58 protein-coding genes, 1 tRNA gene, 1 other RNA gene and 1 pseudogene (2 of these 61 only partly in view) are annotated in these 56672 nt (G+C 68.3%); 39 read left to right on the top strand and 22 right to left on the bottom strand.

Features of this window, described 5'->3' with window-relative positions:
* On the bottom strand, nt 1-1176 hold the 5' portion of the coding sequence (locus JWS13_RS09190; RefSeq protein ID WP_206005354.1) for an acyl-CoA synthetase. The gene continues 459 nt to the left of window position 1, outside the view; only the first 1176 of its 1635 coding nucleotides appear in the window; it begins with the start codon at nt 1174-1176; the stop codon falls past the left edge of the window.
* A 79-nt stretch (nt 1177-1255) separates the two neighbouring features.
* Nucleotides 1256-2017, bottom strand: coding sequence for an MBL fold metallo-hydrolase (locus JWS13_RS09185; protein ID WP_206005353.1), 762 nt, complete (start codon nt 2015-2017; stop codon nt 1256-1258).
* 97 nt (nt 2018-2114) lie between these two features.
* On the opposite strand from JWS13_RS09185, the gene JWS13_RS09180 reads away from it, so the two are divergent.
* Nucleotides 2115-4106: a phage holin family protein gene (locus JWS13_RS09180; protein ID WP_206005352.1), complete on the top strand. Its 1992-nt coding sequence runs from the start codon at nt 2115-2117 to the stop codon at nt 4104-4106.
* A 36-nt stretch (nt 4107-4142) separates the two neighbouring features.
* On the opposite strand, the gene JWS13_RS09175 is transcribed toward JWS13_RS09180, so the two are convergent.
* The 4 genes from JWS13_RS09175 to JWS13_RS09160 all read right to left on the bottom strand — a co-directional run bounded on the left by JWS13_RS09175 (nt 4143) and on the right by JWS13_RS09160 (nt 8338).
* Nucleotides 4143-5348 (bottom strand): acyl-CoA dehydrogenase family protein, encoded by a 1206-nt coding sequence (locus tag JWS13_RS09175; protein ID WP_206005351.1) that lies wholly within the window; start codon nt 5346-5348, stop codon nt 4143-4145.
* Between the two features lie 29 nt (nt 5349-5377).
* Nucleotides 5378-6790, bottom strand: a complete 1413-nt coding sequence (locus JWS13_RS09170; protein ID WP_206005350.1) for an acyl-CoA dehydrogenase family protein — start codon at nt 6788-6790, stop codon at nt 5378-5380.
* A gap of 234 nt (nt 6791-7024) precedes the next feature.
* Nucleotides 7025-7807: a histidinol-phosphatase gene (hisN, locus tag JWS13_RS09165; protein ID WP_206005349.1), complete on the bottom strand. Its 783-nt coding sequence runs from the start codon at nt 7805-7807 to the stop codon at nt 7025-7027.
* Nucleotides 7808-7843: 36 nt separating this feature from the next.
* A complete protein-coding gene (locus JWS13_RS09160) occupies nt 7844-8338 on the bottom strand; it encodes a beta-class carbonic anhydrase (RefSeq protein ID WP_206005348.1) in 495 nt (164 codons plus the stop codon).
* A 166-nt stretch (nt 8339-8504) separates the two neighbouring features.
* Here JWS13_RS09160 and prfB point away from each other — a divergent pair, with 166 nt between their 5' ends.
* From prfB to JWS13_RS09080, 16 genes are all read left to right on the top strand, one after another.
* Nucleotides 8505-9611 (top strand): peptide chain release factor 2, encoded by a 1107-nt coding sequence (gene prfB / locus JWS13_RS09155; protein WP_072937793.1) that lies wholly within the window; start codon nt 8505-8507, stop codon nt 9609-9611.
* A 5-nt stretch (nt 9612-9616) separates the two neighbouring features.
* On the top strand, nt 9617-10513 hold the full coding sequence (locus tag JWS13_RS09150) for a mechanosensitive ion channel family protein (RefSeq protein WP_087556640.1): 897 nt from the start codon (nt 9617-9619) through the stop codon (nt 10511-10513).
* Nucleotides 10510-10971 (top strand): Rv3103c transmembrane domain-containing protein, encoded by a 462-nt coding sequence (locus tag JWS13_RS09145; protein WP_206005347.1) that lies wholly within the window; start codon nt 10510-10512, stop codon nt 10969-10971. The genes JWS13_RS09150 and JWS13_RS09145 overlap by 4 nt, the downstream gene beginning before the upstream one ends.
* A 55-nt stretch (nt 10972-11026) precedes the next feature.
* Nucleotides 11027-11716, top strand: a complete 690-nt coding sequence (gene ftsE / locus JWS13_RS09140) for a cell division ATP-binding protein FtsE (protein ID WP_206005346.1) — start codon at nt 11027-11029, stop codon at nt 11714-11716.
* A 67-nt stretch (nt 11717-11783) separates the two neighbouring features.
* On the top strand, nt 11784-12689 hold the full coding sequence (ftsX, locus tag JWS13_RS09135; protein WP_206005345.1) for a permease-like cell division protein FtsX: 906 nt from the start codon (nt 11784-11786) through the stop codon (nt 12687-12689).
* Between the two features lie 76 nt (nt 12690-12765).
* Nucleotides 12766-13239 (top strand): SsrA-binding protein SmpB, encoded by a 474-nt coding sequence (gene smpB, locus JWS13_RS09130; protein WP_015890164.1) that lies wholly within the window; start codon nt 12766-12768, stop codon nt 13237-13239.
* An 8-nt stretch (nt 13240-13247) separates the two neighbouring features.
* Nucleotides 13248-14102, top strand: a complete 855-nt coding sequence (locus tag JWS13_RS09125) for a DMT family transporter (RefSeq protein WP_206011551.1) — start codon at nt 13248-13250, stop codon at nt 14100-14102.
* 95 nt (nt 14103-14197) lie between these two features.
* Nucleotides 14198-14569, top strand: a transfer-messenger RNA (tmRNA) gene (ssrA, locus tag JWS13_RS09120).
* Between the two features lie 88 nt (nt 14570-14657).
* Nucleotides 14658-15032: a fluoride efflux transporter FluC gene (locus tag JWS13_RS09115; protein WP_206005344.1), complete on the top strand. Its 375-nt coding sequence runs from the start codon at nt 14658-14660 to the stop codon at nt 15030-15032.
* Nucleotides 15029-15373: a fluoride efflux transporter CrcB gene (gene crcB, locus JWS13_RS09110; protein ID WP_206005343.1), complete on the top strand. Its 345-nt coding sequence runs from the start codon at nt 15029-15031 to the stop codon at nt 15371-15373. Before JWS13_RS09115 ends, crcB begins: the two co-directional genes overlap by 4 nt.
* A gap of 73 nt (nt 15374-15446) precedes the next feature.
* A complete protein-coding gene (gene pgm / locus JWS13_RS09105; protein WP_206005342.1) occupies nt 15447-17078 on the top strand; it encodes a phosphoglucomutase (alpha-D-glucose-1,6-bisphosphate-dependent) in 1632 nt (543 codons plus the stop codon).
* 58 nt (nt 17079-17136) lie between these two features.
* Nucleotides 17137-18363 (top strand): MFS transporter, encoded by a 1227-nt coding sequence (locus tag JWS13_RS09100; protein WP_087556633.1) that lies wholly within the window; start codon nt 17137-17139, stop codon nt 18361-18363.
* A 26-nt stretch (nt 18364-18389) separates the two neighbouring features.
* Nucleotides 18390-18878 (top strand): MauE/DoxX family redox-associated membrane protein, encoded by a 489-nt coding sequence (locus JWS13_RS09095; RefSeq protein ID WP_206005341.1) that lies wholly within the window; start codon nt 18390-18392, stop codon nt 18876-18878.
* Nucleotides 18879-18919: 41 nt separating this feature from the next.
* Complete coding sequence (locus tag JWS13_RS09090; protein WP_160095936.1) at nt 18920-19651, top strand: DsbA family protein; 732 nt, start codon at nt 18920-18922, stop codon at nt 19649-19651.
* A gap of 162 nt (nt 19652-19813) precedes the next feature.
* Nucleotides 19814-19886, top strand: a tRNA-Ala gene (locus JWS13_RS09085).
* Nucleotides 19887-19973: 87 nt separating this feature from the next.
* On the top strand, nt 19974-20183 hold the full coding sequence (locus tag JWS13_RS09080) for a hypothetical protein (protein WP_011598322.1): 210 nt from the start codon (nt 19974-19976) through the stop codon (nt 20181-20183).
* Between the two features lie 264 nt (nt 20184-20447).
* On the opposite strand, the gene JWS13_RS09075 is transcribed toward JWS13_RS09080, so the two are convergent.
* Nucleotides 20448-20849: a PAS domain S-box protein gene (locus JWS13_RS09075; protein WP_225857933.1), complete on the bottom strand. Its 402-nt coding sequence runs from the start codon at nt 20847-20849 to the stop codon at nt 20448-20450.
* 127 nt (nt 20850-20976) lie between these two features.
* Here JWS13_RS09075 and JWS13_RS09070 point away from each other — a divergent pair, with 127 nt between their 5' ends.
* Entirely contained in the window at nt 20977-21462 is a 486-nt protein-coding gene (locus tag JWS13_RS09070) for an acyltransferase (protein WP_206005340.1), read from the top strand.
* On the opposite strand, the gene JWS13_RS09065 is transcribed toward JWS13_RS09070, so the two are convergent.
* Nucleotides 21402-21926, bottom strand: coding sequence for a MarR family winged helix-turn-helix transcriptional regulator (locus tag JWS13_RS09065; protein WP_206011550.1), 525 nt, complete (start codon nt 21924-21926; stop codon nt 21402-21404). The two genes, JWS13_RS09070 and JWS13_RS09065, sit on opposite strands and share 61 nt — an antisense overlap.
* Before the next feature lie 65 nt (nt 21927-21991).
* On the opposite strand from JWS13_RS09065, the gene JWS13_RS09060 reads away from it, so the two are divergent.
* From JWS13_RS09060 to bluB, 3 genes are all read left to right on the top strand, one after another.
* On the top strand, nt 21992-22834 hold the full coding sequence (locus JWS13_RS09060; protein WP_206005339.1) for an alpha/beta fold hydrolase: 843 nt from the start codon (nt 21992-21994) through the stop codon (nt 22832-22834).
* 70 nt (nt 22835-22904) lie between these two features.
* Nucleotides 22905-23942 (top strand): CobW family GTP-binding protein, encoded by a 1038-nt coding sequence (locus JWS13_RS09055; protein ID WP_124390315.1) that lies wholly within the window; start codon nt 22905-22907, stop codon nt 23940-23942.
* Complete coding sequence (bluB, locus tag JWS13_RS09050) at nt 23939-24598, top strand: 5,6-dimethylbenzimidazole synthase (RefSeq protein ID WP_206005338.1); 660 nt, start codon at nt 23939-23941, stop codon at nt 24596-24598. The genes JWS13_RS09055 and bluB overlap by 4 nt, the downstream gene beginning before the upstream one ends.
* Here the strand turns inward: bluB and JWS13_RS09045 are convergent.
* From JWS13_RS09045 to JWS13_RS09030, 4 genes are all read right to left on the bottom strand, one after another.
* Nucleotides 24595-26016, bottom strand: a complete 1422-nt coding sequence (locus JWS13_RS09045; RefSeq protein ID WP_206005337.1) for a DEAD/DEAH box helicase — start codon at nt 26014-26016, stop codon at nt 24595-24597. The two genes, bluB and JWS13_RS09045, sit on opposite strands and share 4 nt — an antisense overlap.
* A 252-nt stretch (nt 26017-26268) precedes the next feature.
* Nucleotides 26269-26682 (bottom strand): molybdenum cofactor biosynthesis protein MoaE, encoded by a 414-nt coding sequence (locus JWS13_RS09040; protein ID WP_206005336.1) that lies wholly within the window; start codon nt 26680-26682, stop codon nt 26269-26271.
* Nucleotides 26675-27649, bottom strand: a complete 975-nt coding sequence (gene moaCB / locus JWS13_RS09035; RefSeq protein WP_206005335.1) for a bifunctional molybdenum cofactor biosynthesis protein MoaC/MoaB — start codon at nt 27647-27649, stop codon at nt 26675-26677. Before moaCB ends, JWS13_RS09040 begins: the two co-directional genes overlap by 8 nt.
* Nucleotides 27646-28830: a molybdopterin molybdotransferase MoeA gene (locus tag JWS13_RS09030; protein ID WP_206005334.1), complete on the bottom strand. Its 1185-nt coding sequence runs from the start codon at nt 28828-28830 to the stop codon at nt 27646-27648. Before JWS13_RS09030 ends, moaCB begins: the two co-directional genes overlap by 4 nt.
* Nucleotides 28831-28948: 118 nt before the next feature.
* Between JWS13_RS09030 and moaA the strand changes: the two genes are divergently transcribed.
* Nucleotides 28949-30004: a GTP 3',8-cyclase MoaA gene (gene moaA / locus JWS13_RS09025; protein ID WP_206005333.1), complete on the top strand. Its 1056-nt coding sequence runs from the start codon at nt 28949-28951 to the stop codon at nt 30002-30004.
* Nucleotides 29997-30254, top strand: coding sequence for a MoaD/ThiS family protein (locus JWS13_RS09020; protein ID WP_206005332.1), 258 nt, complete (start codon nt 29997-29999; stop codon nt 30252-30254). Before moaA ends, JWS13_RS09020 begins: the two co-directional genes overlap by 8 nt.
* 20 nt (nt 30255-30274) lie before the next feature.
* Here the strand turns inward: JWS13_RS09020 and JWS13_RS09015 are convergent, their stop codons facing one another.
* Together JWS13_RS09015 and nadE are read right to left on the bottom strand one after the other, a co-directional pair.
* Nucleotides 30275-31051: an SDR family oxidoreductase gene (locus JWS13_RS09015; RefSeq protein ID WP_206005331.1), complete on the bottom strand. Its 777-nt coding sequence runs from the start codon at nt 31049-31051 to the stop codon at nt 30275-30277.
* A 4-nt stretch (nt 31052-31055) separates the two neighbouring features.
* Complete coding sequence (gene nadE, locus JWS13_RS09010) at nt 31056-31895, bottom strand: ammonia-dependent NAD(+) synthetase (protein WP_206005330.1); 840 nt, start codon at nt 31893-31895, stop codon at nt 31056-31058.
* Between the two features lie 50 nt (nt 31896-31945).
* Here nadE and JWS13_RS09005 point away from each other — a divergent pair, with 50 nt between their 5' ends.
* Entirely contained in the window at nt 31946-32497 is a 552-nt protein-coding gene (locus JWS13_RS09005; protein ID WP_206005329.1) for a nucleosidase, read from the top strand.
* Here JWS13_RS09005 and JWS13_RS09000 read toward each other — a convergent pair.
* Nucleotides 32494-33264 carry an META domain-containing protein gene (locus tag JWS13_RS09000; RefSeq protein WP_206005328.1) on the bottom strand — a complete coding sequence of 257 codons (771 nt, stop codon included), beginning with the start codon at nt 33262-33264 and terminating at the stop codon, nt 32494-32496. The genes JWS13_RS09005 and JWS13_RS09000 overlap by 4 nt on opposite strands.
* Before the next feature lie 34 nt (nt 33265-33298).
* Nucleotides 33299-33898, bottom strand: a complete 600-nt coding sequence (locus tag JWS13_RS08995; protein ID WP_206005327.1) for a TetR/AcrR family transcriptional regulator — start codon at nt 33896-33898, stop codon at nt 33299-33301.
* A 101-nt stretch (nt 33899-33999) separates the two neighbouring features.
* On the opposite strand from JWS13_RS08995, the gene JWS13_RS08990 reads away from it, so the two are divergent.
* Entirely contained in the window at nt 34000-34563 is a 564-nt protein-coding gene (locus tag JWS13_RS08990; RefSeq protein WP_206005326.1) for an NAD(P)H-dependent oxidoreductase, read from the top strand.
* Between the two features lie 27 nt (nt 34564-34590).
* Here the strand turns inward: JWS13_RS08990 and JWS13_RS08985 are convergent, their stop codons facing one another.
* Nucleotides 34591-35424, bottom strand: coding sequence for a siderophore-interacting protein (locus JWS13_RS08985; RefSeq protein WP_206005325.1), 834 nt, complete (start codon nt 35422-35424; stop codon nt 34591-34593).
* 572 nt (nt 35425-35996) lie between these two features.
* Here JWS13_RS08985 and JWS13_RS08980 point away from each other — a divergent pair.
* The 4 genes from JWS13_RS08980 (at nt 35997) to nrdF (ending at nt 39980) form a co-directional block, all read left to right on the top strand.
* Complete coding sequence (locus JWS13_RS08980) at nt 35997-36230, top strand: redoxin NrdH (protein WP_005240286.1); 234 nt, start codon at nt 35997-35999, stop codon at nt 36228-36230.
* An 88-nt stretch (nt 36231-36318) separates the two neighbouring features.
* Nucleotides 36319-36795 carry a class Ib ribonucleoside-diphosphate reductase assembly flavoprotein NrdI gene (gene nrdI / locus JWS13_RS08975; protein WP_087556616.1) on the top strand — a complete coding sequence of 159 codons (477 nt, stop codon included), beginning with the start codon at nt 36319-36321 and terminating at the stop codon, nt 36793-36795.
* Nucleotides 36753-38936: a class 1b ribonucleoside-diphosphate reductase subunit alpha gene (nrdE, locus tag JWS13_RS08970; RefSeq protein ID WP_374710725.1), complete on the top strand. Its 2184-nt coding sequence runs from the start codon at nt 36753-36755 to the stop codon at nt 38934-38936. The genes nrdI and nrdE overlap by 43 nt, the downstream gene beginning before the upstream one ends.
* A 78-nt stretch (nt 38937-39014) precedes the next feature.
* Nucleotides 39015-39980 carry a class 1b ribonucleoside-diphosphate reductase subunit beta gene (nrdF, locus tag JWS13_RS08965; RefSeq protein ID WP_206005324.1) on the top strand — a complete coding sequence of 322 codons (966 nt, stop codon included), beginning with the start codon at nt 39015-39017 and terminating at the stop codon, nt 39978-39980.
* A 75-nt stretch (nt 39981-40055) separates the two neighbouring features.
* Here nrdF and JWS13_RS08960 read toward each other — a convergent pair whose 3' ends face one another.
* Genes JWS13_RS08960 through JWS13_RS08950 form a run of 3 tightly spaced genes read right to left on the bottom strand, consistent with a single transcriptional unit; the run spans nt 40056 to nt 42651 of the window.
* A complete protein-coding gene (locus JWS13_RS08960; protein ID WP_206005323.1) occupies nt 40056-40529 on the bottom strand; it encodes an NUDIX hydrolase in 474 nt (157 codons plus the stop codon).
* Nucleotides 40530-40537: 8 nt separating this feature from the next.
* On the bottom strand, nt 40538-41605 hold the full coding sequence (locus JWS13_RS08955; protein ID WP_206005322.1) for an iron-siderophore ABC transporter substrate-binding protein: 1068 nt from the start codon (nt 41603-41605) through the stop codon (nt 40538-40540).
* A 35-nt stretch (nt 41606-41640) separates the two neighbouring features.
* Nucleotides 41641-42651 carry an ABC transporter substrate-binding protein gene (locus JWS13_RS08950; protein ID WP_206005321.1) on the bottom strand — a complete coding sequence of 337 codons (1011 nt, stop codon included), beginning with the start codon at nt 42649-42651 and terminating at the stop codon, nt 41641-41643.
* Between the two features lie 312 nt (nt 42652-42963).
* Between JWS13_RS08950 and ctaD the strand changes: the two genes are divergently transcribed.
* From ctaD to yczE, 4 genes are all read left to right on the top strand, one after another.
* Nucleotides 42964-44754 (top strand): aa3-type cytochrome oxidase subunit I, encoded by a 1791-nt coding sequence (gene ctaD, locus JWS13_RS08945; RefSeq protein ID WP_005240299.1) that lies wholly within the window; start codon nt 42964-42966, stop codon nt 44752-44754.
* A gap of 104 nt (nt 44755-44858) precedes the next feature.
* Nucleotides 44859-46079, top strand: coding sequence for a phosphoserine phosphatase SerB (serB, locus tag JWS13_RS08940; RefSeq protein ID WP_015890195.1), 1221 nt, complete (start codon nt 44859-44861; stop codon nt 46077-46079).
* A complete protein-coding gene (locus JWS13_RS08935) occupies nt 46076-46855 on the top strand; it encodes an aminoacyl-tRNA hydrolase (protein WP_206005320.1) in 780 nt (259 codons plus the stop codon). The genes serB and JWS13_RS08935 overlap by 4 nt, the downstream gene beginning before the upstream one ends.
* 82 nt (nt 46856-46937) lie before the next feature.
* The gene (gene yczE, locus JWS13_RS08930; protein WP_225927916.1) at nt 46938-47639 is read left to right on the top strand and encodes a membrane protein YczE; all 702 of its coding nucleotides are present in this window, start codon (nt 46938-46940) and stop codon (nt 47637-47639) included.
* 65 nt (nt 47640-47704) lie between these two features.
* On the opposite strand, the pseudogene glgX reads toward yczE, so the two are convergent.
* Nucleotides 47705-49621: pseudogene (glgX, locus tag JWS13_RS08925) on the bottom strand (glycogen debranching protein GlgX); the annotation flags it as partial.
* 83 nt (nt 49622-49704) lie between these two features.
* On the opposite strand from glgX, the gene JWS13_RS08920 reads away from it, so the two are divergent.
* The 5 genes from JWS13_RS08920 to JWS13_RS08900 are packed head-to-tail and all read left to right on the top strand — an operon-like array spanning nt 49705 to nt 54447.
* Entirely contained in the window at nt 49705-50529 is an 825-nt protein-coding gene (locus tag JWS13_RS08920; RefSeq protein WP_206005318.1) for an ABC transporter ATP-binding protein, read from the top strand.
* Between the two features lie 52 nt (nt 50530-50581).
* Entirely contained in the window at nt 50582-51424 is an 843-nt protein-coding gene (locus tag JWS13_RS08915; RefSeq protein ID WP_206005317.1) for an NUDIX hydrolase, read from the top strand.
* 57 nt (nt 51425-51481) lie between these two features.
* Nucleotides 51482-52261: an enoyl-CoA hydratase/isomerase family protein gene (locus JWS13_RS08910; RefSeq protein WP_206005316.1), complete on the top strand. Its 780-nt coding sequence runs from the start codon at nt 51482-51484 to the stop codon at nt 52259-52261.
* A 55-nt stretch (nt 52262-52316) separates the two neighbouring features.
* Nucleotides 52317-53288 carry a class I SAM-dependent methyltransferase gene (locus JWS13_RS08905; RefSeq protein ID WP_206005315.1) on the top strand — a complete coding sequence of 324 codons (972 nt, stop codon included), beginning with the start codon at nt 52317-52319 and terminating at the stop codon, nt 53286-53288.
* 1 nt (nt 53289) lies between these two features.
* Nucleotides 53290-54447, top strand: coding sequence for a THUMP-like domain-containing protein (locus tag JWS13_RS08900; protein ID WP_206005314.1), 1158 nt, complete (start codon nt 53290-53292; stop codon nt 54445-54447).
* A 39-nt stretch (nt 54448-54486) separates the two neighbouring features.
* On the opposite strand, the gene JWS13_RS08895 is transcribed toward JWS13_RS08900, so the two are convergent.
* Entirely contained in the window at nt 54487-55794 is a 1308-nt protein-coding gene (locus tag JWS13_RS08895; RefSeq protein WP_206005313.1) for an outer membrane protein assembly factor BamB family protein, read from the bottom strand.
* Nucleotides 55795-55932: 138 nt separating this feature from the next.
* Here JWS13_RS08895 and JWS13_RS08890 point away from each other — a divergent pair, with 138 nt between their 5' ends.
* Nucleotides 55933-56672, top strand: the 5' portion of a protein-coding gene (locus tag JWS13_RS08890) for an acyltransferase (protein WP_206005312.1). 4 nt of this gene lie beyond the right edge of the window; the window shows 740 of its 744 coding nt (coding positions 1-740); its start codon is at nt 55933-55935; its stop codon lies beyond the right edge, outside the window.

The following is a 56672-nucleotide window of genomic DNA, read 5'->3' as shown; positions in this document are numbered from 1 at the left end:
GGTCTCGGGTTCGGTGATCCGTCGACCCGACTCGTCGTACAACTCCACGTGGCACGTGACGGGGGCCCTTCCGGCGGTGCCCGGCGCCAGTTCGAGATCGGCGGGGGTCGCGACGGTGGCGACGGCGACCTCGGTGGAGCCGTACAGGTTGTGGAGCACCTTGCCGAACGCCGCGGTGGTGCGCTTGCAGAGGTCGGGGGAGAGCGCAGACCCGGCCGCGAAGATGATCGTCAGGCTCGACGTGTCGTACTTCGCCAAGGTCTCCGGTCCGAGATCTATGATGCGCTGCAGCATGGTGGGAACGACGACCAGTGTGTCGCAGCGGTGCTTCTCGACCAGGCGAATCGTGTTCTCCGGATCGAACTTCCGATGCATCACCACGGTCTGGCCAAGTGCCAGCGCGAGCGCGAACTGGGAGACTCCGGTCCCGTGGAACGCGGGGGCCGCCATCATCATCGTCTGGCCGCGACGCAGCGGAACCCGGTCGAGGAACTGCGCCGACGCGAGCGGCGACGTGTGTCCGCGGGGAGCGCCCTTCGGTGTGCCGGTGGTGCCGCTGGTGAGAAGGACGAATCCGCCCAGCGTGGACGGCGCGGGCCGCGAACTTCGGTCCCGGCCCTCCATCACGTCGTCGAGTGTGCGGACCCGGGACGTCGAATCTTCCTCCGCCCACGAGCGATAGACGATCACCTCGTCCGGGAGGGCCTCGGCGACCGCGTGGAATTCGTCGTCGTACACGAAGGCCTGCACCTGTTCGCGGGCGGCGACGTCGACGAGTTGGGGCCGGGCGAAACCGGTGTTCATCAGCACCAGTTTGGTGCCGTTCTTGGCGGCGGCGAGCATCGTGAGCACCAGGCCACGATGATTGCGGCACATACATCCCATGACGGAACCGGGAGTGATGCCGTCGGCCTGCCACGCCCGCACCAGGGCGTTGGACTGTTCCTCGATGTCGGCGTAGGTGAGGGGGCCGCGCTCGTCGACGATGGCCACCGCATCCAGGCCTGCTTCGGCGTTCGCGTGGACCGGGCCCGCGAACGGGCCGTACTTCCGCACCGCCAGAATGGAGCGGACGCCCTGGTCGACGCGGGGAAACGGAACGAGGCCTGCGCGGTTCATCACCCGCACAGCTCCCACGGTGTCCGTCAGCTTGGTGAGAACGTGCTGCACTGACATGTCGAACCCTTCGGATAGGCGGGACCGCGTCACAGTCAGGGTAGAGGACCGCGGCACCGGTGCCGGTCGTAACCGAAAGTCACCGGAATGCCTCGCCGGGGGCCAGTTCGACGGCCCGCAGGCCGGCCGCGTCCGCGCGACGGACGAACTCGCCGCCGGGGCCGTGGAACCGGCGTGGCCGCACCGCGTCCATTCCGATCGGCCACAGCGTGCCGAAGTGGATCGGGATCGACACGTCGGCGGCCACCGACCTCGCCGCGGCGGCCGCCGATTCCGGATCCATGTGTCCCGGTCCGAGATTCGGCCCCCACCCGCCGACCGGCAGCAGCGCGACGTCGCAGCGCGGAACCCACTCCGCCATCGCGGGATCGAGTGCGGTGTCGCCGGCGAAGTACGTGCTCGCCGCGCCGTCGACGACGTAGCCCAGCGCCTGCGCTCGCTGCGGGCCACGGCGCCACCGCCGGCCGTCGTGCACGGCGGGCACCGCGCGCACGGTCACCGAACCGAGTCGCACGTCCTGCCCGGCCGACACCTCTATCAGCCGGTCGCCGAACACCCGCAGTCCCGCAAACGCGTCCACGGCGCCGCGGGGAACGACGATCGGAACATCGGCCTCGATCAGGGCGAGCGAGGGCAGGTGGGTGTGGTCGGCGTGGAGATGGGAGAGCAACACGGCGTCCGGCCGCACCGGGTCGGCCATCGGGTCCGGGCCGCGGCGACGCCGCAGGTGAGCCACCCGTGCCGTCAGCACCGGATCCGTGAGGATCGTCGTCCCGCTGTCCGTGATCTCGACCGTCGCATGCCCCCGCCACCGGATGCGCACCCCTGCGTTCTCGGTCATGGCGGCCCCGTTCGCTCGTCGCGGTGACGCCGCTGCGCTGAGTTCCGCCGCGCCACTCCCTGTCAGACCTTACGATCCCCCAGAAGGGAGGTCTGCGATGCGCTCTCTGGGCTCGGCGGCCAGGACGGTCACCGAATTTCTCGTGCTGTGGCTCGTCTCCGCCGTCGCGCTGGTCCTGACCGACCTGATCCTGCCGGGGGTCCGGCTGCATCCGGCGCCTGCGGGCGGACCCTTCGACACCATCCCGGCGGCGCTGTTCCTCGCCCTGGTGTACGGACTGCTGTCGGTCACCCTGTGGCCGTTGCTGGTGCGCGCGATGTTGTGGGTGGGTCCGGCGCTGCTGTTCCTGGGTGTCTTCGCCGGGAACTGGCTGATCATGGTGCTCGCGGTGCGGGTCGTGCCGGTCGCCACCACGGAACGGGTCGCCGACGTGCTGGTGCTTGCTCTGGTGATGTCGGTCGTCGGTTCCGGTGTTGCCGGTGCCATCGCGGCCCGGCGCGACGATACGTACCGATTGATGCTGGTGCGCCGCAACCGGTCCCGACTGCGGCGCCGCGGGGCTGCGGACGCGGCGCCGGGGGCGCCCGGACTGCTCTGCATCCAGATCGACGGCCTCGGCCACGCGGTGCTGCAACGCGCGATCCGCGACGGCGTCACCCCGCATCTCGCCGGGCTCGTGCACCGCGGCTCCCACGTCCTGACGCCCTGGCACACCGACTGGAGCAGCCAGACCGGTGCGAGCCAGCTCGGGATCCTGCACGGTGACAACCACAACGTGCCCGCGTTCCGGTGGTACGACAAGTCCCGCGGCACCGTCGCCGTCTTCAGCAATCCCGCCGACAACGCCGCCCGCGAACTCGAGCGTGCGCACCGGCCCGGTCTGCTCACCGGTGGCGCGAGCCGCGGCAACCTGGTCACCGGCGGCGCCGACGACAACGTTCTCGTGGTGAGCCGTATGCGAGGCGCCCGGATGGGCGGCAGGGCAACCGGATACGCCGACTACTTCGTCGACCCGGCGAGCGCCGTGCGCACCGCGGTACGGCTCGTCGCCGAGGTGCTGCGGGAGAACGTGCAGGCGTACCGGCAACGCCGCGCCGACGTTACGCCCCGCGTCCGGCGGGGCGGGCTGTATCCGCTGGTCCGCGCGTTCACGACCGTCGTCGAGACGGACGTCGTCGTCGCCGCGGTCATCGGCGATCTCATCGCGGGCCGCAGCCCCGTGTACGTCGACCTGGTCGGGTACGACGAGGTCGCCCACCATTCCGGCGTCGAACGCCCCGAGACGCGCAAGGTCCTGCGCACCCTCGACGACGAGATCGGGATGATCGCCGCCGTCGCCGCTCAGGCGGGCAGGCCGTACCGCATCGTCGTGCTGTCGGATCACGGGCAGAGTCAGGGGGCGACCTTCCGCGACCGCTACGGCAAGGGCCTGGAGGACGTCGTGCTCGACGCCTGCCACGCACCGGATCGCGGTGAGGGCGATTCCGTGACGCTCGGCAGCCGAGGTCGCGGCGCCGAGGGCCTCGGCTATGCCGAGGCCAGCCTCCGGTCGGAAGCTGCCCCCGACGTCGCCGTCACCCCGGGCGAGAATCCGGTGGTTCTCGCGTCGGGCAATCTCGGGCTGGTCAGCTTCCCTCTGGTGCCGGGCCGGGCCACCCGCGAATGGATCGACGCCCGGTACCCGGACCTGATTCCGGCGCTCGTCACACATCCCGGTATCGGGTTCGTGCTCGTGGCCCGCGGCGACGGCGGCTCGGTCGTGCTCGGGTCTGCCGGCAGCGTCGACGTCGGCACCGGTGAGGTCGACGGCGTCGATCCGCTCGCCGACTTCGGGCCGGGCGCCCTCGACCGGGTTCGCCGCACGGACACGTTCGACAACGTCGCCGACCTGATGGTGGGCGGGCAGTACTGGCCGGAGACCCGGGAGGTCGCCGCGTTCGAAGATCAGGTCGGATCGCACGGCGGGCTCGGTGGACCCCAGAACACGCCGTTCCTGCTGTATCCCGCCGACCTGCCCGCGCCACCGAACCCTCTGCAGGGCGCCGAAGCGGTGCACGAGGTGCTCGTCCGGTGGCGCGATCTCGCGTGAATCCCGTTCCCGCACGACATGAGCCGTGCGCGGGTGCTACTTCAGCTCGGCCGACGACTTCCCGAGCAGACGGCGGGCCACGATCAGCTGCTGGATCTGCTGCGTCCCCTCGAAGATGTCGAGGATCTTCGAGTCGCGTGCCCACTTCTCGAGCAGCGGGCGCTCCGAGTATCCCAAGGTGCCCGCGAGTTCGACGGCCTTGAGGGAGATGGCGGTTCCGGTGCGGCCTGCCTTCGCCTTCGACATCGACGCCTCGAGCGAGTTCGGCTTCTTGTTGTCCGCCATCCACGTTGCCCGCAGAGCGAGCAGGTAGGCGGCTTCCCAGTCGGCCTCGAGCTGCAGGAACTCGGCGGCGGCCGCGTGCTGGTTGTACGCGGGGGTGTCGTAGGAGATCTCCACGCCGGCGTCGGAGAGGATGCGGCGCAGTTCCTCGAGCGCGGCACGGCCCAGGCCGACCGCCATACCGGCGACGATCGGGCGAGTGTTGTCGAACGTCTGCATGACGCCGGCAAAGCCCTTCTCGACGTTGACCTCCGGCGTGCCGAGCAGGTTGTCCTTCGGGATCCGGCAGTCCTGCAGCAGCAGCACTGCGGTGTCGGACGCCTTGACGCCCAGCTTGTGCTCGAGCCGGGCGACGCTCAGGCCCGGCGCGTCGCGCGGGACGACGAACGACTTGATCGCGGCGCGGCCCTTGGTCTTGTCGACGGTGGCCCACACGACGATGTGGGTGGACCGCTCTCCGGCGGTGACGAAGATCTTCTCACCGTTGAGGACGTATTCGTCGCCGTCGAGGACCGCGGTGGTGGTGACGGCGGCGGAGTCGGAGCCGAAACCGGCTTCGGTGATGGCCATCGACGCCCACACCTTGCCGAAACGCTCGAGCTGCTCGTCGGTGGCGACCGCCGCGATGGCCGAGTTGCCGAGGCCCTGGTACGGGATCGCCAGTGTGAGACCCACGTCGCCCCAGCAGGTTTCGATGACGTTCATCAGCGAGGACATGTTGCCCCCGTTGACGTTCCCGATGACCTTCGGTTCGTCGCCGCGTCCGAGGGCGGCGCCCGCCGCGCCCTTACCGGAGTCGTTGAGACCCTCCACCATGGCGGCCATGGTGTCGAGTTCCTTGGGGTAGGCGTGCTCCGCCAGATCGTACTTGCGGGAGATCGGCCGGAAGATTTCTGCCGCAACCTGATGCGCCTGGTTCGCGGAGGCTTTGAGCTTCTTGGGAAGTTCGAGGTTGATCATGACTGTTTCCTTAGTTCGAATCCGGCCGCTCAGATCAGGACGATGCCCTCGGCGACGCCGATGGCGCGCAGATCGCGGTACCAGCGCTCCACGGGATGTTCCTTGGTGTAACCGTGGCCACCGAGCAGCTGGACGCCGTCGAGACCGATCTGCATGCCCTTCTCGGACGCCAGCTTTCGGGCGAGGGCCGATTCGCGGGCGAAGGACAGCCCCTGCTCGGCGCGGGAGGCGCCGCGCAACGTGACCAGGCGCAGGCCGTCGAGTTCGATGCCGATGTTCGCGACCATGAAGGCGACCGCCTGACGGTTGCTGATCGGCTCACCGAACGCGACGCGCTCGTTGACGTACGGAATCACGTAGTCGAGAACGGCCTGACCGGTGCCGACCGCGAGCGACGCCCAGCCGAGGCGGGCCAGCCGGATGGCGTCGGCGTATTCGGCTTTCCGCGCGTCGGCGTCGGCGGCGCCGAGCAGACCCGACTCGGGCACGGCGACGTCGGTGAGGTTGAGCCGGCCGAGTCCCGCGGCGCGCAGGCCCATGCTCGGGTCCGCCTCGACGACGAGTCCCTTGGTGTCGGCCTCGACGATGAAGAAGGACGGCTTGCCGTCTAGTTCCGCCGCCACGATGAACAGCTCCGACGAGGCGGCGGCGGGAACGAGGCTCTTGACGCCGTTGAGCTTGTAGCCGCTGGGGGAGCGGACCGCCTTGGTCTGCAACGCGAACGGATCGAACAGTGCGCGGGGCTCGTTGACGACCACGGCTGCGTTCGGGACCTGCTCGCCCGTGAACGAGGGCAGGTAGGTCTTCTGCTGGGAGTCGGTGCCCCACTGGGTGAGGGCGACGGCGACGCCGCTCGGCGCGAGGATCGGCAGCGCGAGCCCCATGTCGCCGTGGGCGAGGGCCTCGGCGACGAGGGAGTTGGTGACGGCCCCGCGCTCGCTGGCGGCCCCGTCGAGTTCTTCGGGAACGTTGATCAGGGTGATGCCGAGTTCGGCGGCGCGTTTCACGAGATCGGCCGGTGCGGCGGCGGCAGCGTCGGCATCGTGGCCGGCGGGCCGCAGGATCTCGGCGGCGAACTCGCGCACGGTCTCGACGATCATCTGCTGCTCGTCGCTCGGGGTGAGGTCGAAGTAGCCCGCCTTGGCGGTCGGGTTGTCGGGGAGACGCTTCGGTGCGCCGCCGCCGGACACCTTCTGGAATCCGCGGGTCGCGGCGCCGAGGGTCTTGAAACCGGTCTTCGTGCCTTCGTAGGTCACCCGGTCGATCGTCTGGCGCAGGTTGTACTTCTCGGCCAGGTCGGATCCGGTGATCTTGGTCAGCACGCGCATCGCGGCACCCATGGCGTCGCGCTTGACGGGATTCAGACCGACGGCGGACGTATCGCGGGGGTTCCGCTTCGCTCTGCCGTTGGGGGCAACAGTGTCTTGCTTGCTCATGATCACCAGCTGTTTCTCGGTGTTCGGGCGTGGACGCGATTTATCTTACTCAGCAGTAAGGTGGGTGTCTACTATCGAGTAAGTTCCGGTGCCCGCGAGCGCCCGCCGCGCCGGGTTCGAGCCCGATTTTCGGGGGGCAGGCAGCAGACATGCGAAAACCGCCCTCCTCGGGGGACGAGGAGGGCGGGGCCGGGCTCCTTCGCGGAGGCCTGGAAAGGGCTGTGTGTCTGTATTACTGCATCAGCGCAGTCGGGACAGCGCCTCGTCGTGCAGCAGGGTGTTGGTGGCCAGCGCGCTGCCGCCGTGCGGGCCGTCGGCGCCGGCGAGGTTGGTGAACCGGCCGCCGGCCTCGCGCACCAGGACGTCGAGGGGCGCGAGATCCCACAACGACACCTCGGGCTCGGCGGCGATGTCGACGGCGCCCTCGGCGAGCAGGCAGTAGGAGAAGAAGTCACCGAATCCGCGGACCCGCCACACGTCGTCGGTGAGGGCGAGGAACTGCTCGCGGATGCCGAGTTCCTTCCACCCGGACAGGCTCGAGAACGTGAGGCTGGCCGAACCCAGCCGGTCGACGGCCGAGACGGCGAGGCGAGTGGGCTCGGAGCCGTCGAACGTCGACCAGGCGCCGCGACCCGATGCCGCCCACCAGCGGCGCGCGAGTGCCGGGGCGCTCACGACGCCGACGGTGGGAACGCCGTCCTCGAGCAGCGCGATCAGCGTGGCCCAGATGGGGACGCCCCGCACGAAGTTCTTGGTGCCGTCGATCGGGTCGACCACCCACTGCCGTCCCGAGAACTGGGCGTCGCCGCCGAACTCCTCACCGAGGACGGCGTCGGCGGGCCGCTCGGATTCCAGCGTCGCCCGGACCGCCCGTTCCACGGCCAGGTCCGCGTCCGTGACCGGGGTGAGGTCGGGTTTGTCGTCCACCGACAGGTCGAGTGCCCCGAAGCGGGCCTTCGTGATCGCGTCCGCCTCGTCGGCGATTCGGAGGGCGAGCTGCAGGTCGGCGTCGAGGTCGGTCACGGTCGCACAGATTACTCGTACCGCACCGGTCCGAGCTCAATCGATCTTCACTTCGGCGAGCTTGCCGGTGGCGACGTCGAAGACGAACCCGCGCAGGGACGTGGTCGCCGCGACGAAGGGACTGGCCTGGATGCGGCGCAGCGACTGCCGGACGTCCTCGTCGAGGTCGGGGAACGCCTCGGCCGACCAGGCGGGTTTGATCCCGACCTCGTCCTGGATGGCCTTCTTGAAGTCGTCGTCGGTGAACGTGAGCATCCCGCAGTCCGTGTGGTGGATGAGGATGATCTCGGTGGTGCCGAGCAGTCGCTGGCTGATGGCGAGCGACCGGATCTCGTCGTCCGTCACCACCCCGCCGGCATTACGGATGACGTGCGCCTCACCTTCCTGAAGACCGAGGATCCGGTAGACGTCCAGACGTGCGTCCATGCAGGCGAGGACCGCGACGTGCTTGCTCGGGGGCAGGGGGAGCGGCCCGGTGAATCCGGCGGCGTACTCCTCGTTGTTCTTCAGGTACTGGTCGGTCACGGTCATTCTCGACTCCGTCCGGGATGGCGGTACGAACAAGTGCGTACCCGTGCATGCAACAAGGCGCTTCGGGGGTCCGCAAGGCTTTCACACAGCGTGATCGGAAGGGGTGACTTCGGCCGCAGCGAAGGGGTGACAGGGCGCCTGTCCGCACCCGGTAACCTTGGGAACCGTGCATCCCGACGTATCCGCAGACCTGAGCGAGCTCGACACCACCCTCCGCACCGTCGAATCGGTGCTGGACGTGGAGGAGTTGCGCCGCCGCATCGACGAGCTCGAACACCAGGCTGCCGATCCGGAGCTGTGGAACGACCAGGAGCACGCCCAGCAGGTCACCAGCCAGCTGTCGCACTCCCAGGCCGAACTGCGCCGCGTCGAGGAACTGCGCTCGCGGCTCGACGACATGCCGGTGCTGTACGAACTCGCCGAGGACGAGGGCGCGGAGGCCATCGCGGACGCCGACGCCGAGCGGCACAGCCTGCGCGAGGACATCGCGGCGATGGAAGTCAAGACGATGCTTTCCGGCGAATACGACGAGCGTGACGCGCTGGTCAACATCCGCTCCGGCGCCGGTGGCGTCGACGCCGCCGACTGGGCCGAGATGCTGATGCGCATGTACATCCGCTGGGCCGAGAAGCACGGTTACGGCGTCGAGGTCTACGACACGTCCTACGCGGAAGAGGCCGGCATCAAGAGCGCGACGTTCGCGGTCAAGGCGCCGTACAGCTACGGAACCCTGTCCGTCGAGATGGGCACGCACCGGCTGGTCCGGATCAGCCCGTTCGACAACCAGGGTCGCCGCCAGACGTCGTTCGCCGAGGTCGAGGTCCTGCCCGTGGTCGAGACCACCGACCACATCGACGTCAACGAGAACGACGTCCGCGTCGACGTGTACCGCTCGTCGGGCCCCGGCGGGCAGTCCGTCAACACCACCGACTCCGCGGTCCGGTTGACGCACATCCCGACCGGCATCGTCGTGACGTGTCAGAACGAGAAGTCGCAGCTGCAGAACAAGGTGTCGGCGATGCGCGTCCTGCAGGCCAAGCTGCTCGAGGTGAAGCGCAAGGAGGAGCGCGCCGAGATGGATGCGCTCAAGGGCGACGGCGGCAGTTCCTGGGGCAACCAGATGCGGTCGTACGTGCTGCACCCGTACCAGATGGTCAAGGACCTGCGCACCGAGTACGAGGTCAACAACCCGTCGGCGGTGCTCGACGGTGACATCGACGGTTTCCTCGAATCCGGCATCCGGTGGCGGATGCGCGAGAGTCAGGCGTCCTGATAGCGATGGAAGCGGCAGCGGCAGTGTTCGCTCCCACCCAGAACCTCCTCGACTGGCTCTCGTCGACGGGGCTTGCGGTGTCCCTCACCGTCCTCGGAGCGATCCTGATGGCGCGGTTCGTCAATTGGGGCGGCAGCAAGGTCACCGACCGGATCGACAGCAACTACATGCAGGGCGACGCCCTCGTGCGGTCCGAGGCGACCAAGCACCGGCACTCGGTGGCGCAGGTGATCACGTGGGTGATCATCACCATCATCTACGTGATCGCGACGATGAAGGTGCTCGACCAGCTGAGCTTGCCGATCGGCAGCCTGGTGGCCCCGGCCACCGTACTCGGCGCGGCGCTCGGTTTCGGTGCGCAGCGCGTCGTGCAGGACATCCTCGCGGGCTTCTTCATCATCACCGAACGCCAGTACGGGTTCGGTGACACGGTGCAGCTCGCGGTGACGGGGTCGTCGGAGGACGCCGAGGGCGTGATCGAGGACGTCACGCTCCGGGTCACCCGGATGCGGAACTCGGACGGTGAGGTCATCACCGTGCCCAACGGTCAGATCGTGAAGGCGATCAACCTGTCCAAGGACTGGGCGCGTGCCGTGATCGACGTCCCGGTCCCGGCCACGTCGGACATCAACCGCGTCAACGAGGTGCTCCACCAGGTCGGTGTCGAGGCCTTCGCGGATCGCGGACTGAAGAAACTACTGCTCGACGAGCCGACAGTGATGGGAGTGGAGAGTCTGACGGTCGACGAGGTCAGCGTCCGCGTCGTGGCGCGGACCCTGCCGGGTAAGCAGTTCCAGGTCGGACGCGCACTGCGCGTGCGCATCGCCACCGCGATGAGACGGCAGGGCATCACCGTCGAACCGGACCTCCAGACGGTCCGGGCAGCGGAGGGCGAGGGATGACCGACGAACCCCGGCGCGGACTGGACCGGATTCTGCACTCCTCGTTCATTCCCGCCAAGATTCTCGGCGGCCGGGTGCGGACGTCGACACTCGTGCTGTGCATCCTGTGGGTGGTGCTGTACACGCTGTACACGTACCTCAACCCCGCCGAAGAGGTGGTCCAGGGGCCGGTCGCTCCGGCTGTCGTCCCCACCCGGGAGGCGCCGATCCAGGAGACCACGCCGCCGGCGTCGGAGTACGAGACGACGATCGAGTCGACGACGGAGACGACCACGACCACCGAGTCGACACCCGAGCCGACGCCGGAGCAGACGGCGCCCACCGGGACCGGTCAGGTGACGTCGACGCCGACGCTGCCGTTCGGGATTCCCAACCCGTTCCCGCCACCGCCGACGACCACGCCACCGACCACGTCTTCCGTCCCGACGACCACGGCGACACCGCAGCCCGGGCGCTGACGCCCGCGCGTCGCTCCATTTGGTCACTGTTCGATAACGTCTAGACTGGCTCCTCGTGATCAGCGTCGAGAATGTGTCGAAGTCGTACAAGACCTCCACGAGGCCCGCCCTGGACAAGGTGAGCGTCGAGGTGGACAAGGGCGAGTTCGTCTTCCTGATCGGCCCGTCGGGCTCGGGAAAGTCGACGTTCATGCGCCTGCTCCTCAAGGAGGAGTCGCCGACGTCGGGTGACATTCACATCGCGGATTTCCATGTCAACAAGCTGTCCGCCCGGCGTGTGCCGAAGCTGCGGCAGAGCATGGGCGTCGTCTTCCAGGACTTCCGGCTCCTGCAGCAGAAGACCGTGTCCGAGAACGTGGCGTTCGCGCTCGAGGTGATCGGCAAGCCGCGCGCGATGATCTCCCGGACCGTCCCGGAGGTGCTCGAGATGGTCGGGCTGTCCGGGAAAGCGGACCGCCTCCCCACCGAACTGTCCGGTGGTGAGCAGCAGCGCGTCGCCATCGCCCGGGCGTTCGTGAACCGGCCGCTGGTGCTGCTGTGCGACGAGCCCACCGGCAACCTCGACCCGGAGACCAGCCAGGACATCATGCTGCTGCTCGAACGGATCAACCGCACCGGAACGACGGTGGTGATGGCCACCCACGACCATCACATCGTCGACTCGATGCGCCGTCGCGTGGTGGAACTGGACCTCGGCAGAGTGGTGCGCGACGAGGCTCGGGGTGTGTACGGCGTGGGGCGTTAGCCGCCCTCCCTGCATTCCAAGCCTCAGTACTGTCCCCAAGTCTCCTACGAAGGACTCTGATTCCCCGATGCGTGCCAGTTTCATTTTCAGTGAGGTCCTGACCGGACTCCGCCGCAACGTCACCATGACCATCGCGATGATCCTCACCACCGCGATCTCCCTCGGCCTGTTCGGGAGCGGGTTGCTGGTGGTGCAGATGGCCGGCAAGACCCAGCAGATCTTCCTGGACCGCGTCGAGGTGCAGATATTCCTGACCGACGACATCTCCACGTCCGACCCGGGCTGTGAGGGGGAGATCTGCAAGTCGCTGCGCACGGAACTGGAGGACACGCCGTCGGTGGTGTCGGTGGAGTACCTCAACCGGGACGACGCGGTGAAGGACGCGACGGAGCGGGTGTTCAAGGATCAGCCCGAACTCGCCGCACTCGTCAGCCCCGACAGCTTCCCCGCCTCGTTCAAGGTCAAGCTCAGCGACCCCGAGCGGTTCGGCGTGATCAACGAGAACTTCGGCACCCGGCCGGGCGTCGAGAGTGTCCTCAACCAGCGAGAACTGGTGGAGCGGCTCTTCAGCGTCCTCAACGGGGTGCGCAACGCCGCGTTCGCGATCGCGATCGTGCAGGCCGTGGCGGCAATTCTCCTGATCGCGAACATGGTTCAGATCGCGGCCTTCACCCGTCGCACCGAGGTCGGCATCATGCGGTTGGTCGGTGCCACCCGCTGGTACACGCAGTTGCCGTTCCTGCTCGAGGCGGTGGTCGCCGCGCTGGTGGGTGCCGTCCTCGCCATCGTCGGCCTGTTCACGGCGAAGAACATGTTCATCGACGACGTGCTCGCGGACGTGTACGAGGCCAACATCGTGGCGCGGATCTCCAACAGCGACGTGCTGTTCGTGGCGCCGGTGCTGGTGCTGGTGGGCGTCGGCATGGCGGCCGTCACCGCGTACGTGACCCTGCGCTTGTACGTCCGCGAATAATTCGGTTTGCGCCTTCTCCTATGCTGGAGGATACGAACTGTTCACCTCGGACATCGCGGACTGAAAGGCCCGGAACGTGAAGGAAAAGGGCCGCAAGGTCATTGCGACCAACCGCAAGGCGCGTCACAACTACACCATTCTCGACGTCTACGAGGCGGGGATCGCCCTCGTCGGTACCGAGGTGAAGAGTCTGCGCGAGGGCAAGGCGTCGCTGGTCGACGCGTTCGCCACCGTCGACGACGGGGAAGTGTGGCTGCGCTCCCTGCACATCCCCGAGTACACGCAGGGCACGTGGACCAACCACTCGCCGCGCCGCACCCGGAAGCTGCTGCTGCACAAGCGGGAGATCGAGCACCTCGTCGGCAAGACCCGCGAGGGCAACCAGACCCTGGTTCCCCTGTCGATGTACTTCTCCGACGGCAAGGTCAAGGTGGAGCTCGCGCTCGCCAAGGGCAAGCAGGACTACGACAAGCGCCAGGACCTGGCCAGGCGGACCGCCGAGCGTGAGGTGACCCGCGAACTCGGACGCCGAGTCAAGGGCATGCGCTGACGTCCATCCTGCTCGCGCTCGTGGCCGCGATCGGTTACGGCGTGAGCGATTTCGTCGGGGGAGTCGCATCCCGCAGGGTGGCCGCGCTGCGCGTCGTCATCGTGTCGTACCCGCTGTCCCTGCTGATCGTGCTCGTGATCGCCCCGTTCGCCGGAGGCACCCTCACGTCGTCCTCCCTCGTGTGGGGCGCGGTGGCGGGAGTGGCAGGCGGCGTGGCGGTCTGGTGGTTCTATCTCGCGTTGGCGTCGGGACCGATGTCGGTGGTGTCGCCGCTGACGGCGGTGCTGGTCGCCGGTATTCCGGTGTTGATCGGGCTCGCGTTCGGCGAGCGGCCCGGGCCCGTCGCGTACATCGGGATCGTGGTGGCCCTCGTCGCCGTCGTCCTCGTCAGCCGGGAATCGCCCGACGAGACCGCGGGCGAGGTGGCAGGCGGCAGGGTGCTGCGCTTCACCCGCACCGTGGCGCTGCTCACCGTCGGATCCGGCATCGCTTTCGCGCTGTCCTTCGTCTCGCTGCACCAGATCGGCGACGAGGGCGGGATGTGGGCGCTCGCCGTGTCCCGTGCCGCGGCGACCGCGGTGGTGTGGCTCGTCGCCCTGGCCGCCGGCCACTTCGTGCCGCCGCACGGCGAACCCCTCAAACTCGCCGTGTACGTGAGTTTCCTCGACGTTCTGGCCAACGCCGCGATGATGTACGCGTTCCAGGGCGGGCTGCTGTCGCTCGTCAGCGTCATCGGGTCGCTGTACCCCGCGGCCACCGTGCTGCTGGCGATGGTGATGCTCGGCGAACGGGTGAGCAGAATGCAGCAGGCGGGGATGCTCCTCGCCCTCGCCGCCGTCGGAATGATCGCCGTGGCCAGCTGAAATACGCCCGTCGACACTCCCGGAGAAAACCGGGATGAATCCGGGCGGGGTTCGCGTTACACTAGGTGGCCCCGCGAGACTCGTGGGGCACGTACGGGGCTGAACGGTTTCGACTGCGTACGTTGAGGTAGGGGAAGCGTGTCGGTGCAGGCAAGAGACCACCGTAAGCGTCGCTGCAAACATATAAGCGCCGATTCCAATCAGCGCGACTACGCACTCGCTGCCTAAGTAGCGACTGCGTGTCTGTCAGTCCGGGTTCGCCCTCGGTCCGGGTACTGGCATCAGCTAGAGGGCTTTACCGTTCGACTCGGTCGCGGAGTCGAAGGGGACAACCAACAGCGACTGGGATCGTCATCCTGGCTTGTTTGCGAGACTGGGAGATCCAAGTAGAGACATAGCAAACTGCACACGGAGAAGCCCTAGCTTTGCTGCGGAGGACCCGGGTTCAATTCCCGGCAGCTCCACGAAGTCCGGGCCGGACACCACCAGGTGTTCCGGCCCGGATTTTTTTGTGCGCACCGGAGTTCGACCATCCCGGTGGGCCGCCGTGTCACGATGTGTGCCGTGTCCCTGACGAAACCGGTGGCCGTGGTCGCGCTGGGCGGTGCGGTCGGCGCGAGTACGAGATTCCTCCTGTCCGAGCTGTGGCCGGGGATCTGGACCATCCTCGTGATCAACGTGATCGGGTCGCTGCTGCTCGGCTACCTCGCCGAGACGGTCGGACCGGACCGGTTGTCGCGGCTGTTCCTGGGAGTCGGCGTCCTCGGCGGTTTCACCACGTTCTCGACCTTCGCCGTCGACACGGTGCGGGAGGACGCGGTGACCGCGACCCTCTACGTCGTGGCCACCCTCGTCCCCGCCCTGCTCGCGGCGCGGCTGGGGATGCTCGTCGGTCACCGCCACCGGCTGGCGCGGAAGGCGGCCGCATGACAGTCCTCCTCGTGGCGCTCGGTGGCGCGCTCGGTGCGACGACGCGGTACCTCGCCGGCCGGTACGTCGACTCGTACCGCAGTTTCCCGGTGGCCACCTTCCTCGTGAACGTCGCCGGGTGCCTGATCCTCGGGCTGCTGTCGGGGGCGTCGATGTCCGCGCAGACGTTCGCGTTGCTGGGCACCGGCTTCTGCGGCGGACTGACCACGTACTCGACGTTCGCTGTGGAATCGGTGGGACTGCTGCGGATCCGGCTGGCGCTCACATCCGTCGTCTACACGGTCGCGAGTGTGGCGGCCGGTCTGGCCGTCGCTTGGCTGGGGTTCCGATTGACGTCTTGAGGGCAGACTCCGGCGCGAGGGTGCAGGATGGGTTGGAGCCGAGTTCGATCCCGAAACGTTTCCAGGAGGTCTCGTGGCGCACGACAGGGCGGGTCAGGTGGCACTGCCGGAGGATCTCGTAGACATCGCGCACCTGGTGACCGCGTACTACAGCGGCGTGCCCGACCCCGAGAACCCATTGCAGCAGGTGCTGTTCGGGACGTCCGGCCACCGCGGGTCGAGCCTGGACACCGCGTTCAACGAGGCGCACATCCTCGCCACCACCCAGGCCATCGTCGAGTACCGGGCGTCGCAGGGCATCGACGGACCCCTGTTCCTCGGGCGCGACACCCACGCACTGTCCGAGCCGGCGTGGACGTCGGCGCTCGAGGTGCTGGCCGCGAACGACGTGACGGTGCTGATCGATTCGCGGGACCGCTACACGCCGACTCCCGCGGTCAGCCACGCGATTCTCCGCTACAACCGCAGCGGCCCGGAGTCGCGGGCCGACGGCATCGTCGTGACCCCGTCGCACAACCCACCTCGCGACGGCGGCTTCAAATACAACCCGCCGCACGGTGGTCCCGCCGGCTCCGACGCGACGACGATCATCGCCGACCGGGCGAACGAGCTACTCCGGCGGGACCTCTCGGGGGTGCGGCGAGTCTCGGCGGCCCGGGCGATCGCGCGGGCCGAGCGGTACGACTTCCTCCGCTTCTACATCGACGACCTGCCGAGCGTTCTCGATCTCGACGCAATCCGGAGTGCCGGAGTGCGGATCGGCGCCGACCCGCTGGGCGGCGCAAGCGTCGACTACTGGGGCGCGATCGCCGACATCCACCGGCTCGACCTCGAGGTCGTCAACCCGCTCGTCGACGCCACGTGGCGGTTCATGACTCTCGACACCGACGGCAAGATCCGCATGGACTGCTCGTCGCCGAACGCCATGGCCTCACTGATCGGAGCCCGGGACCGGTTCGACATCTCCACCGGCAACGACGCCGACGCGGACCGGCACGGAATCGTCACTCCCGATGCGGGACTGATGAATCCCAACCACTACCTCGCGGTCGCCATCGACTACCTGTTCTCGCACCGAAAAGGGTGGGGCTCGAGTGTGAAGGTGGGCAAGACGCTGGTCAGTTCGTCGATGATCGACCGCGTGGTCGGAAGCCTCGGCCGTGAACTGCTCGAGGTCCCGGTGGGATTCAAGTGGTTCGTCCCCGGCCTGCTCGAGGGTTCGCTCGGTTTCGGCGGCGAGGAGAGCGCGGGTGCGTCGTTCCTGCGCCACGACGGCGAGGTGTGGACCACCGACAAGGACGGGATCATCCTGGCCCTGCTCGCCTCGGAGATGACGGCGGTGACGGGAAAGACACCGTCGGTGCGGTACCGGGAACTGACGGAGCAGTTCGGCAGTCCCGCCTACGCCCGCATCGACGCCCCCGCCACCCGGGAGCAGAAGGCGGTGCTGGCGAAACTGTCCCCCGAACAGGTGTCGGCCACCGAACTGGCGGGGGAGCCGATCACCGCGACGCTGACGAGCGCCCCGGGCAACGGGGCGGCTCTCGGCGGGCTGAAGGTCACCACCGAATCGGCGTGGTTCGCGGCGCGGCCGTCGGGCACCGAGGACGTCTACAAGATCTACGCCGAATCGTTCCAGGGCCCGGATCATCTCGCGCAGGTGCAGGCGGCGGCCAAGGAACTGGTGGCCGACGTCCTGAAGTAGGTGTTCGGCGGGGTAGGTGCTGCCGCGGAAGCGGGGGCACCTACCATCGGATTCAACTATGAACACTCGCGCAGCCGGGCTGCCCGCCGGGCGCAGCCCGCGGCTCCCTTCGGAAATCTGGGTGCTGGTCTCGGCCAGCTTCGTCATCGCACTCGGATTCGGGATCGTCGCACCCGCCCTCCCGCAGTTCGCCCGCAGCTTCGACGTGAGCGTGACGGCGGCCACCGTCGTGATCTCGTCGTTCGCGTTCATGCGTCTGATCTTCGCCCCGGTCAGCGGCCGGCTCGTGCAGAAACTGGGGGAGCGGCCCGTCTACATCACCGGGCTCCTGATCGTCGCGGCCTCGACCGCCGCCTGCGCGGTCGCGGGCGACTACTGGCAGTTGCTGCTCTTCCGCGCACTCGGGGGGATCGGCTCGACGATGTTCACGGTGTCGTCGATGGGCCTGGTGATCCGCATCGCACCGGTGGACAGCCGCGGTCGCGTGTCCGGGCTCTACGCGACGAGCTTCCTGATGGGATCGATCTCCGGACCCCTCGTAGGCGGGTTGCTCGTCGGATTCGGGCTCCGGGTTCCGTTCGTCATCTACGCGATCGCCCTCGTCGTCGCTGCGGCTGTCGTCTTCGTGAGCCTGCGGGGTTCGCACCTGACGGCGCCCGACGCCACCGCCTCCGGTGCCGCCATGACGCTGCGGGAGGCACTCGGGCAGCCCGTGTACCGGGCCGCGCTCGGCTCCAATTTCGCGTTCGGTGGTGTGATCTTCGGGGTCCGGGTGGCGATGGTGCCGCTGTTCGTCGTCGAGGCGCTGCACCGCGACGCAGCCCTCGCCGGTATCGCCCTCACCGTGTTCGCCGTCGGCAACGCGCTCGTCCTCATCGTGTCCGGGCGACTGTCGGACGTCTACGGCCGGAAGCTGTTCGTCCTGCTCGGACTGCTGGTGTGCGGCGCCAGCACCGTCGGAATGGGGCTCAGCGAGAACCTGCTGGTGTTCCTCGTGCTGTCCGGCATCGCGGGCATCGGTTCGGGCGTGATGAGCCCCGCGCAGCAGGCCGCGGTCGCCGACGTCGTGGGCGCCAAGTCCCGCGGCGGCCCCGTGCTGGCCGCGTTCCAGATGGTCGCGGACGTCGGCGGGGTCCTCGGCCCGGTCGGCGCGGGCCTGCTCGCCCAGCATCTGTCGTACGCGGTCGCGTTCGGTGTCACCGGAGGGGTCATGCTCCTCGCCGCGATCGGCTGGCTGCTGGTCCCGAACAAGGCGGCGCCCAAGGTGTCGGTCGAGGCGGTCTGACCGGCGTCTTCGGTACGCTCGTCCGGGTGTGGATCAAGGTCGTCTCCCTGCTCGCCCGGCTGTCTCTCGCCGCCGTCTGGCTGGTCTCCGGCGCACTGAAAGTCGCCGATCCCGCCCAGACGATCATCGCGGTCCGGGCCTACCAGCTACTGCCCGAAGACCTCGTCCGGCCGGTCGCCAACACGCTGCCGTTCTTCGAGATCGCCCTGGGTCTGCTCCTGCTGATCGGGCTCGCCGTCCGCGCCACGGCCTCGGTGTCCGCGGTGCTCCTGCTCGTCCTCATCGGCGTGATCGTCTCCGTGTGGGCCCGCGGGCTGTCCATCGACTGCGGATGCTTCGGCGGCGGCGGTGCGGCCGACGTGAACGGGTGGGACTACGCCGAGGAAATCCTCCGGGATGTGGGCTTCCTCGCACTGGCCGTGTGGCTGATCGTGTTCCCCCGTTCCCCGTTCGCGCTGGGGCTCCGCTCCCGCACCCCTTTCTCAGTGACCCCTCAGCAGACGATGGCAGAGTAAGCATTCGGTAAATCGATCCGACGTCGAAGGACTGCATCCACGTGAGCTCGAAGAACAAGTACAACCCGCAGCCGGAATCCAGCCGGTCCACCTACATTCTCGGTGGGCTCGCCGTACTGGTCATCGCCGTACTCGTCATCGGGGGTGTGATCTGGCAGAGCAACCGCAGCAAGCCGCGCAACGACGGTTACGGCGGGGTCCAGAACTCCGAGGTCCAGGTGGCGTTGCAGGCCGACGGTGTCGTGCTCCTCGGCAAGCCGGACGCGGCGACCACGGTCGACCTGTTCGAAGATCCCATGTGCCCGTACTGCGCCGAACTCGAGAACAAGAACGGCCAGGAACTCGCGCAGTCCATCGACGACGGCAAGGTGGCCGTCCGCTACCACGTCCTGAACTTCCTCAACCGGCTCTCGGCCAGCGGCGACTATTCCACCCGCGCCGTCGCGGCGTCCGAGTGCGTCGCCGAAACCGGTGACGCCGTGGCGTATTCGGCGTTCCATGCGGCGCTGTTCTCGCCGGCGAACCAGCCGAAGGAGAACGGCAGCTCCGATCACACCAACGAGGAACTCGCGCAGATCGCCCGCGACGCCGGAGCGTCCGACGCAGCCGCCGAGTGCATCACCACCGGGGCGAAGGTCGAGCAGGCGGGTGCGCACGCCGAGGCGGGCCGTCAGGCCCTCGCCGCGAGTGGTGCCACCGGCACGCCCGCCGTGGTCAAGGACGGCACCGTGATCGACGCGCTGTCCAACGAGAACTGGGTGTCGCAGCTGTAGGCGGCTCCGCCGCCCGTGCGTGGTTGTCGAGTGTCTGGACTCGTTAACCACGCACGGGCGCGAAGCGCCTCTGACCAGGCGATTTGTTGGCCCGGTCGGCAATGGTGTAACTTTCTTCGAGCACGGAGGAAGTCGTTCCGAGTGCGGAGAACAACCGAATACGGGGCTATGGCGCAGCTGGTAGCGCACCACACTGGCAGTGTGGGGGTCAGGGGTTCGAGTCCCCTTAGCTCCACTTTCGAGAGAAGCCTCTCATCCGCAGACGATGCGGGTGGGAGGCTTTCCTCATTCATCCCTCTTGTCCCGGTGGGACACTGGCGTCATGACATTCACTGTGACGCATCGCTCATTCGACCAATTGGCGGAGTTCGCCGTCACCGACTTCGGCGACGACGACAGCTACAGCATCCACGAGTCCGGGGCGCTCGTCATCGTCCGCGCCGCGCGGGAGCTGATCTACGCCCCCGGGAGCTGGTTCCTGGTGGAGCGGGAGGACGGCCAGGAGGACGGTTCGCCCGGCAACTACATGTGACGGTTCCGGCAGTCGGTTCGATTCGCACATGTGTTCGATCGCCGGGTAGATTCGACGTGTGGCCGCCCGAACCGAGACCGCGCCGGGGTGCTGCCCGAACGGGCACCCACTGGCCGCCAATACGTGCCTGGTGGGGTGGGAGGTGTGCGGGTGTGCGACGTCCAACAATGGCGGGCACCGCACCCATTTCTGCCGGCGATGCGGCGCCACTGTCCGGACTCCGCCGTGCAGCGGCGCTTCCGGCGACGGTCGGTGAGCGGACTGTTATCGGATCGGCTGCCGCGCGGCCGTGGGGTTGCCCCAGATCGTGTCGGACACGTCCTGGAGCACGAGGGCGACCAGCCGCTCGGTGCCTGCGGTGAACGTGGACGCCGCGACGAGCACCCAGATCCAGTGGCCCTCCCGGTGCCGGATCCGCAGATGTGCTGTCGCGCTGGGGCTTTCCTGGCTCAGGACCCGGGCGAGCATGGTGCCCCACAGCGCGGCGTCGTCGGGGTGGAACAGTTGCTCGTGGTCGAGGTCCGCGAATTCTTCGGCGTCGTAGCCGATCAGGGCCGCGCACGCGGGGTTGCTGAACACGACGTTTCGTTCGCGGTCGTGAACGCTGATCGCGTGAGGAATGGACTCCATCAACGCAGCGAATCCGTCGCTATCCAGTTGTTTCACTGTTCCCCCCTCGGGCTTCTTCGATGGCGCCCACATAGTACGCCGCACCCCGCATATTCGTGCGGTGATTCAGTTAACGAACAGCAACTTCGACCGCGGACGCGCTCCGCGGGGATAGGGTGACGGGATGCGGTTCGTCACCATCGTCCAGGCCTCCGCGTTCGTCCCGGTGTGGCTGCGGGTCCTGCTGCTGATGGCCGCGGGAGCGAAAGTGTGGGGAGCCGGCATCTACTCGGGCTGCTATTTCGGCAGCAAGGACGTCACCATGGGGCTGGGGACGTTCGTCAACCGCGGAGTCCTGTTCGACGGCACCGCGCCCATCACGCTCGGCAGGCAGGTCGCCGTCGGGCACCGCGTCCAGTTCGTCACGAGCACCCACGAGATCGGGCCGAGTTCCGGGCGGGCCGGGCGAGGGTTCGACCGCCCGATCGTGGTCGGCGACGGGTGCTGGGTCGGCGCGGGCGCGATCATCCTTCCCGGAGTGACGGTGGGCGAAGGGTGCGTAATCGGGGCCGGCGCCGTGGTCACCCGCGACTGCGAGCCGAACGGGCTCTACGCGGGGTTGCCTGCGCGTCGGGTCCGCGACCTCGACTCCGTGCCGTCCGGTCGCTGAAAGCCGGTCCTGCGTTCGACGGCCACCGCGCGATTCACGCCGTCGAGAAACCGTGCAATGGTGTCCCTTTCGGCGGTGTCGAAGTCGGTGAGGACGGCGGCCGTCCGGTCGATGAGCGGCCCGAAGAAGGTCTGACCGAGGTCGACGGCCCGGGAGGTGACCGCGAGCAACGACCTGCGGCGGTCGTCGGCGTCCCGGTCGCGGCGGATCAGGCCTGCCTTCTCCATGCGGTCGAGCAGGGCGGTGACCGACGCGGAGTTGATGCCGAGTTGACCTCCGAGCCATCCGGGTGTGGCGGCGAGGCCTGCCCGGTCGGCGTCGAGGATGCAGATCAGGGCGCGGAGATCGGTGGTGTGCAGTCCGTGCAGTTGCGCGAATTCGGCTCCGAGCAGGTTCAGTTCGACTGCGAGTGCGCGCAGTCGGTGCACGGTCTGTGCGCCTTCGTCCGGGTTCACGCTCTGCAATCTACTGCGGGCTTTCCTTCGATTGTCTAGTATCTCGATCATCGAGATATTTTGAGGAGGATGCGATGACGGCAGTCGGCGACTTCGTCCGCGCCTACGACTCGCTGCTGGCCGAATGGCCGGTGGACGTCACCCCCGTGGAGGTCCCGACGCGGTTCGGGCCCACCCGGGTGAATGTGTGCGGATCCGAGTCGGGGACGCCGCTGGTGCTGCTTCCCGGTGGAGGGGCGACGTCGACGGTGTGGATCGCCAACGTCGCGGCGCTCGCCCGCAGTCACCGGGTGTTCGCGGTGGACGTCATGGGCGACGTTGGGCGCAGTGTGAACGACGGTGCACCGCTGCGCACGGTCCCGGACCTGTTCGAGTGGCTGGACGCGGTGCTCGACCACCTCGGGGTGACGGCGCCTGCGGTGGTCGGCCATTCGTACGGCGCGATGATCGCGCTCGCCTACGCGCTGAGCGACTCCCGCCGGGTCGACCGTTTGGTGCTGCTCGACCCGACGTCCTGTTTTGCGGGCCTGAGCGCGCGGTACCTGCTCCATGCGGTGCCCGTGCTGATCCGGCCGACGGAGAGACGGCAGCGGCGCCTGATCCGCTGGGAGACGGCGGGCGCCGGAGTCGACCCGCGGTGGCTCGGCGTCACCGCGCTCGGGGCGGCCGCGTTCGGCCGCACCACGCTCGCCGTGCCGCCGCGTCCTACGGCCGCCGCGCTGGCGGGCCTGACCGTCCCCACGACGGTGGTGCTCGCGGGTGACAGCCGGGCGCACGACGCGGGCAGGGTCGCGGACAACGTCCGGCGGCTGTTCCCGTCGGCCACGGTCACCACGATCCCCGGAGTCACCCACCACGCGCTGCCGATGGCGACCGCCGCCGACGTGGACGGGGCGATCCTCGCCGCGGTCGGCTGACGCGCGCCCGGGTGCCGGGCGTTAGGATGGGCGCCCGGTAGCTCGTCGAGGTCCCACGGAGGTCGCAGCGTTGGCGAAGAAGCGGATTCCCGTCGTCATCGTCGCCGGATTCCTCGGTTCGGGAAAGACCACTCTGCTCAACCATGTGCTGCGCAACAACCGCGGCGTCCGGGTCGGCGTCATCGTCAACGACTTCGGCGCCGTGAACATCGATTCGATGATGGTGGCCGGCCAGGTCGATTCCATGGTGTCGCTGAGCAACGGCTGCATGTGCTGCGCTGTGGACGTCAGCGACATGGACGAGATGCTGGACCGCCTCGCGCACCCCGCGTCGCAGATCGACGTGATCATCGTCGAGGCGAGCGGGCTTGCCGAGCCGCGCAACATGATTCGTCTCGTCCTCGGAAGCACCAACCCGCACGTGATGTACGGCGGTCTCGTAGTGATGGTCGACGGTGAGCAGTTCGAGGACATGTCGGCGCAGCACCCGGACCTCGGCAAGCACGTCACGCTCGCCGACCTCGTGATCCTCAACAAGACTGACCGTATCGACGACGACCGGCGCGCCGCCGTGCAGGCGATGGTCCGCGGCTACAACGACCGCGCGCCCGTCCTCACTACCGCGCACGGCCGGATCGAGCCCACCCTGCTGTTCGACCGGGAACCCGGGCGTGAACCGGCGGCGGGGGAGCAGCTCACCCTCGATCAGCTCCTGCTGGATCAGCATGACCACTGCGAGGACCACGACCACCTGCATTCGTCGTACGAGGCAGTCGATTTCGCCTCCGGCGACCCGATCGATCCGCGGCGGCTCGTGGAGTTCCTCGAGAAGCGGCCGGTCGGGATCTACCGGATCAAGGGGTTCGTGCATTTCGCGGTGCCCGGGCAGTCGCGGAAGTTCGAGGTGCAGACCGTCGGCCCGCACATCAGGTTCACGTCGACGCGCTGGGAGCCCGGCGAGGAGCGGGCGACCCAGCTGGTGCTCATCGGGGCCGACATCGAGGCCGAGCACGTGCGAACCCGGCTCGCGGGCTGCGTCGTGACAGAGGGTGAAGATGCGGACCCCGGCGCGATGCTGGGTGTGCACCGCTATACCGTGACGGCGTGACCGAGTCTGCGTGTAGCCCCGAAACGAATCCCGAGCCGGCGCTGTCGGTGTACGACGCGATCCGCCGCCGCCGCGACGTGCGGGCCGAGTTCACCGGGGAGCCGATCGCGGAAGAGGTTCTCGACCGCATCCTGGGCGCCGCGCACTGCGCGCCCAGCGTGGGCAACACCCAGCCGTGGGATTTCGTCGTCGTACGCGACACCGGGACGCTGACCACGTTCGCCGACCACGTGGCAGGCGCCCGCAGGCGGTTCGCGGAGTCGCTGCCCGAAGACCGGAAGAAGACGTTCGATCCCATCAAGATCGAGGGGATCTGCGAAAGCGGCATGGGGGTGGTCGTGACGTACGACCGGAGCCGCGGCGGCGAACACATCCTCGGCAGGCACACGGTCGACGACACGGGTCTGTTCTCCGCGGTGCTCGCGATCCAGAATCTGTGGCTCGCCGCGGCCGCCGAGAACGTGGGCGTCGGCTGGGTGTCGTTCTACGACGAGCCCTATCTCACCGAACTGCTGGGAATCCCCGAGCCGGTGCGTCCCATCGCGTGGCTGTGCGTGGGGAGGGTTGCCGAGTTCCAGCAGGTGCCGGACCTCGAGCGCTTCGGGTGGCGGGGGCGTCGGCCATTGGCCGACGCCGTCCACCTCGAGAAGTTCTAGCCCTGACGGCGGCGTGAACCGCCGGCGGACGCCGTGCGGGTTCCGCCGCCCGTGGAGGAGGCTGCGCGGGGGCGTCCGGCTCCACCCGAGCGGGAGCGACGTGCGCCGCCGCCCTGACCGTGTGCGCGGCCGCCCTGACCGCCGCGGCCGCCCTGGGCGCCGCCCGGCCGCTGGTTGCGTCCGCCGCCGTTCGACGCCGGTGCCGCCTTGGGGGCGGGAGCGACGTGCGGTGCGATGTCGCCGACCAGGTCGAGCACGTGTGCGGAGTCCGCGGTGCTGCGGACCGGGGTCACCTTGATCGCGGCCTTGCGCATGAGGACGGCGAGGTCCTTGCGCTGCTCGGGCAGCACGACCGTGACGACGTCGCCTGCGCTGCCCGCACGGGCGGTGCGGCCGGAACGGTGCAGGTAGGCCTTGTGCTCGGCGGGCGGATCGACGTGGACGACCAACTGGACGTCGTCGACGTGGACGCCGCGCGCCGCGACGTCGGTGGCCACCAGCACGCGTGCCTCACCGGCAGAGAAGGAGGCGAGGTTGCGGTCGCGGGCCGCCTGCGACAGGTTGCCGTGCAGGTCGACCGAGGGGATTCCCGCCTCGGTGAGCTGACGGGCCAGCTTGCGGGCCTGGTGCTTGGTGCGCATGAACAGGATCCGGCGTCCGGTGCCGGATGCCAGCCGCTCGACCAGCTTGCGCTTGGCCTCGACGCCGTCCACGTCGAACACGTGGTGCGTCATGGCGGCGACGGGTGAGTTCGCCTCGTCGACCGAGTGCAGCACTTCGTTCTTCAGGAAGCGCTTCACGAGCTTGTCGACGCCGTTGTCCAGGGTGGCGGAGAACAGCAGCCGCTGCCCCTGCTGGGGGGTCGCGGTGAGGATGCGGGTGACGACGGGCAGGAAGCCGAGGTCGGCCATGTGATCGGCCTCGTCGAGCACGGTGATCTCGACGGCGTCGAGGCTCACGAACTTCTGCTTCATCAGGTCTTCGAGCCGTCCGGGGCACGCGACGACGATGTCGACGCCCGCCTTGAGGGCGCTCACCTGACGGTTCTGGGAGACGCCACCGAAGATGGTGGTGACCCGCAGGTCGTACGCGGCTGCGAGGGGCTCGAGGGTCGCGGTGATCTGCGTCGCGAGCTCACGGGTGGGGGCGAGGATCAGACCCACCGGGCGGCCCGGGCGGCGCTTTCCGCCGGACAGCTCACCCGCGAGGCGGGACACCATCGGAATGGAGAAGGCCAGCGTCTTGCCGCTGCCCGTCTTGCCGCGGCCGAGCACGTCGCGTCCCGACAGCGTGTCGGGGAGGGTGTCGACCTGGATGGGGAACGGGGAGGTGATCCCCTTGTCGGCGAGTGCTTTCACCAGCGGTTCGCGGACACCGAGCGCGGCGAACGTCGTGTCGGGGGTATTCGTGTCAGACAAGTGGTCAGGCCTTTCGAGCACAGGGTTGTGCCCGGAGGGCCGATACGGAAGGTCTCCGTCGGAGCTCGAGCACAGGTTGGCGGCGTTGCCGGTCGGCAAGCTTCTTCGCCGTAAGAAGAGCGGATGCGATGGTGCACATCCAACAGGATTCGGGTGACCGAACTGAATGCGTTCTACGACGCTGGATGACCGTCGTGGTCATCTAGTAATGGCGAGTCTACCTGGTGGCGGCCGAGCGGTCCGACCGAGGAGTCACAGACCGACCCATTCGGACGCCCCGTCGGCGAATTTCTGCCGCTTCCAGATGGGTACCTCGTGCTTGATGCGCTCCACCAGTTCGGCGCACGTGGTGAACGCCTCGGCGCGGTGGGGAGCGGCGACCGCGGCGACCACCGCGAGGTCGCCGACGGTGAGGGATCCGACCCGGTGGATGGCCGCGACGGGGAGTCCGGACGAGGCCACGACCTCCTCGCAGACGGTGCGCAGGAAGCGTTCGGCGTCCGGGTGCGACTGGTATTCGAGTGCCGAGACCGATTGTCCGCCATCGTGATTGCGGACGACGCCGGTGAACACGACGACGGCGCCGTATTCGGGTCCGGCCACGGCCGCGTCGACGACGGCGGGATCGAGCGGCTGATCCGAGATCTGGGCGAGAATGTCAGGCATCGTGCATACCTCCACCTGCGACCTGAGCGAGAAGATGATCGACGATGGGGTCGAGGACGGACAATCCGTCCTTGACCCCGCCCGGCGAGCCGGGGAGATTCACGACGACTGTGCCGTTCGCCACACCCGCGAGTCCGCGGCTCAGCGAGGCGTGCGGGGTCACCTCCGTGCCGCGGTTCCGGATGGCGTCGGCGACGCCGGGCAGTTCGCGGTCGAGCACCGCGCGGGTGGCCTCCGGGGTCGCGTCCGTGGGGGAGACCCCGGTGCCGCCGGTGCTGATGATCAGTGCCGGGTTCCCGGACAGGGCGTCGGCGAGGCCGGCCGCGATGTCCGCGTCCGCGTAGACCAGCGGACCCCGGGTGGTGAAGCCACGTTCCTCGAGCCATGCGGCGATCACCGGGCCGGTCGTGTCCTCTCGCGTGCCCTTCGCCCCGCCGGTCGAGGCGACGAGGACGGCCGCGGATCGCGCTGTCACCGTGGGAGTTCCGGTGTTTTGCTGCTCACGCGTCCAGTGTCCGCGTTTGCCGCCGTCCTTGGTGAGCAGCCGGACGCCGTCCAGCGTCGCGGCGGGATCGACGGCTTTCACCATGTCGTGCAACGTCAATCCGGCCACCGCCACGGCGGTGAGCGCCTCCATCTCGACGCCGGTCGGGCCCTTCGTCTTCGCGGTGGCCTCGATCGTGATCGCATTCTCGGTGAACCCGAACTCCAGCTTCACCGACGACAGCGCGAGCTGATGGCACAGCGGAATCAGCTCGGACGTCTTCTTCGCCCCGGAGATCCCGGCGATCCGGGCCGTCGCGAGAACGTCGGCCTTGGGCAGGTCGTCGGCCCGGACCAGTTCGATCACCGCGGGGGTGGTGATCAATTGCCCGGCGGCGACCGCCGTTCGGGTCGTGTCCGCTTTCGCGCTCACGTCGACCATGCGCGCGCGGCCCTCGCTGTCGAGGTGCGTCAGGTCGCTCATAGGGGGATCACCTTCACGAGTTGGCCGGCGTCGAGCGAGGTGACGTCGGCGGGAACGTCGAGGAGGACGTCCGCCCACGCCATCGCGGCGACGAGGTGGGAGCCGGGGCCGGACACGAGTTCGACTCCGGCGTCGGTGCGGCGTGCCCGGAGGAACTGCCGCTTGCCGGGAATGGAGGTGACGGCCGCGGCGAGCGGCAGTTCCTCGGGTTCCGTCGGGGGGAGCCCGGCCGCGCGCCGGATCTCGGGACGCGCGAACACCTCGAACGAGATGAGGGTGCTGACCGGGTTCCCCGGAAAGTTGAGGACGGGCGTGCCGTCCACGACGGCGGTGCCCTGTGGGCCGCCCGGTTGCATCGCGACGTGACCGAAGTGCCCGCCGAGCGGTGAGAGCGTCTCCTTGACCACCTCGAAGTCGCCCATCGACACCCCGCCGGAGGTGAGGACGAGATCGGCCGTGGTGGTCGCCTCCGCGAGCAGGGTGCGGAACTCGGCCGGGTCGTCGCCGCTGCGCGCGATCGAGACGACCTCGGCGCCGTTGGCCCTGGCGCTCGACGCGAGGGCGATTCCGTTGGAGTCGTAGATCTCTCCGGGGTGCAGCGTCGTTCCGGCGTCCACCAGTTCGGCTCCCGTGGTGATCACGGCGATGCGCGGGCGCGGGCGCACCGGGACGCGCTGCAGGCCGACGGCGGCGAGGACGGCGATGTGCCGGGCGGCGAGCACACTGCCCGCGGGCAGCAGGAGCATGCCCTCACGGACGTCGCTGCCGCGCTCGCGCACGAACTCGCCTGCGGTGCGCGAGCGTTCGATGCGCACCTGTCCGTCCGCGGCCTCGGTGTCCTCGACCGGGACGATCGCGTCGGCGCCCTCGGGGATCGGCGCACCGGTCATGATCCGGTAGGCGGTCCCGGGTGTGTGGGTGGTGGTGCCCGCCGGTCCCGCGGCGATCACGCCCCGCACCGGCAGCACCGCCGGGATGGACGCGACGGAGGCGGCGTCGACCGCGTATCCGTCCATCTGCGAATTCCGGAACAACGGCAGGTCGACGGGCGAGTGGACGTCGGCGGCCAGGGCGCGCCCGAGTGCCTCGCCGAGCGGGATCTCCTCGGCCGGGCGCTCGTGCAGCGGCGCGAGCAGTCCGGCGACGTGCTGGGCGTGCTGCTCCACAGAGCGTGCGGTCACGATATTCCTCCGGCCATGGTCACCAATCCTAGGCACCTCACGGCGGAGTGACGGCACCGCGTCGGACAACGCTCACCCCCGCGCGGCATACTGGACAGATGCAGGGAAAGGCAACTCGATGACGACGGTGGAGATGGGGATCCCGACCGTCCGGTCGTCGGTCTCGCTCGACGGCAGACCGGACGTCGACCAGCTGGTCGACCGGTTCGGCCGCGTCGCGCGGGACCTGCGGGTGTCGATCACCGAGAAGTGTTCGCTGCGCTGCACGTACTGCATGCCCGAGGAGGGCCTGCCCGCGATTCCGGCGCAGAATCTCCTCACCGCAGGCGAGATCGTCAGGCTCGTCGACATCGCGGTCCACCGACTCGGTGTGCGCGAGGTCCGGTTCACCGGGGGTGAACCGCTGATGCGGGTGGATCTCGAGCAGATGATCGCCGGATGCGCCGAGCGGGTGCCGGGGATTCCGCTCGCGATGACCACGAACGCCGTCGGTCTCGAGCACCGCGCGGCCGGGCTCGCCCGCGCCGGACTGACACGGGTCAACGTCTCCCTCGATTCGGTCGATCGTGCGCACTTCGCGAGACTGACCAGGCGTGACCGTCTGCCGTCGGTGATGGCTGGTATCCGTGCCGCCGCCCGGGCCGGACTGGCGCCGATGAAGATCAATGCGGTGCTGATGCCCGAAACGCTCAGCGGAGCGGCCGATCTCCTGGAATGGTGCCTGAGCGAGGGCGTCACGCTGCGGTTCATCGAGGAGATGCCGCTCGACGCCGATCACGAGTGGGCCCGCGACAACATGGTCACCGCCGACCGGTTACTGGCCGTCCTCGGCGAGCGGTTCACGCTCACCGAACACGGGAGGGAAGACCCGTCGGCGCCCGCCGAGGAATGGCTCGTCGACGGCGGACCGGCCACGGTCGGAATCATCGCGTCCGTCACCCGGTCGTTCTGCTCCGACTGTGACCGCACCCGCCTCACCGCCGAGGGAACGGTACGTTCGTGCCTGTTCAGTGATCAGGAGATCGACCTGCGGTCGGCACTGCGGTCGGGTGCGGGCGACGAGGATCTGGCGAACTTGTGGCGCGGCGCGATGTGGAACAAGTGGGCAGGCCACGGAATCAACGCGGACGGCTTCGCCCCGCCGCAACGCAGCATGGGAGCAATCGGTGGTTGACGTGACGGGCATTTCGGTTCGGTATTTCGCGGCCGCCGCCGACGCGGCGGGCTGCACCAAGGAGACCCTCGACCTCCCGGCCACCGCAAATCTCGGCCAGGTGAAGGACCTTCTCCTCACCAAGTACGGTCCCGGCATGCAGCAGGTGCTGTCGGTCTCCGCCTTCCTGGTGGACTCCGAGTTGACCCGCGATCTGACGCGCACCGCCGGGGCACAGGTGGACGTGCTGCCGCCGTTTGCCGGCGGCTAGCCCGCTGTCCGCCGGGCCGTTCAGTGGACGGACTCGGCCAGCCACCGGTCGAAGGTGATCGTTCCGAACCGATTGTCGGGCACCAGGTTCGACCCGTTCCGCAGGAACTGCCCCAGCGCGCCGGGAAGCGGAACATTCACGACGAACCCGTGCGTCCCGGTGGCCTTCTTCCACGCCGTCGTCAGATCGCGGGCCGTGCGCACCTCCGGGCCGCCGATGGTGATCGGCCCCTCCGGCGCCGGTTCGGTGGCCAGGGCGGCGTCGACCAGGGCGGTCGCGACGTCCCTCGTGTCGATGGTCTGAAAGCTCGTCTTCGAGAAGGCCGGGATCAGTCCCACCCGGCTCGCCGGCTTCGCGATCATGGGAATGAAGTCGTGGAACTGGGTCGCCCGCACGATCACCGTCTCGATCGCAGCACTGTCGTAGACCCGCTCCTGGGTGCGCTTCGACTGGTAATAGGCGAATTCGGCCAGGTCGACGTTGACGATGGAGAGGAGGACGGCGCGTCGGACTCCCGCGCCGTCCGCGGTGGCGAGCAGGTTCTCGGAGCCCTTCTCCAGCACCGCCCGGGTGCCCTTGGTCTTGCCGTCGGTGGTGTCGACCACGACGTCGACACCGTCGAGCGCCTCGGCGAGGCCGTCGCCGGTGACGAGATCACCGTGGAAATGCGCGATCTCGGTACCCGGCGCCCCGCCGTGCCGGGTCAGGACCCGGACGGAGTGACCGCGGGCGAGGAACTCCTTGACCACCTGCCGGCCTGCAGTGCCGGTACCGCCCGCGACCAGCGCCTGGACCACCGGGTCACCGCCACCACGTGTCGAGCGGGGTCACCGGGACCGTGCGCTTGTGGCGGGTATTCAGGAACATCGCCTCGAGCTTCTCGGCCACGGCGTCCGGGACGTCCTTGCCCTCGAGGTAGTCGTCGATCTGCGCGTACGTCAGGCCCAGCGCCTCCTCGTCGGGGAGTGCGGGACGATCGTCCTCGAGGTCGGCGGTGGGAACCTTCTTCCACGTGCTCTCGGGTGCGCCGAGTTCGCGGAGCAGCGCGGCGCCCTGACGCTTGGACAGCCCCGTCAGAGGAGTGACGTCCACGCCGCCGTCGCCGAACTTGGTGAAGAAACCGGTGATCGCCTCGGCGGCATGGTCGGTGCCGACGACCAGATACCCGAGCTGACCGGCGATCGAATACTGGATCACCATGCGCTCGCGGGCCTTGATGTTGCCGCGGACGAAGTCGCGGAGTTCGCCGCCGTCGCCGATGATGTCGCGCAGCGCCTCGGAGGACTCCTTCGCGGTCGCGTCCGCGCCGGGCTTCACGTTGACGACCACCGACCGGTCGGGCTTGATGAAGTCGAGGGAGATCTGCGCGTCGGACTCGTCGGCCTGGGTGCCGTAGGGCAGCCGCACGGCGACGAACTCGGCGTCGTGGCCCTCCTCGCGCAATTCGCTCGCCGCGAGCTGGGCGAGGCGTCCGGTGAGGGTGCTGTCCTGACCGCCGCTGATACCCAGGACGAAACCTTTGGCCGGGGTCGACAGCAGGTAGTCCTTGAGGAACTGAACACGTTTGCGGATCTCGTCGGCCGCGTCGATGGTGGGCCGGGCACCGAGTTCCTCGAGGATCTGCGCACGTAGATTCGCCATGCCAGAACTCTAGCGAGTGCCCCTGACGGGCGCAGGGTACGGTTCCGCGCATGAGTAGATCGGACGTTCTGGTGGTCAGCGCGACCAAGGCGGAGGCAGTGCACGTCCCGTCCGAGTTCGAGGTCCTGATCACCGGGATCGGCAAGGTGAGTGCCGCCGTGGCCGTGGCGTCCGCGCTCGCCGACTACCCGCGAACGGCCAAGCCGCTCGTCGTCAACATCGGCACCGCGGGCGCGCTGCACGAGCATCACAGCGGGCTGTTCACGCCGTCGACCGTCCTGAACCACGACATCAGCGGCGACGCCATCCGGGCGCTCGGGCACGAGGTGGCCGATGTCCTCGCCCTGCCCGACGGCGACGGTTCCGTGCTGGCCACCGGAGATCTGTTCGTGTCCGACGTCGGCGTGCGCGACGAACTCGCCCGCCGGGCCGACCTCGTCGACATGGAAGGGTTCGCCGTCGCCTACGCCAGTGCCCGCGGCGGTGCCCGGTGCAGGCTCGTCAAGCACGTCAGCGACACCGCCGACGACTCGGCACTGGACTGGCCCGCCCGGATCGATGCGAGCGCCCGCGAACTCGGGCGCTGGCTGGCAGCGCTCTAGCTCGCCCGCAGTTCCAGCCCGGTCCCGGCGCCGTCGACGAGGCGCAGCGAATCCGAGCTGACGGTGTAGCCCGTCTCCCCGGTCAGTGCCGCGAGGACCGCGCGCTCCACCTCGGACTCGTCCGGCGGACACGCCATCCGGGTGGTGGCCCACGACCCGAACGTGATCGAACTCGGCTGCACGTCCGCGGTCCCGGTCATCCGGTTGCAGCCGGTGAAACCGGACGCCGAGCCGTCGCCTGCGATCAGCAACTGCGGTGCCGTCCGCTCCAGCGCTTCCGTTGTGGTGACCGCGTCCGGACTGATCAGCGCGGTCACCGTCCACGTGGTCCCGACGACGGGCCGGTCCGGCCGGACGACCTTCTCGTCGGTCAGCGTCACCGAAGCGGAGGGGGTGGTGAGGGTGAGCGTGTCGCCGCCGAGGGTCCAATTCGGTTGCGCGTCCAGCAGGGCCGCCGCCCAGGCGTCGGATCCTGCCGCCTCACCGGGGCACGCCATCAGCGTCATGGCGAGCGGCCCCGTCACGATCTTTCCGTCGGACAGGTCGACGTCGGCGCTGCCCTGATTGCATCCGGCGTCGACGGACAGTCGCCCGGGGTCGGTGAACCCGAGCACGAGCGGACCGCCGCCGGGAATGGGCTCGCCCTCGACGGAGGTGGAAACGAACGTGCGGCCGGTCGGGTCCTGAGCCTCGGTCTGCGCATCGCCGCCGCAGGCGGTGAGCGAGGCGAACGTCAGGAGGCCGAGAACGGCGGCGGTGGTGCGCATTCCCCGAGGTTAGACAAAATGTCCGAATCCGGGATCAACATCGGGTGACGCGCCGGATCAGGTCCTCCCAGGCGTCCCCGAGCCGTTCGACGGACATCCCGAGGTCGCGCAGTTCGTGCAGGACGAGCGTGGCCTCCAGGGGGGCGAGCAGCGAGCAGGCGAGCAGTTCGTGATCGCCCTGCACGCCTGCCGTGCGGAGGAGGGACACGACATGACTCACGGACACTGCCCGGGCGGGGGCGGCGAAGCGGAACTCGAGAGAATTCTCGGCCGCGCGCAGGACTTCGCCCTGTACTTCGACGATCGCGAGGCGGGCATGCCCGAAAGCGATCAGCCGGTCGATCGGGTCGGCGCCCGGCCCGAGGGGCGGCGGACCGAACATGAAGGACTGCTGGAGTTCTCGTTCGGTGTGGTCGAGGAGTGCGTGCATGAGGCCCGACCGGCTGCCGAACCGGCGGAACACTGTGCCCTTGCCCACACCGGCCCTGCAGGCGACGGCGTCCATCGTGACGGCGTCGACGCCGCGTTCGGCGACCAGCAGCGCGGCCGCATCGAGCAGTAGGCGCCGGTTACGTGCGGCGTCTCCGCGTTCCGGGGTGTCGACCCCGATCTGGGGCAGGAGGGGGCTGGTCACACTCCGCATCCTACCGTGACGGGAACATAAGTGGACCGCGGTCCGTTTAGTTGCTATACATGTTCACGAGTCGCCCTACGCACCATCGAAGGAATATTGACATGTCACAGACCAACGTTCTCGTTCTCGTCGGCAGCCTCCGCGCCGCCTCGGTCAACCGTCAGCTCGCCGAGACCGCGGTCGCCGTGGCACCCGAGGGCGCCGAGGTGATCGTGTTCGACGGACTCGGTGAGGTCCCCTTCTACAACGAGGACATCGACGTCGCCGGCTCCATCCCCGCCGTCGAGGCCCTGCGTGACGCTGCAGGCCGCGCCGACGCGTTGCTGCTGCTCACCCCCGAGTACAACGGCACCATCCCCGCCGTCCTCAAGAACGCCATCGACTGGATCTCCCGGCCGTACGGCACCGGCGCCGTCAAGGACAAGCCCGTCGCCGTCATCAGCGCCTCGCCCAGCGGCAACGGCGCGCAGTGGGCGCACGAGGACACCCGCAAGGCCGTCCGCATCGCAGGCGGCAAGGTCCTCGAAGACGTCACCCTCGCCATCGGCGGCACCATCGACAAGTTCGGTGACCGGCACCCGCGCGAGAACGCCGAGGTCGCGCAGCAGGTCGCGGGCGTCGTCGCCAGCCTGGTCGACGCCACGAATGAACTCGTCGACGCCTGACGATCCGCGCGCGGAACGCCGTCGCCGCTACAGTCCGGTCCGATCCAGGGCTGCGTCGACGGCGTCCCGCACCGCGTCGAAGTCTTCACCGGCCGCCAGGGCAGAGTCCCTGGCGGCTTCTATCTGTTCGCGCACCGTCTCGTACCGCGCGACCCACTCCTCCTTGTTGTCGCGCCAGTAGCCGATGACGTCGTAGCGGTCCGCCGGCCAGTGGAGGTCGTGGCGCAACCAGCGTCGCACCACCCGAGACGCCTTCGCCTCGCCCGCGAACCACACGTATCCCGGTGAATCCGGGAGCGGCAGGTCGCGGGCAGCCTCGGCCAGCAGGCTGTCCCCGGCGCCGTTGCCGCTTCCGTCCAGCCACGTCACGGTCAGCGCGGCGTCGGTCGCGAACTGCTGCCGATCTGCCGGGGTGGTGACCTCTGCGATCACGTGGACCCGCGCCGATCCGGGTAGTTCCTCCAGGATGCGTCCTACGGCGGGCAATGCCGTCATGTCGGCGACGAGGAGCTGCCACGCGGCGTCCGCGGGCGGCGCGTACCACCCCGAGGCCGTTGAGAATCCGAGCATCTCGCCCGGGCGCGCGACCGCGGCCCAGTGCGCCGCGGTCCCGCCCGCGTGGACGGCGAAGTCGATGTCCATCTCCAGGGCGTCCGGGTCCCAGCGGCGCACGGTGTAACTGCGCTTCTCCGCGCCGTCCGGCGGGAACGCGAGGAGCAGGCGCTCGTCGGGCGTCCCACTGGACGCGAATCGGGTCAGATCCCCGCCCGCGAGGGTGATCCTCTGCATGTTCGGCGTCACTCGCCTCGTGCGCGCTACGGGCGCCGACCAGCCGGGGTCGCCCAGGGAGTCGTCGGACATGCGCTCAAGGTACCGGGAGGAGGAGTCGGGGCCTGCAGTTACCGGCCGGCAAGCGTGGGGGCCGGTCGGGTGCGGCACCCGGTGTGGCCCGGACGCGGCAGGCAGGGGAGCGGGGTGCCGGGTGCTGCGGGGGACGGGTCCCGGATGGGGCCGGCATCGCCCGCCGGAGCGGTGTCCGGCCGGTCCGCACGGGGCTCTCCCGGCGCCCGCGCCGCCGATGCGGGCGTGTCTTCGGAGGTGGCGTAGGCTCCCGGAGCCTCCAGTGCACGAGCGCGATTTCAGGGGTGTCCCGCGTCACGCCGAAAATGTGATGTGCGACACGCCGGAGCGAGCATGAAATTTATGGTCCGCGGGATGACGACCAGGGAATTTCATCAATGTGACTCACAACATCTCGGGTTAAGTGTTTCTGTCGGCCACTAGGTGTAGTGTCTTGAGCACTGAGAGACCACAACGAGAACCGACTCGGTGAGCATCTCCATCGGGGGTCACCGCCATCTCGATCAGGGGAAGTCTCAGTGCGCTGAACACACACTTCGTCAGCTCCATTCGGCAGTGGAAAGAGGGACTTCATGAGCATCACCGTCTACACCAAGCCCGCTTGCGTTCAGTGCAATGCCACCTACCGGGCCCTCGACAAGGCGGGTATCGAATACTCCGTCGTCGACATCACCGAAGACCCCGAAGCCCGGGACTACGTCATGGCACTGGGATACCTGCAGGCGCCCGTGATCGTGGCCGGTGACGAGCACTGGTCGGGCTTCCGCCCCGACCGCATCAAGACCCTCTCGGCAAACGCTGCTTGAAGCGAGGCGATCGCACCGCCCGAGGCGGAGGACGAGCCGATTCCCGGACGGAAGTAAACGGTAGTACTAGTCCAGATGGTGGAAACCGATGACATCGCTGGTGTACTTCTCCAGCGCCTCGGAGAACACGCACCGATTCGTCCAGCGGCTCGGGCTGCCTGCGACGCGCATACCCATTCATGACCGCGAGGGCACCTTCGAGGTGCACGAACCCTATGTGCTGATCCTCCCGACTTACGGCGGGGGGACGACGGCCATGGGCCGCGACACCAGTTACGTCCCGAAGCCGGTCATCCGATTTCTCAACAACACACACAACAGGTCGCTGATCCGAGCAGTGATCGCGGCGGGAAACACCAATTTCGGTGAATCCTATTGCTTTGCAGGAAATATCATTTCTCAGAAATGCCACGTTCCCTACCTCTACCGCTTCGAACTCATGGGCACAGCCGAGGACGTCGAGCGGGTAAAGGCCGGTCTGGGTGAATTCTGGGATCACTTAGACGACGAGGAGCACGAGAAGTGGCGCCGACCATCACAGACACCATCGACGCGGGGAGCGTAGAGCGCGACGCGCGCGGTGGAGACTCGACGAACGGTCTCGATTACCACGCGCTCAACGCGATGCTCAACCTGTACGGGCCCAACGGTGAGATCCAGTTCGACAAGGACCGCGAGGCCGCGAACCAGTACTTCCTCCAGCACGTCAACCAGAACACTGTCTTCTTCCACAACCAGGACGAGAAGCTGGACTACCTGGTCAAGGAGAACTACTACGAGCGTGAGGTCCTCGACCAGTACACCCGCAACTTCGTCAAGACGCTGATCGACCACGCCTACTCGAAGAAGTTCCGTTTCCCGACGTTCCTGGGCGCGTTCAAGTACTACACCTCGTACACGCTCAAGACGTTCGACGGTAAGCGGTACCTGGAGCGTTTCGAGGACCGTGTCTGCATGGTCGCCCTGACGCTGGCCGCGGGCGACGAGGATCTGGCGACCAAGCTCGTCGACGAGATCATCGCCGGCCGCTTCCAGCCGGCCACCCCGACCTTCCTCAACTCGGGCAAGAAGCAGCGCGGCGAGCCCGTGTCCTGCTTCCTGCTGCGCATCGAGGACAACATGGAGTCGATCGGCCGCTCCATCAACTCCGCACTGCAGCTGTCCAAGCGCGGCGGCGGAGTTGCGTTGCTGCTCAGCAACGTTCGTGAGCACGGTGCCCCGATCAAGAAGATCGAGAACCAGAGCTCCGGGGTCATCCCGATCATGAAGCTGCTCGAGGACTCGTTCTCGTACGCCAATCAGCTGGGCGCGCGTCAGGGCGCAGGCGCGGTGTATTTGCACGCGCACCACCCGGACATCTACCGCTTCCTCGACACCAAGCGCGAGAACGCGGACGAGAAGATCCGCATCAAGACGCTGTCTCTCGGCGTCGTCATCCCGGACATCACGTTCGAGCTGGCGAAGAAGAACGAGGACATGTACCTCTTCTCGCCGTACGACGTGGAGCGCATCTACGGCAAGCCGTTCGCGGACATCAACGTCACCGAGAAGTACTACGAGATGGTCGACGACAAGCGCATCCGCAAGTCGAAGATCAAGGCGCGCGAGTTCTTCCAGACCGTCGCCGAGCTGCAGTTCGAGTCCGGTTACCCGTACATCATGTACGAGGACACGGTGAACCGCGCCAACCCGATCGCGGGCAAGGTCACGCACTCGAACCTGTGCTCGGAGATCCTGCAGGTCTCCACGCCGTCGCTGTTCAACGACGACCTGTCCTACAGCCATATCGGCAAGGACATCTCCTGCAACCTCGGTTCGCTGAACATCGCGAAGACCATGGACTCGCCGGACTTCGCACGCACCATCGAGACGTCGATCCGCGCGCTGACCGCCGTCGCCGATCAGACCTCCATCGACTCCGTCCCGTCGATCCGGAAGGCGAACGACGAGGGTCACGCCATCGGTCTCGGGCAGATGAACCTGCACGGATACCTGGCGCGCGAGCGGATCCACTACGGCTCCGACGAGGGCATCGATTTCACGAACATCTACTTCTACACCGTGGTGTTCCACGCGATCCGGGCGTCCAACGAGATCGCCAAGGAGCGCGGCACGTACTTCGCGGGCTTCCCGGAGTCCAAGTACGCGTCCGGAGAGTTCTTCGACAAGTACACCGACCGGGTGTGGGAGCCGGAGACCGAGCGGGTGCGGCAGCTGTTCGCCGATGCGGGCCTGCACATCCCGACCCAGGACGACTGGCGTGAACTGAAGGCGTCCGTGCAGAAGCACGGCATCTACAACCAGAACCTGCAGGCGGTGCCGCCGACCGGATCGATCTCCTACATCAACAACTCCACCAGCTCCATCCACCCGGTGGCGTCGAAGATCGAGATCCGCAAGGAAGGCAAGATCGGCCGCGTCTACTACCCGGCGCCCTACCTGACCAACGACAACCTGGAGTACTACCAGGATGCCTACGAGATCGGGTACGAGAAGATCATCGACACCTATGCCGCCGCGACGCAGCACGTCGACCAGGGGCTGTCGCTGACGCTGTTCTTCAAGGACACCGCCACCACCCGCGACATCAACAAGGCGCAGATCTACGCGTGGCGCAAGGGCATCAAGACGCTGTACTACATCCGGCTGCGTCAGATGGCGCTGGAGGGGACTGAGGTCGAAGGTTGCGTCTCCTGCATGTTGTAGTGCGGCTCCGCCGCCCGTGAGTACTTGTTAACCGCCGGCGGTTAACAAGTACTCACAGCCGAACGAAGTGAGGAATCAATGGTCAAGCTGGTGAGTCGCGTATCCGCGATCAACTGGAACCGCGTCCAGGACGAGAAGGACGCCGAGGTGTGGGACCGTCTCGTCGGCAACTTCTGGCTGCCCGAAAAAGTGCCTGTGTCCAACGACATCCCGTCGTGGGGGACGCTCACGGCGCAGGAGAAGCAGCTCACGATGCGGGTGTTCACGGGGCTGACGCTCCTCGACACCATTCAGGGCACCGTGGGCGCCGTCAGCCTCATCCCCGACGCCATCACCCCGCACGAAGAGGCGGTGTACACCAACATCGCGTTCATGGAGTCGGTGCACGCGAAGAGCTACAGCTCGATCTTCTCGACGCTGTGCTCGACCCGCGACATCGACGACGCCTTCCGCTGGTCCGAGGAGAACCCGAACCTGCAGCGCAAGGCCGAGATCGTCATGGACTACTACCAGGGCGACGAGCCGCTCAAGCGCAAGGTGGCGTCCACCCTGCTCGAGAGCTTCCTGTTCTACTCCGGTTTCTACCTGCCGATGTACTGGTCGTCGCGGGCGAAGCTCACCAACACCGCCGACCTCATCCGCCTCATCATCCGTGACGAGGCCGTGCACGGGTATTACATCGGCTACAAGTACCAGAAGGGTCTCGAGCGGCTCACCGAGGCCGAGCGCGACGACCTCAAGAACTACACGTTCGAGTTGCTCTTCGAGCTGTACGACAACGAGGTCGACTACACCCAGGACCTCTACGACGAGGTGGGCCTCACCGAGGACGTCAAGAAGTTCCTGCGGTACAACGCCAACAAGGCGCTGATGAACCTCGGCTACGAGGGTCTGTTCCCGAAGGACGAGACGGACGTCAACCCGGCGATCCTGTCGGCGCTCTCACCCAACGCGGACGAGAACCACGACTTCTTCTCCGGCTCGGGCAGCTCCTACGTCATCGGCAAGGCCGTCAACACCGAGGACGAAGACTGGGATTTCTAGCCCCGCCCCTTCGCGTCGCCCGATGCCGCGCCGGTCCAGTTCTGCTGCACCGGTGCGACATCGGGCGAAGTGCGTTCAGCGGCGGAACCATGCCTCGGGGACGTCCTGCAGTGCCTTGTCGAGGCGCAGCCGCGACGACGGGGTGAGATCGTCCGGCAGCGACTCGGGGGAGAACCAGGCCACGTCGTGGTTCTCGTCGTCCGACACGGCGGCCTCTCCGCCGACGTACCGGGCGAGGAAGCACACGTCGAGGTACTGCGCGACGTCGCCGTTGGGGTAGGTGACCGGGTCGGTGACGTCGACGCTCGTGATCCGGACCAGTTCGGCGTCCACACCGGTTTCCTCACGGATCTCCCGCAGCGCGGCCGGTCCGGGTTCCTCCCCGGGTTCGAGGATGCCGGACACGACCGCCCACTTGCCGTTGTCGACGCGCCGGGTCAACAGCACCCGACCGTCGTCGTCACGGACCACGACGCTGACTCCGGACAGCCACAGCGGCGCCGTGCCGACGTGGCCGCGCAGGGCGGTGACGAACTCGGGGACGGGCATCGAGCCTCCTAGCCGACGTAGCCGTTCAGCGTGTTCCTGAGGTCGGTGAGCATTGCGCGCGCGGCGACGACGCCGTTTCCGCCCCACACGTCACCCTCGACGGCGAAGACCCGTTTGTCGTGGGCGGCCTCGAGGTCTTCCCAGGCCTCCCCGGACATGACGTCCTCCGCGTGTGCGGTGCCGTCCTTGCCGTCCAGGACGGCGTAGATGAGGTCGCCCTCGGCCTGGTCGATGTCGGCTTCGGAGATCGGTTCGGTGACGACGCCGTCGAGGTTCTGATAGGCGGGCCGCCGCACCCCGGCGTCGGTGAGGACCTGGCCTGCGAACGTCGCCGGACCCTCGACCTCCATGCTGTCGGCGTCGAAACGGACGACGGATGCCTGTGTCTGCGCGGCATCGATGTCGATGCCGAGTTGCTTCGCGTCCTGCTGGTACTGCTCGAGTGCCGCCGTCGCCGCGTCGGCCCGGCCCAGCGCGTTGCCGGCGAGGAGGAACTGCGCCTTCCAGTACACGGGGTCGGAGCCGACGAACACGGTGGGCGCGATCGGGGACAGTGCGCCGTACAGCTGGTCGGACGCCGGACTCGATCCGAGGATCAGGTCCGGGTCCGCCTGCGCGATCTTGTTCACGTCCGGGGCGTCGACGGATCCGACGCTCGGGATATCGGAGACGCCGGTGCCGAGGTAGCCGGGCTGCGGCGAATCACCGTCGAGGGTTGCCGCGCCGACCACGTTCTCCCACAGGCCGAGGGCGCACACCGCGTCCAGGGCGGCGCTGTCGAGGACCACGATCCGCTGCGGATCGGACGGGACGTCGCTCTCACCCTTGGTGTGGACCACCCGGTGCGTCGAGCCGGCCGCGAGTGCGGCGTCGACCGGGGCCGGCTCGGCGCAGGCCGTCGTGGTGTCCCGCTCGATGCCGACCACGCCGGCTCCGGCGATCTGCGTGGTGGTCCGGACGATGGATGCTGCGGGATCGTCGTCGGACGGTTGCGAGCAGCCGGCCAGCGCGAGCGCGGCGACGGCGGCGACCAGACCGATGGACGCGCGGCGGGCGGAAAACCTACGAGGGGACAATTCGGCGACTTCCTGTGTGTGCGGGCGCGTTCAGGTTAGCCGCTGTGCTTGCCCACCCCGAACGTGTCCGACAGGTCGTCGAGGATCAGGTGCGCGCCCTGGACGCTGACCGGTGACATCCAGCGGGCGTCGTCGACGTCGACCTTGCGTCCCTTCAGCGTCTGCCACAGCGGGCTCTCCAGGAACGGCTTCGCCGCTTCGGCGCTCTTGCCTGCGGGGTCCTGCCAGGTGCTGACGAAGATGACGTCGGCCTCCGCCTCGCTGATCAGTTCGGTGCTGACGGCCTGCATGATGTTGTCCGGGTCGGCCGGGTCGGGGCCCTGGCTCTGCGGACGCGCCAGCCCGGCGTCCGCGAGGACGATCCCGCTGAACGAGGTGGTGCGGTAGAGGCGTGCCGTCGGCTCACCCGCGAACCGGACGACCGAGATCACCGGATTCGACGCCGACCCGTTGATCTCGGCACCGACGGCGGCGGCCCGCTCCTCGTAGACGCCGATCTTCTGCTCCGCGAGGTCTTCCTTGCCGAGTGCCTTGCCGACGAGCCGGATGTTGTCCTTCCACGTGGGACCGGTCGTCTCGGTGAAGATGGTCGGTGCGATCGCGGACAGTTGCTCGTAGTTCTTTCCGTCGCGCACCTCGGCGGAGATGATCAGGTCGGGTTGCAGCGCAGCGATCTGCTCGAGGCTCGCGTTGCTGACCTTGCCCACCGACTTCGCGTCCGCCGCGAACTCGTCGCGTGTGGTGCCGAGGTAGTCGGGGAGGCCGAGCTCGCGGTAATCGACGTACCCGACGAGGGGCGCCTCGAGGAGGAGGACGGCGTCGGTGAAGCTGTTGTCGAGTGCCACGATGCGCTGCGGTGCGGCCGGGATCGCGGTGCTGCCGCGGAAGTGGTCGACGGTGCGGGGGAACTGCCCGGTCGACGACGTGGTGTCGGAAGCGGTGGCGGTGGAGTCGTCGCTGCTCGAGCAGGACGTGGTCGAGAAGGTGGCTGCCGCGGCCAGCGCGACCGCGCCGGCGACGACCCGGCGGCGGGAGAGAACGTTCACATGGAGCTCCTGAAGGAAGTTAGGTGAGCGAAACCTTAGCAGCACGGCTCGGCGTGCCGGTGCCTCCGCGAGACCGCCTCCCACGGCCCCCGCGCGACACGCCGGACTGCGTGACAGTGAGCACTCCCCGGCACTCTCCGGTGGGACAAACCGCAGGTCGTCTGCGCCCCGGTTTGCTCTGAGTCCGGGTAAGTACGACAGTGGGTAGGACCCAGTCGGAGGCCGCAGAGGGCACGGTCTACGATTCGATGAGCGCAAGCCAGAGACCGTTCGCCTCGCAGCCCGGGGTCGGACGCGCATTCAGGAGGATCAGTGACTGCCGTAGCGCCCCAGCCAGTCCCCGCGATAGCTGCAGCCAGGCCTTACCCGCCGCGGCAGGGACCCAAGGGCTCGTTCATCTTCAAAATGATTACGACCACCGACCCCAAGGTGCTCGGAATCATGTACTTGACGACCTCGATCGCGTTCTTCCTCATCGGTGGTCTCATGGCCCTGATGATGCGCGCCGAGCTCGCTGTGCCCGGTATGCAGTTCTTGTCGAACGAACAGTTCAACCAGCTGTTCACGATGCACGGCACGATCATGCTGCTGCTGTACGCGACGCCGATCGTGTTCGGGTTCGCCAACTACATCCTGCCGCTGCAGATCGGCGCCCCCGACGTGGCGTTCCCGCGACTCAACGCGTTCAGCTACTGGCTGTACGTGTTCGGCGCGATCATCACGACCGCGGGCTTCATCACCCCCGGTGGTGCCGCCGACTTCGGCTGGACCGCCTACACGCCCCTGACGAGTGCACTGCACTCCCCGGGCGTCGGCGCCGACCTGTGGGTCATGGGCCTCGCGGTCGCCGGCCTCGGCACCATCCTCGGTGGTGTCAACATGATCACCACCGTCATCTGCCTGCGTGCCCCCGGCATGACCATGTTCCGGATGCCGATCTTCACGTGGAACATCTTCATCACCAGCATTCTGATTCTGCTGGCGTTCCCGCTGCTGACCGCTGCGTTCATGGGTCTGTTCGTCGACCGTCACCTCGGTGGCCACATCTTCGACCCGGCCACCGGTGGTGTGCTGCTGTGGCAGCACCTGTTCTGGTTCTTCGGTCACCCCGAGGTGTACATCATCGCGCTGCCGTTCTTCGGCATCGTCTCGGAGATCTTCCCGGTCTTCAGCCGTAAGCCGGTGTTCGGTTACAGCGGCCTGGTCTACGCGACGCTGGCGATCGCCGCGCTCTCCATCGCGGTGTGGGCGCACCACATGTACGCCACCGGCGCCGTGCTGCTCCCGTACTTCTCGTTCATGACGTTCCTGATCGCCGTCCCGACGGGTGTGAAGATCTTCAACTGGATCGGCACCATGTGGAAGGGCCAGTTGACGTTCGAGTCGCCGATGCTGTTCTCGATCGGCTTCCTCATCACGTTCCTCTTCGGTGGTCTGTCGGGCGTCATCCTCGCGAGCCCGCCGCTCGACTTCCACGTCACGGACACCTACTTCGTGGTCGCCCACTTCCACTACGTGGTCTTCGGCACCGTCGTGTTCGCCACGTACGCCGGCATCTACTTCTGGTTCCCGAAGATGACCGGTCGCATGATGGACGAGCGTCTCGGCAAGTGGCACTTCTGGACCACGTTCATCGGCTTCCACGGCACGTTCCTCGTCCAGCACTGGCTGGGTAACGAAGGCATGCCGCGTCGTTACGCCGACTACCTGCCCTCGGACGGGTTCACGTTCCTGAACTCGTTCTCGACGATCTTCGCGTTCGTCCTCGGTGCCTCGACGCTGCCGTTCATCTGGAACGTCTTCAAGAGCTACCGGTACGGCGAGGTCGTCACCGTCGACGACCCGTGGGGTTACGGCAACTCGCTCGAGTGGGCCACCAGCTGCCCGCCGCCGCGGCACAACTTCACGGAGCTGCCGCGCATCCGCTCCGAGCGCCCCGCGTTCGAGCTGCACTACCCGCACATGGTCGAGCGGATGAAGGCGGAGGCGCACGTCGGACCGGGTCACGGTGGCAAGCACGCCAGCACCGTGCTCGAAAAGGAACGCCACGAGCCGCTGACCGTCGGCGACGAAGGCGACCCCGGTACCGACACCGGCCGCTGACACAGCACGTTTCGGAAAGGCCCCGCCCCAGCAACGGGCGGGGCCTTTCACTTGGCACAATGGTGCCGGACAAGCCGCGCGAGCAACATGATCGGAGTACATCGGTGGGTGCAGCTGACACCACTGTCCTGGTGACCGTGACGGGCCCCGACCGACCCGGCGTCACCTCGGTGCTCTTCGGGTCGCTCTCCCGCCACGACGTGAGCCTTCTCGACGTGGAGCAGGTGGTGATTCGTGGGCGACTGACCCTCGGTGTCCTCGTGGCGTGCCCCGAGAACGGGGAAGCGCTGCAGGAGGAACTCGAAGAGGCGATGGCCACCGTCGGGATGTCGGTGGACGTCGAGATCGGCGCGGATCCCGGCAGGCAGTCGCTGTCCACGCACGCCGTGGTCGTCCTGGGCAGCCCCGTGTCGGCTCGCGCGCTGCGTTCGGTGGCCCGGGAGATGGCGACCCTCGGGGTCAACATCGACTCGATCCGCGGGGTCGCCGACTACCCGGTGACGGGACTCGAACTCCTGGTGAGCGCTCCCGGCACGGCGGAGGCGGACAAGAGCCTGCGCACCGTGCTGGCCGAGGTGGCCGTGCGCGAGAACGTCGACATCGCGGTCGAACGCGGGGGACTGGCCCGCCGCGCCAAGCGGCTCATCGTGTTCGACGTCGACTCGACGCTCGTCCAGGGTGAGGTCATCGAGATGCTCGCCGCCCGGGCCGGAGTCGAGGACGAGGTTCGCGCCGTCACCGAATCGGCGATGCGCGGCGAAATCGATTTCACCGAATCCCTGCACCAGCGGGTCGCGACCCTCGCCGGCCTCGACGCGTCCGTGATCGACGACGTCGCGGACGGTCTCGAGTTGACACCGGGCGCCCGCACCACCATCCGGACGCTCCGCAGGCTCGGCTTCCACTGCGGTGTGGTGTCCGGCGGTTTCCGGCAGGTCATCGAGGGCCTGGCCCACGAACTGGAACTCGACTTCGTGCAGGCCAACACGCTCGAGATCGTGGACGGCAAACTCACCGGCCGGGTGATCGGCGACATCGTCGACCGGGCCGCGAAGGCGACCGCGCTGCGCAAGTTCGCCGGTCAGGTCGGCGTCCCGATGGAACAGACGGTGGCGGTCGGCGACGGCGCCAACGACATCGACATGCTCAACGCGGCCGGCCTGGGAATCGCGTTCAACGCCAAGCCCGCGCTGCGGGAGGTCGCGGACACCGCCCTGTCGCACCCGTTCCTCGACGCCGTGCTGTTCATCCTCGGGGTCACCCGCGACGAGGTCGAGGCCGCCGACGCGGTGGACGGCGTGGTGCGACGAGTCCCGCTGCCGTGACGGAATCGTGCCGCGACGCGGTCACCGGGGAGGCCGGTACCGATTCCGGGTGGGCGGCGCGTCACGCCGTCCTCGCGGCCGGATACGGCGGCAGGCCGGATCCGGACGACCCGGCGCAGGTCCTCGCGATGCCGATCGTCCTGCACATCCCGAAGACCGACCCTCCGCCACGCAGTGCCCTGCTGGAGGCGGCCGCGACCGCGACGGTCGCGTTGTGCCTCGACCCGCGCGTCGGGCCCGACGAGACGGGGGCGCCCGGACCGTGGCAGGCGGACTACCTCGCGTGGGTGGGATCCCGGATCCGCAAGGTGTCGCGGCGGGCGCGGGGAGCAGGCTGGCGGGCGGCGCAGGAGGTCGACGGGATCACCGTCGACGTCGACGGTGCGCAGGCCCGCGCGCTCGTGCCGGTCGCTGTGGGCGCGCTCGATCCGCGCATCAGGAAGCTGCAGATCGGCGGCACCGACCTCGACCACGACGATCCGGCGGAGATCCCGGACGGAGTTCCGGTGCTGTGGATCAACTCCGCCCTGGACATGACGGTCGGGAAGGCCGCGGCGCAGGTCGGCCACGCCTCGATGCTGCTCGCCGGCGCGATGACCATCGAACAGGCGCGCGCCTGGGCGGCCACCGGCTACCGCTGCGCCGTGCGTGACGCCGACGTCGGGCTGTGGGAGACGCTGACCATCGAGGTGGTGCGGGGCAGGGCGATCGCGGTGCGCGACGCCGGCTTCACGGAGGTGGCACCCGGATCCATGACCGTGATCGCCTGCCCCTGAGAGCATCGGCCGACGCGTCGACAGTCCAGTAACGCCGTCATGGCTATGGGGTCCCGCCCGGGTTCACGACAGACTGGTGGTCATGCTCGCTCGACGCCTGATCGCACTGTTCGCCGGACTGTGGCTGTACGGCTTCTCGATGGCCATGATGATCACCGCCGGTCTCGGGCTCGATCCGTGGGACGTTTTCCATCAGGGCGTCGCCGGCCGCACGCCGCTCAGCTTCGGTGCGGTGACCGCCTTGACGGGCGTTGTGGTGCTCGCACTCTGGATCCCGATCCGCCAGAAACCGGGTTTCGGCACGGTCGCCAACGTGGTGGTCATCGCCGTCTCGGTGGACACGTCGCTGGCGTGGCTCGAACCCGCCGACTCCCTCGTCGTGCGGATCGCGATGATGCTCGGTGGTGTCGTCCTCAACGCGCTCGCCACCGTGCTGTACATCGGTGCGGGAATGGGCCCGGGCCCGCGGGACGGCCTCATGACCGGTCTGGTGGCGCGGACCGGGCTGTCGGTGCGGGTGATCCGCACGTCGATCGAGGTGACGGTGCTGGCCACCGGTTGGCTGCTCGGCGGCACCGTCGGGGTGGGCACCGTCGTCTACGCGCTGGGCATCGGCCCGCTCATCCAGCTGATGATGCGTTTCGGCGGCATCTACCCGACCGCGCGGAAGACGAGCAGCGCCGGACCCGACACGGCGATCGTGGCATCGCCGGAGATCGGCCCGCCCGGTGCCGGTGCGCCGTCCGGTGAGGCCGAGTCGAACTCGGCGAGCACCGTCCCGTAGAACCATTCGGGGCACCCCAGGGTGATCGCGGCCGGCCCGCCGGAGTGGTAGACGAGAAGCCAGCTGTCGTCGGTGAGCTGGTGCCCGTCCTCGGTGTGCGAGCGGATGTCGGAGCCGTCGATCCACGCCTGCAGGGTGCGCAGGGAGTCGTCGTGCCACGCCGAATCGTCCATCTCGGCGCCGTCCGCGCCGAACCATACGAGGTCGGGATGGCCCGTGGGGGTGCGCCTGCCCTCGAAGAACTCCGGCTGGCGCAGGGCAGGGGAGGCGCGCCGGAGATCGAGGGCGCGGGTGACGAACGCGACGAGCGCCGGGTCCCCGGCGCTCCAGTCGAGGGGCCAGGAATCTTCGCGCGGGGTGCCGTCGGGAACGCAGTATGCGTTGTTGTTGCCGACCAGGGTGTGACCGAATTCGTCGCCGGCGGTGAACATCGGTGTGCCGGTGGACAGCGCGAGGGTGGCCAGCAGCGCGCGGACGTGCCGGGACCGCGCCTCGGTGACCGCCGGGTCGTCGGTGGGGCCTTCGACGCCGTGGTCGACGGAGTCGTTGAAATCGGCGCCGTCCCGGTTGTCCTCGCCGTTGGCCTCGTTGCGTTTGCGTGTGTACGACACGAGGTCTGCGGCGGTGAACCCGTCGTGCGCCGTGACGAAATTGACGGAAGCCCAGGGGCGCCGGGTGCCGAAGACGTCCTCCGAGCCCGCCACCCGGGAGGCGAGTTCGCGCACCCCGGTGCCGCCGTTCCAGAACCGCCGAACGGTGTTGCGGTACTTGTCGTTCCACTCGGACCACTGGGAGCCGAAGTGCCCGACCCGGTATCCGTCGGAGGTGGCGTCCCACGGTTCGGCGATCAGTTTGCAGCGCGAGAGAACGGGATCCGCGGTGATCGCGGAGAAGATCGAAGCGCGGGAATCGAATCGGCCGCCGCCGGGCCGGCCGAGCGCGGACGCGAGGTCGAACCGGAAGCCGTCGACGCCCATCTCGTGCGCCCAGTACCGCAGGCTGTCGCCGATCATCCGGACGACGACGGGCGACTGCGCGTCGACGGTGTTCCCGCACCCGGTGAGATCGATGTCGCGCCCCTCGGAGTCGAGGAGGTAGTAGCCGGGGGCGTCGAGGCCGCGCCAGCTGAGACTGATGCCGTCGACGCTCTGCTCGCAGGTGTGGTTGTAGACCACGTCGAGGACGACCTCGATGCCCGCGCCGTGCAGCGCGTCGACCATGGTGTGGAACTCGGTGATCTCCTCGCCGGGCACGACCGCGTAGCCCGGGTGGGGGGCGAAGAACGCTGCGGTGGAGTATCCCCAGTGGTTGCGCATGCCCCGCGAGCGCACGGTGGCCTCGGAGACGTACGCCTGCACCGGGAGCAGTTCGACCGCGGTCACCCCGAGGCGGACGAGATGCCCGACGACGGCCGGTTCGGCGAGACCCAGATACGTTCCGCGGTACCGCGGCGGCACGTCGGGGTGCCGCGCGGTGAACGACCCCACGTGGAGTTCGTAGACAACGGTTTCCTCCCACGGCCGTTCGATCCGCGGTCCGCTCGTGCGGGTTTGATCGGCGGTCACCACCGACAGCGGTGTGTGGCCCAGGCTGTCGATCCGGGACGGGCCGCCGAACGGGTCGCCGTCGTGGGAGAGCAGCGCCTCGTGGTCGCCGAGTTCGCCGGTGATGCGTTTCGCCCACGGATCCAGCAGCAGTTTGGCGGGGTTGAGGCGCACGCCGTGCGCGGGATCCCAGCGACCGTGCGCGCGGTAGCCGTAACGCTGCCCCGCGCCGACCCCCTCGACGACGCCGTGCCAGATGCCGTACGTCCGCTGGACCAGGTCGATCCGGGTCTCGTCGCCCTCCTCCGAAATCAGGCACACCTGTACCAGTTCGGCATCGGGGGCGTGAACCGCGAACTGCGTTCCGGTGCCACGCACTTTCGCTCCCAGGGGAAACGGCGACCCGGGCAGCCGCAGACTCGGCGGGAGGGACGACATCTCGCCGGGGTACGGATCGATGTGAGGCGACACGCAACTGATCCTGCCGTGAATGCCCGGAAGATGTGCGAGAAGATGGGTCCGTGCATGAACCTGATCCTGATCTCCTCATCGAATTCGACGACGTTCTCCTCCGCCGCGGGGGCAACACTCTGGTGGGCCCGGTCACCTGGAAGGTGGAACTCGACGAACGGTGGGTCGTCCTCGGACCGAACGGGGCAGGGAAGACGTCGTTGCTCCGCATCGCGGCCGCCGAACTGCATCCCACGAGCGGAAGCGCCTACCTCCTCGGCGAGCGACTCGGCCGCGTCGACATCAACGAACTCCGGCCGCGGATCGGACTGTCCTCCTCGGCGCTCGCCAACCGGGTGCCGTCCGAGGAGGTCGTGAGCGATCTCGTCGTCTCCGCCGGCTACGCGGTGCTCGGGCGGTGGCGCGAGCGCTACGACGACATGGACACCGATCGAGCCGTCGAAATGCTCGAGAGCCTCGGCGCCGAACACCTCGCCAAGCGCACCTACGGCACGTTGTCCGAGGGTGAGCGCAAGCGCGTCCTCATCGCCCGTGCGCTGATGACCGACCCGGAACTGCTGCTGCTCGACGAGCCCGCCGCCGGTCTCGACCTCGGTGGGCGCGAGGAACTGGTCGCGCGCCTCACCGACCTCGCCGCCGACCCCGACGCCCCCGCGACGGTCCTCATCACCCACCACGTCGAGGAGATCCCGCCGGGATTCACCCACGCCATGCTCCTCAAGGAGGGGTCGGTGGTCTCGCAGGGGCTCCTGGACCAGGTCATCACGGCCGAGAACCTCAGTGAGGCGTTCAGTCAGTCCATCAGCCTGGACAAGGTGGACGGCCGGTTCTTCGCGCGGCGGACCCGCGTCCCCGGCGCGCACCGGAGGGGCTGACGACCGGGGACCGACTGCGACGCGCGTCACCCGGCGGCGTAGGTTCCGAGGCATGGTCTCGAAGCAAGAGCAGACGCCCCGCGACAGTACCGACGTGGCGCCCAAGGACGCGTCCACCGTCATCCTCATCCGTGACACCGCGGCAGGTGCCACGGCGTCCGGCATCGAGGTGTTCCTTCTCCGCCGGGTGAAGGGGATGGCGTTCGCCGGCGGAATGACCGTGTTCCCCGGCGGCGGCGTCGACCCGTCGGACGCCGAGGCCGAGGTCGACTGGGCGGGACCGTCCGTCGACTGGTGGGCCGGGCGGTTCTCCACCGACGCGGCGCGCGCGAAGGCTCTCGTGTGCGCGGCCGTGCGCGAGACGTTCGAGGAATGCGGCGTACTCCTCGCGGGACCGAGTGCGGACACGGTCGTGGCGGACACGTCGCGGTACGCGCAGGCACGTACCCAACTCGAGAAGCGCGAACTGTCGTTCAGCGACTTCCTGAAACGCGAGAACCTCGTCCTGCGGGCCGATCTGCTGCGGCCGTGGGCCAACTGGATCACCCCGGTCGGCGAGGGCCGCCGCTACGACACGAGGTTCTTCGTGGCCGCCGCACCGCAGGGCCAGATCGCGGACGGTGCGACGTCCGAGGCGGAGGAGGTGCAGTGGCAGAGTCCGGCCGCGGCGCTCGCGCACTGGCAGGGCGGCGGAAGCATCCTGCTGCCGCCGACGTGGAGTCAGCTCACGGCGCTCAGCGCGTTCGGCTCGGTCGCGGACGTGCTGGCCGCGGAGCCGGAGATTCCGGTGATCCTGCCGACGCTGATCACCGGCGAGGAGCAGCTCCGCGTCGAGTTCCCGGGACAGGACGGCTACTACGAAGCCGGTCCGCATCCGTGGGCGTCCCGCGACTGATCGCGATGGGGCGGGCCGCGAAACCGGGTCGGAGGCAGACAAGTAGCCTTTTGCCTCATGGCTGAGTTTGTCACCCTCGAGGTATCCGAAGGCATCGGCACGATCCGGCTCGCGCGCCCCCCGATGAACGCTCTGAACCGTCAGGTCCAGCAGGAGTTGCGGGCCGCGGCGCGGGCGGCGACCGTCGACTCCGACGTGAAGGCCGTCATCGTCTACGGCGGTGAGAAGGTCTTCGCCGCGGGCGCGGACGTGAAGGAAATGTCCGAGATGGAGTTCGGGCAGATGTCCGACGTGATCGGCGACCTGCAGTCGGATCTCGCGGCGGTCTCCGAGATCCCGAAGCCGACCGTCGCCGCCATCACCGGGTACGCGCTCGGCGGCGGACTGGAGGTCGCGCTGTCGGCCGATCGGCGCATCGTGGGTGACAACGCGAAGCTCGGCGTGCCGGAGATCCTGCTCGGCATCATTCCCGGAGGCGGTGGCACCCAGCGTCTCGCCCGGCTGATCGGACCGTCCAAGGCCAAGGATCTGCTGTTCACCGGCCGGTTCGTCGACGCCGAGGAGGCTCTGGCGATCGGTCTGGTCGACGAGGTCGTGGCGCCGGACGACGTGTACGAGGCGGCGCGCACCTGGGCGTCGCAGTTCACGAAGGGAGCAGGCCGCGCACTGGCCGCGGCCAAGGCCGCCGTCGACCGTGGGCTGGACGTCGACCTGGGCACCGGCCTGGCGGTGGAGCGTCAGCTGTTCACCGCGCTGTTCGCCACCCGGGACCGCAAGATCGGGATGGAATCGTTCATCGAGAACGGCCCGGGTAAGGCTCAGTTCGCGGGCGAGTAGTCTGAAGCCCGAAACTAGAACCTGTTCACTCTTACCAGCGAGTAGGATTTGCCGCATGACTGCAAGCGCCCATGACGACCCAGCTCCTCATCCGCACGCCACCGCCGAAGAGGTCGAGGCTGCGCTGAAGGACACCAAACTGGCCCAGGTGCTGTACCACGACTGGGAAGCCGAGACGTACGACGAGAAGTGGTCGATCTCGTACGACAAACGGTGCATCGACTACGCGCGCGGACGTTTCGACGCCGTCGCAGGCGATCAGCCGCTGCCCTACGAGCGGGCGCTCGAACTGGGCTGCGGCACCGGATTCTTCCTCCTCAACCTGATGCAGGGCGGGGTCGCGAAGACCGGTTCGGTCACCGACCTCTCGCCCGGCATGGTGAAGGTCGCGCTCCGCAACGCCGAGGGCCTCGGACTGTCCGTCGACGGCCGCGTCGCCGACGCCGAGACCATCCCGTACGAGGACGACACGTTCGACCTCGTCGTGGGACACGCGGTCCTGCACCACATCCCGGACGTCGAACAGTCGCTGCGTGAGGTCCTCCGGGTCCTGAAGCCGGGCGGTCGCTTCGTGTTCGCCGGCGAGCCGACGACGATCGGAAACTTCTACGCCCGCTGGCTCGGCCGCGCGACGTGGGAGGCCACCACCCGGATCACCCGGTTGCCGTTCCTCGCCGACTGGCGTCGCCCGCAGGCGGAACTGGACGAGTCCTCGCGCGCGGCCGCGCTCGAGGCCGTCGTCGACCTCCACACGTTCGATCCGAGCGACCTCGAGAAGATCGCGAAGTCGGCAGGCGCCGAGCAGGTTCACGCGGCCACCGAGGAATTCGCCGCCGCTCTGCTCGGATGGCCGGTCCGCACGTTCGAGGCCGCCGTGCCCCCGGAGAAGCTGGGCTGGGGCTGGGGACGTTTCGCGTTCACCGGATGGAAGACGCTCAGCTGGGTCGACGAGAAGCTTCTCCGCCACGTCGTGCCGCGCGGATTCTTCTACAACGTCATGATCACCGGCGTGAAGCCCGGCAACTGAATTGGGCTATGCGTTCACTCCCGGGGACGTGGAGTTCCTCCAGAGTGAGGAAGGGGCGGCCGCTCTCGCGGAAGTGGACGCCCTCGCACTGACCGCGTCGACGCGCCTGGCCGACATCGGCCGGGCGCGTACGCGTTTCGGCTCCCACGTGGCGTTGCTGGTGGAGACCGTCCTGCTGCGGCGGAAGGCGGCCGCCAAACTGCCCGGCACCGGAACCTGGTTCTTCACCGACGACGCACTGCAACAGGCGACCCCGCGTGCGGTCGCCGCGCACCGGGCGACGCGGCTGACGGACCGGAACGTCCACGACGTCACCTGTTCGATCGGTGCCGAACTGGACGCGGTGGTCGGGACGGCGGCGACGGTGATCGGCAGCGATCTCGACCCGGTCCGGCTCCTGATGGCGAAGCACAACGTTCCCGGGGCGGCAGTTCTGCGCGCCGACGCGCTCGTCCCGTGCACCCGCGGCACCGTCGTCCTCGCCGATCCGGCGCGACGGTCCGGCGGCAGGCGCACGCACGACCCCGCCGCGCTGGAGCCGCCGCTGCCCGATCTGATCGACGCGTACCGCGGACGGGATCTGGCCGTGAAGTGCGCCCCCGGACTGGATTTCGATCGGCTCGGCTGGGACGGCGAGGTGGAGGTGGTGTCCCTCGACGGCGGTGTGCGAGAGGCCTGCCTGTGGTCGCCGGGGCTGTCCGGCGGCGGTGTCACGCGGCGGGCGAGCGTGCTCGGCTCCGACGGAACCGCCTGGACGGTCACGGACGCCGAGGACGAGGACATCCCCGAACGCGCACCGGGCGAATGGATCGTCGACCCGGACGGCGCCGTCGTGCGTGCCGGTCTGGTGCGGCACTACGCCGCCCGGCACGGGCTGTGGCAGCTCGATCCCCGGATCGCGTATCTCACCGGCGATTCGGTTCCCGACGGCGTGCGGGGATTCCGCATCCTCGACCAGGTGAAGTATTCGGAGAAGTCGCTGCGGCAGGAACTGGCCCGTCACGATTGCGGTGTGGCGGAAATCCTGGTGCGCGGCGTCGACGTCGATCCCGCGGTCCTGCGGCCCAAGCTGAAGCTGCGCGGAAGTCGTTCGCTCAGTGTGGTGATCACACGGATCGGCAGGGCCGGCATCGCCTTCATTTGCGCTGCGCGCCCGTGAGTACTTGTTAACGTCCGGCGGTTAACAAGTACTCACGGGTCAGCGGAGGACGAACAGTTCCCCGAGCAGGGTGGGCGTGAGCACTTCACCCTTCGGGCCGACGGACGTGCCGACGGTGAAGCCCTTCGCCCCGGGCAGCGTGTCCTGATCGAGGGTTTCGCCGGTGCCGGTGTCGAACGTGATCATCGCCAGTCCGTCCGCACCCTCACGGACCACCGCGTACCCGGTGGACCCGGCCGTCTGCGCCGGGACTCCCAGCTGCAGCAGATCCTTTCGCTCCCAGACGAGTTCGGCGTGATCGCCCTTGTCCTGCAGGGCCAGCAGGTGGCCGTCGGGACCACCCGCGGGGATGATCAGGCCGTCCGCGGACGTCGACGGGCTGCCTGCCGCGGCGTACCCGATGTCGTAGCTCCACTTCGGATCACCGGTCGCGGAGTCGATCGCCCACATCGTTCCCCAGTTGTCGTTGGCGTAGACGACGGAGCCGTCGGCCGACAGGTCCGGGCTGGACGCGCTGCCGCCGGGCAGGGTGTCGCTGGACCATTCCTGGGTGATCGCGGGGTTGTCGCCGCCGGAGTACTTCATCGCGACGAGTTCCGCCTGGGGTGCGCCGGGCGCGAAGAGCGTGAAGTAGAACTTGCCGGACTCGAGGTCGATGGCAGGCATGTTCGCCACCGGGCAGTCGGGCGCGCCGAAGAAGCAGCCGCGAAGGCCCTGGTCGTCCGGGATGATGTCGGCGTTCGCCCCGTCGGCGAAGGACGGCGGCGGGACGAGATCGTACGGCGCCACGACCTTTTGGCCGTTCTGCGTGTTCACGACGTTGATCTGGCCGAGCTGGGTGATGAAGAGGAGATTGCCGTCACCGGTGAACTGCGCGGACAGCGGCGTCCCGACCACCGGTGTGCGCCAACGCAGCTGGCCGTATTCGTTGAACGAGTTGATGGCGCCGTTCTCGCCGACGTACACGTTGGCGGCACCGTCGACGACCGGTGTGGACGCCACGACGCCGGGGGCGAGTTGCCGGCACCAGCGTTTGCGGCCGCTGTCCATCTGGTAGGAGAAGAGGTTGCAGCCCTTCTCGGTGCGCGCGGTGACGAAGATCTGGCCGCTCGCCGCCACGGACGCGTAATTCGCCACCGGACCGCCGAGCGGGCGCGACCAGGCGAAGGAGAGATCGCGGGAACCGGTGACGGGGCTGGTGTCGCTGTTGCGGGCGTCGGCGTGCATGCCGGGCCACCCGCCCGCCGAGAAGATGTCGTCGACCTGCGGTCCGCTGCTGCAGCCGCTGAGGACGACAGTCGAGATCGTCGCCAGCGCCAGTACTGACGAACGTAGGACCCGCCGCATTACATCTCCTCGTCTTCGATAACGCTCGGCCCAGAGACTATCTCGCCGAGGTGGGGTCGAGCACACGCCCCGAGGGCGGTGTCGGAGTCCGGACGCACCCGAACGGGGCCGCGGGCGGTGAACGTAGGCTGACAGGCTATGACGAGCATGTGGGGCGCACCGTTGCGTACGAGGTGGCGAGGATCCCGGCGGAGTGACAGCGAGCAGGCCCGCTTTCTGACACGCGACTCGCTGCGATGGGTGCTGGCGAACAAGGCGTACACGCCGTGGTACCTCGTGCGGTACTACCGGCTCGCGAAGTTCAAGCTCGCCAATCCGCACGTGATCCTGCGCGGCATGGTGTTCCTCGGCAAGCGGGTGGAGATCCATTCGACCCCCGACCTGTCCCGGCTCGAGATCGGCCGGTGGGTGCACATCGGTGACGGCAACGCCATCCGCTGCCACGAGGGTTCGCTGCGCATCGGCGACAAGGTGGTGTTCGGCAAGGACAACGTCGTCAACACGTACCTCGATATCGAGATCGGCGCGTCGACGCTCGTGGCGGACTGGTGTTACATCACCGACTTCGACCACCGCATGGACGACGTGAACGTCCCGATCAAGGATCAGGGCATCGTGAAGGGCCCGGTCCGCATCGGTCCCGACACGTGGGTGGCGGCCAAGGTGACGGTCCTGCGCAACACGCGCGTGGGGCGTGGCTGTGTGCTCGGTGCGCATGCCGTCGTGAAGGGAGACATCCCGGACTTCAGCATCGCCGTCGGGTCGCCGGCCAAGGCCGTGAAGAACCGCAAGTCGGAGTGGGAGGCGGGCGCGGCCGAACGCGCGAAGTACATCGCGGCCCTCGAAGACATCGCCCGCAAGAAGGCGGCGCAGGAGAA

This window comes from Rhodococcus pseudokoreensis (assembly GCF_017068395.1).
GTDB lineage: Bacteria > Actinomycetota > Actinomycetes > Mycobacteriales > Mycobacteriaceae > Rhodococcus_F > Rhodococcus_F pseudokoreensis.
The sequence above is the reverse complement of the archived record's forward strand: the minus strand, read 5'-3'. Positions and strand labels throughout refer to the sequence as shown.

What these genes read in the sequence shown, in the direction of transcription:
- JWS13_RS09185 (WP_206005353.1), bottom strand. Translation starts at nt 2,017, where the DNA reads ATGACCGAGAACGCAGGGGTGCGCATCCGGTGGCGGGGGCATGCGACG.
- JWS13_RS09180 (WP_206005352.1), top strand. Translation starts at nt 2,115, where the DNA reads ATGCGCTCTCTGGGCTCGGCGGCCAGGACGGTCACCGAATTTCTCGTG.
- JWS13_RS09175 (WP_206005351.1), bottom strand. Translation starts at nt 5,348, where the DNA reads ATGATCAACCTCGAACTTCCCAAGAAGCTCAAAGCCTCCGCGAACCAG.
- JWS13_RS09160 (WP_206005348.1), bottom strand. Translation starts at nt 8,338, where the DNA reads ATGACCGTGACCGACCAGTACCTGAAGAACAACGAGGAGTACGCCGCC.
- JWS13_RS09150 (WP_087556640.1), top strand. Translation starts at nt 9,617, where the DNA reads ATGGAAGCGGCAGCGGCAGTGTTCGCTCCCACCCAGAACCTCCTCGAC.
- JWS13_RS09145 (WP_206005347.1), top strand. Translation starts at nt 10,510, where the DNA reads ATGACCGACGAACCCCGGCGCGGACTGGACCGGATTCTGCACTCCTCG.
- ftsX (WP_206005345.1), top strand. Translation starts at nt 11,784, where the DNA reads ATGCGTGCCAGTTTCATTTTCAGTGAGGTCCTGACCGGACTCCGCCGC.
- JWS13_RS09115 (WP_206005344.1), top strand. Translation starts at nt 14,658, where the DNA reads ATGTGTGCCGTGTCCCTGACGAAACCGGTGGCCGTGGTCGCGCTGGGC.
- crcB (WP_206005343.1), top strand. Translation starts at nt 15,029, where the DNA reads ATGACAGTCCTCCTCGTGGCGCTCGGTGGCGCGCTCGGTGCGACGACG.
- JWS13_RS09100 (WP_087556633.1), top strand. Translation starts at nt 17,137, where the DNA reads ATGAACACTCGCGCAGCCGGGCTGCCCGCCGGGCGCAGCCCGCGGCTC.
- JWS13_RS09080 (WP_011598322.1), top strand. Translation starts at nt 19,974, where the DNA reads ATGACATTCACTGTGACGCATCGCTCATTCGACCAATTGGCGGAGTTC.
- JWS13_RS09070 (WP_206005340.1), top strand. Translation starts at nt 20,977, where the DNA reads ATGCGGTTCGTCACCATCGTCCAGGCCTCCGCGTTCGTCCCGGTGTGG.
- JWS13_RS09060 (WP_206005339.1), top strand. Translation starts at nt 21,992, where the DNA reads ATGACGGCAGTCGGCGACTTCGTCCGCGCCTACGACTCGCTGCTGGCC.
- JWS13_RS09040 (WP_206005336.1), bottom strand. Translation starts at nt 26,682, where the DNA reads ATGCCTGACATTCTCGCCCAGATCTCGGATCAGCCGCTCGATCCCGCC.
- moaCB (WP_206005335.1), bottom strand. Translation starts at nt 27,649, where the DNA reads ATGAGCGACCTGACGCACCTCGACAGCGAGGGCCGCGCGCGCATGGTC.
- moaA (WP_206005333.1), top strand. Translation starts at nt 28,949, where the DNA reads ATGACGACGGTGGAGATGGGGATCCCGACCGTCCGGTCGTCGGTCTCG.
- nadE (WP_206005330.1), bottom strand. Translation starts at nt 31,895, where the DNA reads ATGGCGAATCTACGTGCGCAGATCCTCGAGGAACTCGGTGCCCGGCCC.
- JWS13_RS09005 (WP_206005329.1), top strand. Translation starts at nt 31,946, where the DNA reads ATGAGTAGATCGGACGTTCTGGTGGTCAGCGCGACCAAGGCGGAGGCA.
- JWS13_RS09000 (WP_206005328.1), bottom strand. Translation starts at nt 33,264, where the DNA reads ATGCGCACCACCGCCGCCGTTCTCGGCCTCCTGACGTTCGCCTCGCTC.
- JWS13_RS08990 (WP_206005326.1), top strand. Translation starts at nt 34,000, where the DNA reads ATGTCACAGACCAACGTTCTCGTTCTCGTCGGCAGCCTCCGCGCCGCC.
- JWS13_RS08985 (WP_206005325.1), bottom strand. Translation starts at nt 35,424, where the DNA reads ATGTCCGACGACTCCCTGGGCGACCCCGGCTGGTCGGCGCCCGTAGCG.
- JWS13_RS08980 (WP_005240286.1), top strand. Translation starts at nt 35,997, where the DNA reads ATGAGCATCACCGTCTACACCAAGCCCGCTTGCGTTCAGTGCAATGCC.
- nrdI (WP_087556616.1), top strand. Translation starts at nt 36,319, where the DNA reads ATGACATCGCTGGTGTACTTCTCCAGCGCCTCGGAGAACACGCACCGA.
- nrdF (WP_206005324.1), top strand. Translation starts at nt 39,015, where the DNA reads ATGGTCAAGCTGGTGAGTCGCGTATCCGCGATCAACTGGAACCGCGTC.
- JWS13_RS08960 (WP_206005323.1), bottom strand. Translation starts at nt 40,529, where the DNA reads ATGCCCGTCCCCGAGTTCGTCACCGCCCTGCGCGGCCACGTCGGCACG.
- yczE (WP_225927916.1), top strand. Translation starts at nt 46,938, where the DNA reads ATGCTCGCTCGACGCCTGATCGCACTGTTCGCCGGACTGTGGCTGTAC.
- JWS13_RS08915 (WP_206005317.1), top strand. Translation starts at nt 50,582, where the DNA reads ATGGTCTCGAAGCAAGAGCAGACGCCCCGCGACAGTACCGACGTGGCG.
- JWS13_RS08910 (WP_206005316.1), top strand. Translation starts at nt 51,482, where the DNA reads ATGGCTGAGTTTGTCACCCTCGAGGTATCCGAAGGCATCGGCACGATC.
- JWS13_RS08905 (WP_206005315.1), top strand. Translation starts at nt 52,317, where the DNA reads ATGACTGCAAGCGCCCATGACGACCCAGCTCCTCATCCGCACGCCACC.
- JWS13_RS08895 (WP_206005313.1), bottom strand. Translation starts at nt 55,794, where the DNA reads ATGCGGCGGGTCCTACGTTCGTCAGTACTGGCGCTGGCGACGATCTCG.